Genomic DNA, 57,671 nt, shown 5'->3' on the forward strand with positions numbered 1-57,671 from the left:
GTCTTATCCCCATCTTGTCCCCCTTTTATTACCACCTTTAGCTTATTCTTTTATCCTTGTGGAATCCCACAAGGAAAAGGGAAATATAAAATTGCTTTGTCTTTAGAAAAATAAGAATTCTTATATATTGTGATTAGAAATGCCCTCTACCTAAAATCCACAATATCAATCTTACCCTTTAAACTTTTACTAGCGCAGATTTTGCATTGTAGAAAGTGAGTCTGAAACTGCATTTTGATAAAGAATCACATTTGGATTATCTTGTTATTTACTTCTTAAAAACTCCACCAAATAACAATTAGGCTCAAATGCGTAAGAAATCTCTCCGCAATGCAACTAAATGATTTTTTCTTTCAATTGCGCTGTTTAGATTCATTGTTATAACTCTTTTTGGTTTGATTTGATGTTTAAATGAAAGTGAAATAGAATTGATGACATAAAATTACTTGCAAATCTATAATTTAACATAAAGCAAGCATATAATAGAATCTTAAAATTCAAAAAAGGGATTTATATGCAAATTTTTATTGCTGGAAGCCATACAGATGTGGGGAAAACCTCTGTTAGTGCGGCATTGTGTTACGCATTTAGTTTAGATTATTTTAAACTCGTTCAAGCAGGCACTCCAACAGACAATCAAAGAATCCAAAGTTTAACACCTGCGACCAAAATTTATCCTAGTGGCATTACCTTGCAAACTCCTGCTAGCCCTCACATCGGTATGCAAAAAGAAAAAATATCCTACAATGGGCTAAGAATTCCATTGCCCAAATCAGAAAATTTACTCATTGAGAGTGCGGGCGGGCTTTTTACCCCATTGGATTCCCAAAAATGTATGATAGATTTTTTAAGCACACACCGACTGCCTTGCATTTTGGTTGGTGCGTATTATCTTGGCGGAATCAATCATATTTTACTTAGTATTGCGGCATTAAAAGCACGTGAGATTCCACTTCTTGGGCTAATTATAAGCAAAGACCAAAATCCTCTAATGGACACCTTTATAAAGTCTTATACGCAAGTCAAAATTGCACACTTCGCGACTTATTCCGACAGGGAGACTTTTCAAGCAAATTCCAATAAGCTAAAAGAGGAAATGCAGAATCTTAAAATGATTTAAAAACACGAAAAAGGCATATTTTAAGAGATAAAACGCTAAAATAGCGCAAAAATTTATGAAGGTCCGATATGAAATTTAGACTCGCACATGCACCTTATATTGGAAATAAAATAGCATTAGATTTATCCACCTGCGGTTTTGTAAATGTTTTACACGGATTAGAGGGGATTGCAAAAGTCGCACAAAAATTCATTGAAGCAAATATCCAAGAAGAAGCAAACATAGAAGAAAAAGCAAGGGAAATTTTGGAAGAAAATTTAGATGAAATTGAATTTATGCGAGCTGATGAACATCAACTTTTTTGGAAAATCAAACAAAAATTAGCAGAAAATGAAAATTTTATTTTGAACTTTGAAGACCGCTACAATCATCTTGCGCACAAAATCCTTGATGAGCTTTTTGAGGAAGATTTGATTGACTCTGCCACTTCTGAAACGCGAATTGTCAATGTCATATTCAAAGCCATTAATAGCTATTCAAGAATCTACAATGAAGTAGAAGAAATCGTGCAAGAACGTATTGCAAACTATAAACGAAAAATAGTCTTTGGAAGCGAAGAATACGATTTGATTTTTGACAAACTCTACCAAGAGGAACTCAAAAAGAAAGGATTTCTGTCATGACATCTCCACATGATAAACTAAAAGATGTTTGGCTTTATTTAGCAAATGGTTTGTTTTTCAAGGCAAAAAGCTTCGGTGCCGAGAAAACAAGCGTGGGTGAGTTGGTATTTAACACCTCACTAACAGGCTATCAAGAAATCACAACCGACCCGAGCTATGCAGGGCAATTCATCTGCTTTACTATGCCAGAGATTGGAATCGTAGGAACAAACAAACAAGATATGGAGAGTCGCGGAATCTTTGCCAAAGGAATTTTGTGCCATCATTATAATTCCAAATTTTCAAATTTTCGTGCAGAGGAAAGCTTGGGAGAGTTTTTAAAGAAATTCAACACAATGGGGATTTGCGCAATTCCTACACGTTTGCTCACAAGAACCTTGCGCGAAGAGGGCGCAATGATGATGATTGCCTCTACTGAAATCTCCAACAAAAACGAATTAAAAAAACTCCTAGAAAGCAGCCCAAAGATTGAGGAAATCAATTACATCAAAGAAGTCAGCACACAAACACCCTACCAACACTACAAAGGTAAATTTGACTTTCAAAGTATGGACTACACCACACCTAAGACATATCAAAAAATCCTAGCAATTGATTTTGGAATCAAACAAAGCATTTTAAACCAGCTCGTCAGTGCGGGCTTCGGCGTAGAAGTCATACCACACGATTTTGAAGCACAATCACTAATTGCACGTTATGCACAGGGTGAATTTGACGGAATCTTTCTTTCTAATGGACCCGGGGACCCACAAGTGCTTCATACAGAAATCGCTGAAATCAAAAAATTAATTGCCGCCAAGATTCCGCTTTTTGCAATTTGTTTGGGACATCAGTTGCTTTCTCTTGCACATGGTTACCCCACCCATAAACTCAAATTTGGACACCACGGCGGCAACCACCCTGTGAAAAACCTCCTCACACAAGAAATAGAAATCACCGCACAAAACCACAATTATTCTGTGCCAGAATCTATCCAAGAAGTTGCGGAGGTTACTCACCGCAACCTCTTTGACAATACCATTGAGGGGGTGCGCTACAAAAATGCTCTGATTTGCTCTTTTCAACACCACCCAGAAGCAGGACCCGGACCTTTAGAATCTACTATGCTTTTTAATGCCTTTGCTAAACTACTTCAAGATGCAAAGGCATAGTGCTTTGCCTAAGCTATGAATAATGTCCAATCACAGATTGCCCAAACCCTTGAATGCCTGAAACGCGATTCCAACTACCGCGTGCTTGTTCCACAAAAGCACAAGGGCTTCCAAATCACCAGATTCACAAATCCTACAAACAAAAATCCACAATGGCTTTTAAATCTTGCTAGCAACGATTATTTAGGGCTTGCAAGTGATGAATCTTTTAATGCTATGTTTTTAGATTCCACTCTTTTTAAAGAAAATTTATATTTTAGCTCATCTTCCTCGCGGCTTTTAAGTGGGAATTTTGAAATTTACGCACAGCTAGAATCTCATCTCTCCCATACTTTTGGCAAACAAGCCCTTATATTCAATAGTGGATTCCATGCAAATTTAGGAGCTTTAGGTGCATTAAACTCCCTTAAAAATGTGCTATTTATCGCGGATAAATCTATCCACGCAAGCCATATTGATGGGCTAAAATCCTTTCAAACTACCCATTTAAAGAGATTTTCGCACAACGATATGCAAAGACTAGAACAATTCTTGCGAGACAATGCGCCCAAATACGAAGCTATTTTTATTTTGAGTGAGGGGCTTTTTAGTATGGAGGGAGATTTTGCGCCGATACGCACCCTTGTTACACTAAAACAACAATTTGATAATGTGTATTTGTATCTTGATGAAGCGCATAGTATTGGGAGTTTTGGCAAAGACGGCTTGGGAGTTTGCGCGGACTTTGGATTACTAGATTCTATTGATTTTTTGGTGCTAACCTTTGGCAAAGCCCTTGCATCTATGGGTGCTTGCGTGCTGTGCAATGGAATCTTTTATGAATATTTTGTGAATTTCTCCCGCGCTTTGATTTACTCTACCGCGCTTCCTCCTTTAAACATTGCACGTAGCCTCTTTAGCTTTTTGGAACTTGCCAATCTCAACAACCAAAGAGCAAATTTAGCGCGCTTAAGTGAGGATTTCAAAGCACTTTTAATAAAAAATTTAGACTTGGAAGTCTTGGGAGATTATAATATTATCAGTCTGATTCTAGGAGATAACGCCAAAGCGGTGCATTTTGCAAAAAAATTGGAACAAAGAGGCTACTTTGCGCCCGCCATAAAATCCCCTACGATTCCAAAGAATCGCGCTTGTTTGCGATTCTCTTTAAGCGCAAATCTGCCCTTTGAAACTTTAGAATCTCTCGTCCCAATTCTTAAAAAGATTGATTATGAATATTTATCAAAAAATAAATAATAATGAAAATATATTATTAATATTTGGGGGATTTGCCTCCCACCCCTCGCATTTTCTGCCCCTTATTCCTGCACATTACGATTTTATCCTCTTATCCCATTACCAACACCTAGATTTTAGTGTCCTAAAGTCTCTTTTGCAAAACTTAAACAAAGAATCCAAAATCACTCTTTTAGCCTTTTCTATGGGTGTATTTGTCGCACGCGTTTTTATGGAATCCTCGCAAGATTTCAACTGCTTTGCGCGCAAAATTGCGATTAATGGCACAGAATTTGGTATGCATTCAAAATTTGGAATTCCACCTAAAATCTTTAAACTCACGCAAAAAACCTTCAATTTAACGACTTTTAAGCACAATTTGTTCGGTAAATTTTTCAATCAAACCCATAATTTTGAGTTTTTGGATTCTAATATTTTACGCGAAGAATTGGGCTTTTTTATTCAAGCCTGTCTGCAATTTGACACGATTACAAGTGAGATTTTTTGGGACGAGATTCTTATTTCCAAACAAGATTTGGTTTTTAATACACAATCTCAAAAAAACTTTTGGATTGACTTCAAAGGTGCGCAAGAGCGAATCTTAGAAATTGACGCTCCACATTTTGCATTTTTTGATTGGCAACCCTAATGCAAACACAAAAAGAACTAATCCAACAGGGATTCCAAAGAGCCAAGCTAACTTATGCGCAAAATGCAAATGTGCAACAGGCGATGCAACAAAAATTACTTGCAATCCTACACAAACACTGCAAAGCAAGGAATTTAGGCAATATTTTAGAACTTGGTTGTGGCAATGGACTTTTGGCACAGAATCTTGCACTAAATTTTGAGTTTGAATCCTATTTAGCGGTGGATTTGGTAGATTTTTCTAATGATTTTATAAAGATTCAAAAAGACACATCACACAAGATAGACTTTTTGCAGGCAGATTTTGAGGATTTGGTAAAAATAGGTAATAAGAATCCCGATTTGCAATACGATTTGATTTTGTCCAACGCAAGTATGCAATGGGTAAATCAGTGGAGTTTTTTGCCACAATTAAGTGCGTTACTCCAACCAAATGGAATCTTAGCCTTTAGCACTTTTGGCACAGAAAACTATCAAGAATTGCGTGCGAGTTGTGGAATTGGATTGGAATATTTGGAGCTAAAAGATTATGTAGAAATTTTGCAATCAGATTTTAAAATTTTGGAATCTTTTGGAGTCAGGATTCCCTTGCGCTTTTCAAGCACCCTTGCGCTTTTCAAGCATTTGCGTGATACAGGTGTAAATTCCTTGCAGCGAGGCTTTAAACTAAACAAAAAACTCTTAACAGACTACGCGGTGCGATTCCATAATGTCTTAACCTATCACCCAATCTATCTTTTGGCGCAAAAAAGAAGTTTGGAATCTAAACCTAAAGATTCTCCCTCAAACTCTTAAGCTTAAAATATTCCACTGCATTTTTGGCAAAGATTCCAGATTCTGCGTCTTTGTGGCAGGTTTGACAATTTGCCTTGCTTTTGATTGCCTTTGTTGTAAAAATCTTTGGATTGAGTTTGCGGTGTGCAATCTCCCAATAAGGAGTTTTTGTGATTGCAATTTGTTGGGATTCTTTTTGTTGCGTAAATTTCGTATCCACAACATCACTTGCATATTTTTCTAAAAATGCAGCAATTCTTGCGTGCGTTTCTTCCTCCAAGCTTGCGTCATCGCCAAAATGATTTTCTAAATCACTCATCATAGAATCCCACGCGGACTTTGGAAGCAAAAAGGGAGCATAGGCAATATGACAGCTTCCGCATTCTTGCTTATACTCTCCAAAGGCTGTTTTATTAGAATCTTGCGTGAAAAAATCCTGCGCGGAGGAGCGTAAAAGTATGTTTTTGGGATAAAGCAAATAAAGAAACAATGCAAACAAAAAGAGGAGAAAAAAAGCAAAAATTGCCTTTTGCGCAGGATTTAGAGAGACGCTTTCGTCCTTTTGCGTGCGTTTGTAGCCATTGAGCATAGAATCTATTGCATCTCCTTTGCTCCAAAACTTGTCTATTAAGCTTCCACAAAAATGAATTGCCACGATAAACAATAAGCAATTTGCAAAAAATTCGTGCAAATCATCGCCCATATAAAAGTAGCTATATGTGAAAAACAATGGGGCAAAGATTCCGCTATTTTGCTCCGCTCCATATTGCAAAAGTCCGCTAAATACGACAAGAAATCCAAAGCCAAGCATAAGAATAATTGCCACGCTTGAGGCAGGATTGTGTCCGATATAATGCTTTTTATTTCCTAAAATAGAAGTAAGATATTCTAGGATTCCACGATAGTTAAAATCCCAAAAGCGCGAATGCTTTGTGCCGATAAATCCCCAAATAACGCGCAATATCACCCCTGCTCCAAATAAAACTCCACAAACAATATGCACAAGAAAAAGTGTGTCTATATCCGCGCTTAGGTAAGAGAGTGCAAAAGTGAGAATCAAAAAATAATGCAAAAAACGATTGATAAAAGTCCAAATATAGCTCTTAATCACGCCAGATTCCATAGTTTGGAATATCAATCGTCTGTCCCCCATAGATTCCTTGTTCGGCTTTGGTATGGCAAGCGGCACAACGCGCAATATTTCCCACTTCTTTTTGCTGCACCATCCAATCTTTTAGTTTTCTGTGTTTTTTTTGATGATAGGGAATCTGCGAAATAGAGGTGTATAAGACTCCCGGCTGCATTGATTTTGTTAATTTTGCACTACGACGGTATTGCATTGCTTTTTCACTCGCATTGTCTAGCAAATATTGTGTGATTTGCGCAATGTCCTCTTTGCTTTCTAAACTCGCGTCTGTGTCATAGTGTTGCGCTAAGTTATCCATTACCCATTGCCAAGAAGTGCTAGGGAGCAAACCGGGTTGATAGCCAAAATGACAACTTGCGCACTCCTTTTTGTAAAGTGCATTATCCACCGCTTTTACCTCTGGACCTTTGCGCCCTTCCGCATAAGCTTGGATTCCAAAAACCGCACAAAGCAAAACCACACTAGAAACTTTTAACATTCTTTTCATTCTTTTTCCCTAAACTTGGATTATTGTAAAATCAAATAATAAAGCACATCACCTTTTTCCCGTGCGCTTCCCTCACGCAAAAAGACATCTTTAAAATTGCGTTTAAGCCATTTTTTGACTTCTTTTACATCGCTTAAACGCGTAGGATTCACGCTTGGAGCTAAAGGCTCTAGTGTTTTGTTGGTAAAAACATTGGTTGCGGGAGTTTTTAAATCCACATTATGGCAGCTTTGGCAGGATAGCAAGGTGTCGTTTTTGCCCTTGTTTTTTGTGCTAAAAATCACTTCTCCTCTTTTGGCATCAAAGTCTTGGAAGTTTGGATTTTCTGCTTTTGCTTCACTCTTCAATTCCTCAATATAAGCTTGCATTGACGGATTAAATCCACCCGCAAAGCCTACATTTCCAAGTAACAAGATTCCACAGGCACTCAAAGCCAAACTCTTAAAAACTCTTTTTGTTCTCATTTTGTCTCCCTTAAATCAAGAAATAAGATTCAAAATGATAATAAAAAAGTGTGAAGAAAATCTTAACAATTTAAAGAGAGATTCTATAACTTAAAAGTCATATTTTACCCTTATCCAAGCATTTCTACCAATCTCATAAATCCTATCACTTATAGGATTATTTGCCACGCTTAAATCAATGCTATTTTTGGATAAATGATAACTATAAAGCTTATTGGTAATATTTTCTAGCCCCATTAAACTTGCCATTCTTGATAGCGCAATCCTGCATAGAGGTTGATGATTCCAATCCGCTAGAATCCCCGAAGTCTTTGCCGATGACATTTCCATATCCCTCATCAGAACGCGTTTGTTTGGCATTGGCATACATTTCGCATTTCAAAAATATTTTTTGGTCATCGTATTTAAGTGCGATTCTGCTAGATAAGGGTGCGACTTGCGCTAAGGGCTTGTTTTCTTTTGTATTCTCTCCATAAGTGTAACTCGCCATTGCTTCCGCAAAGAGATTAGGCATAAACTCATAAGAGACTTCTGCCTCCGCTCCGCTTAAAAAGGCGTTCGTGTTAAAGCTGCGTATTTGGGGCTTTGTATAATCTAACAAATATAGTCTTGTACATAAGAAATAAAGCCCGACACATTCGCGCTTAAACCCTCTTTTTGGTGGGATAAACCAATGTCTAATTGCGTATTGGTTTCTTTGCTCAAATACATTCCATCTACCTTAGAAACCTCCCAAAAATCCGGAATCCTATCTGCGATTCCAAGTCCAGCATAAAGGGTGGAATCCCGCAAATAATGCTCATAACGCGCAAAGGCACTCGTGGCGTATTGCTTTCTTTCCTTGTCCAATCTGTGTGCGGTTGTCTCTATATAATCCTCTCTAATCCCCGCAAAAACACCAGATTCCGCCCCAATATACCATTCTCCTTGCGCATAGATTCCATAGGAATCAAAGGTATAGTTGGGTTGATAATTGGTGCGCAGTGCAGCCTCTGCGCCGTCTCTTGTCGTCTGCCCTGTGGAAGTGCGGGTTTTGTGCTTGTCCTTATCATAATCGCCCCCGAAGTAAAGTTTAGAGATTTCAAAAACCTTTTGTATTCTGCTTTAACACCAATATTTGTGCGCTTTGGGTTGCTTAGGTTATAAAGATTTCCTATTTTTGGCTGACCATTAGTCAAGCTATAATTGTCCATAATATGGTCAATGCTATTATAATATGCGCGTAAATCTAGCAAATCTTTATCAAAATAATTTTGGAATCGCAACTGATAAGATTCTCTATCAAAGGTGCGTGCGTCCATTGCCCTATCAGCATACGCCGCCTCTCCCCTGCCAATGTCTGCACTCAACTCCAAAGCACTTGTTTCCGTAAGTGTTAGAGCGCCTACAATCGTGCCGGAACGTCTTTGGTGTTCTGAATGCACTCTTTGACCTGCACCATCTTTGTAATCATCGCGTGAATAATCCGAATAAATCCCCTGCAAACTTCCTAGTTCATTTCCAACGCTTAGATAAGTATTGAAATCCAACCGATTAAAGCTTCCCACAAGCCCATCGGCACTGAAGTTAAAGTTTGTATCTTTTAGGCGCAAAGTCTCTCGGTCAAAGAGGATTCCACCCGCGCTCATCGTGCCATAGCGAACATCTTGAGGACCCTTGATTAAAGTAACCAAATTGTAGTTTTGCGAAAAAACATAAGTAAAAGTTGTACCCATTCTCCCGCCACAACCACCATTTAAATTGCTTCCATTGACAAAAATTGGCAATCTTCCAGCACCTTGTGAGCGGTAAAAGACCTCTGTGCCTCCCCCGCCCTTTTTGGCATTAGCCTTTATTATAAAATCAACACATATTACCAAAAATTTGTACAAATCGTTTGGATAAATTTTTGGATTAATTCTTGAAATTTAGTTAAACCCACCCAGCTAAATTCTAACTTTTGCTATAATAATACATTTTAACAAACTACAAAGGAAAATGAATGCAAACAATATTGAGGTTACTTTTTGGAACATTTTTAAGCACACTCCTTGCTATGAATATGCTTTATGCAGAATCACTAAAAGAGGGCAAAGACTATATTAAGCTAAAAAATCCTCTTGATGTCCCACAAAAATCTATTGTGGAGATTTTCAATGTAGGTTGTCCGCATTGTGCCAAAATGGGCGAGCTATTACCAAAACTTTTTGCAACAATTCCACAAGAAGCCGTATTTTTACCTTACCATATCACCACAGGAAGTGCATTTAGTGCGCAAGCAAGCGAGGTTTTAGCAGTTGCAGTTTCTATTGATGAGGAACGCAATCTGACTTCAAAAGATATTGAATCTTACTTTAGACGCGCAAGCAATGCGTATTTTGACGCATTTTTCAAAACGCAAAAACATTTCAAAAACAAAGAATCTTTTATCGCTTTTGGCTTAGACGCAATGGAGATTTCACAAACAAAGTTTGAAACGCAATTAAGACACAAAGAAGTGCAAGAAAAGCTCAAAGCTTGGCAAGATTCTATCGCACAAATAGGCATTCAAAGCGTGCCTAGCTTTATTGTCAATGGCAAATACTTAATTCTAATGAATAAAGTTAAAGATTCGGAAGATTTTATTTATAAAATCAATTATTTACTTGGAATTTAAATTCATAAAAATTTGAAAATATCTTCACAATTTATTAACAAAGTGTCTTTATAATTTCAAGTGCAATCACAAAAACAACTCAAAAATAAGGAGCAAAAATGAAAACTTTGAAATTATTTGGCGCATTCGCAACTGCTGCGATTCTTTCTACTACTGCTGCAATGGCAGGTTATGACTTTGATGTCGCGGGGCAAATTTCAGCAGTAGATAACAAGAACAAAACCATTACCTTATCAGGACCGGGCGGACAACTTGTGATTAAAGTTTTACCCTACACTGAAATTAAAGGTGATGATTGTGGTGCTTTTGGACAAGATGTTTATGGCACTTTCAAAGATTTGACCGTGGGCAAATTTGTAAAAGTTGAAGCAATTCCTTATGGTGGATACAATGCTTATGCCGATAGCAACTCAGGAGCTATCAACCCACAAACAGGTTTGCCACAAAATATGCAGCTCACCGCAAAAGAAATTGAATGGAAATGCTATCCTAGAGCTTACTAATCTTAACGATTATTAATCCCCTTGCAAAGCCTCTTTGGCTTTTGCTCCACACCTTTTTTACAAGATTCTATGCAACAAAATCATAGTATATATGTGTAACTCCCCGCAAAGCACAAACCCAAACTAAAGAATCTCGTGGTTGAATATTTTTAATAGATTAAGATTATAGATTGCTTCCTTATGATGGCGCAGTGTAGAATTGCTATTACGAAGCCCCGTTAGAAGCTGTGGTAATCTACAATTTTGGACTTCGTAAAATAAAAGGCAAGATTCCATCTTTATCTTACTTTAAGAAATTCTACTTTATAATTATATATGAGCATTTGTTCATATATAATTATAAAAGGAGACCTTATGCCAGAAATTGACGAAAATCGCGCCAAAACCCTACAAACAATCCTGAAAACAATTCCACAAGAAGAATTGCTCTACGACCTTGCGGAACTCTTTAAAATCTTTGGTGATTCCTCAAGGATTCGGATTCTCTCGCTTTTGCAAGTGGATAAACTCTGTGTGGGCGAAATTTCTCATTTGTTAAACCTCTCGCAAAGTGCAGTTTCTCATCAACTAAGAATCCTGCGCCAAGCGCGTCTTGTGCGCTACCAAAAAATCGGCAAAGAAGTATTTTATTCACTAGATGATGACCATATTGAAAAGATTTTCAATCAAGGTTTAGAGCATATTCAAGAAATGTGAGGAAAAAGATGAACTGCTACAACAATCAATGCGAAACTATCTATGCAAAATCCAAAGAAAAATTTCTCCACCAAACCTTTTTTATCGGCGCAATCTTGCTCTATTGTGTTGCGCTTTTGGTGGATTTAGAAATCTTAAGATTCCATTTAAATCCTCTGATTTTAACTTTCCTCTTTGTTTTTTGTTATTTCACTTTGGGTTTTGGAATCCTAAAAGAAGCTTTTAGAAGTCTTATTAAGCGGGAATATTTTAATGAAAACACTTTAATGGCACTTGCAAGTTTGAGTGCTTTTGGTATCGGCGAGAGTGCGGAAGCCGTAGCGATTCTAATCTTTTATCGCATTGGCGAAAGTCTGCAAGAACGCGTTGTAGAAAAAGCCAAAACGCAGATTCGCTCCCTAAGCGCATTAAAAATAGAAAGTGCGAGAATCCTGCGCGAGAATACACAAATCTCCATTTCTCCACAAGAGATTCAAGCAGGTGATAGACTTATCGTATTTGCTGGAGAAAGAATACCAGCTGATGGCAAAATCGTCCAAGGCGAAAGTAATCTTGACAACTCCGCACTCAATGGAGAATCTATCCCACAAAATGTAAAAGTCGGGGATATGGTTTTCTCTGGTGGGATTAATTTAGATGGAATCTTGCATATCCAAGCAACACAAAATTACGCAAACTCCACCTTTAGCAAGATTCTACAACTCATTGAAGAGGGCAATGCACAAAAAAGTCGCAGCGAGGAATTTATCACAAAATTTGCTCGCTATTATACGCTCATTGTTACGCTCTTAGCCTTTGGAATCGCACTTATTCCGACATTGTATCTTTGGGCTTTGGGGGCAGATTTCACAGAAACATTCCAAACTTGGTCTTATCGGGGGATTATTTTCTTGGTCGTCTCTTGCCCTTGCGCACTCGTGATTTCTATCCCTCTTACTTTTTTTGCCTCTTTGGGTAAAGCCTCTGAAATGGGGATTTTGATTAAAGGCTCAAGCTATCTTGAATCACTAAATTTTGCGCAAACCATTGTATTGGACAAAACAGGCACGCTCACAAAAGGCACGCTCACCCTAAAAGAAATCCGAAGTTATACCTCTTATGATGAAAATTTTATCTTAGAAAAAGCGCAAGAGCTAGAATCGCATTCTAATCACCCAATTGCCAAAGCTATTTTAAACAACAAGATTCCACAAAAAAATCAAGACACGCAAGAAATCAAAAATCTTAAAGAACACGCAGGCGGAGGAATCAGCGCAACAATTGGAGGACAAGCTTTCGCACTTGGCAATGCGCGCTTCATAGAATCCCTTACCAAAACCAACATTCAAGACAAACAAAGCGCGAAATGTCAAGTTTTTTTAAGCCTCGAAAACGAAATCATCGGCTCCATACTTCTTGAAGACACGCTCAAAGAAGAAGCTAAGGAGGCGTTAGAGAAGCTAAAAATGCGCGAAATGGAGTGCGTGTGCCTAAGCGGAGACAAGCAAAGTGTAGCACAAGAAGTCGCAAAGAAAGTTGGAATCAGCGAGGTTTATGCGGAATTGCTACCAAACGAAAAAGTTGAGCATTTACAAAAGATTCTAATGGAACAAAAGGCGCAAGGTAAAAAGGTAATTTTCGTAGGAGATGGAATCAATGACGCACCCTCTTTGGCATTAAGTGATATTGGAATCGCAATGGGAAAAGTCGGTAGTGATGTCGCGTTAGAGGGAGCAGATATTGTCATTATGGACGATGATTTAAACAAGATTCCACTTGTTTTACAAATCGCAGGCAGGACACGAAAGATTTTGTGGGAAAACATTATTTTCGCGCTTGGCACAAAAGTACTGATTATGATACTTGGCACACTTGGAATCGCGAATTTATGGCTTGCTCTTTTTGGAGATGTGGGAGTGGCATTGCTCGCCCTTCTCAACGCCAAGCGCGCAATCCACTAAAAATATGTTATAATCTTGGTTTATTTTCTAAAAAGGTTATACTACATTAAAAAGGTTGTTGAAAATTTTATAAGGGAAAATTATAGAATTTGGGAAAAGAGCAAAAATGACTTTAGGGCAAAAAACTTAAAGTGCCCCCTAACGACAGATGAAATAGGGGATAAAAATTTCAATTTTATCTTTTGTCTTAGAAATGTAACTATCAGGGGCGAGGATATTTTATTTTTTGAAGCCTATCTTTATCGTGATGTTCCAAAAGATCCAAAAAAATACTTTAGAAGTCTTTTGCTAGAGGTAGGCAATTCTGATTTAAAAATAGGTGGGATTGTCGGATTCTTAACGAGAATCCGAAGCAACTGCAATGGCTTTTTGGAAGACTCTCAAGCCAAAGCAGACAAACTTTTATTACGTTACATTAATGGCGTGTGATAAAATCTTTCACATAAAACCAATCACACATTATAGATTTCTGTTTTTCGTAAAGTCATTCTATAAAGATTCAAACAAATCTCACAAATATTGCTTAACTTCCCTTTGTGTTTAAAGATTGGAGAACGCAATAAGGCATTCTACAAATTGCCTTATTGGGTATCTATTAAATACATTAGAGTCTCCCACTTACCTGCTCTTTTGGCAAGATTCCTTTCAAATCATACACAACCACTTTCCCACGATTTTTAAAATCTAATGCCTTAAACTCGTTATGTGCAACTGCAACAATCACAGCCTTGTAATCTTGCAATCTAAATTTTTCCATTTCTTGCAAAAATAGCCCATATTCCCTTTTGACCTCCTCCGTATCTGCCCACGGGTCATAAACCTCCACATTGCATTCAAAATCTTGTAATTCTCTAATTACATCTACGACACGAGAATTACGAATATCTGGGCAGTTTTCTTTGAAAGTAATCCCAAGAATCGCAACTTTGCTTCCCACGATTTGGTGCGCATTTTTAACCATTAGCTTAATCACGCGTTCGGCAACCACAACCCCCATATTATCATTAATATGACGTCCAGCTAGAATCACTTGCGAATGATAGCCTAGAGATTCCGCCTTGTGCGTGAGATAATAAGGATCTACGCCAATACAATGTCCGCCGACAAGCCCCGGACGAAAGGGTAAGAAATTCCACTTGCTCCCTGCTGCTTCTAGCACTTCTAAGGTATCAATCCCTAGTTTTTCAAAAATCAATGCAAGCTCATTCACAAAGGCGATATTAATGTCTCTTTGCGAATTCTCAATGACTTTTGCTGCCTCTGCAACTTTGATACTTGGTGCTTTGTGCGTGCCAGCCGTGATAATGCTTGCATAAAGCGCATTCACTTCCTCTGCAACTTGCAGTGTAGAGCCACTTGTTACTTTTTTGATATTGGGCAAGCGGTGGGCTTTATCTCCGGGATTAATGCGCTCGGGCGAATATCCGCAGAAAAAATCCACATTAAACTTTAGCCCGCTTGTTTGCTCCAAAATCGGCACACAATCCTCCTCTGTACAGCCCGGATAAACCGTGCTTTCATAAATCACAATATCGCCTTTTTTCAAGACTTTTCCCACGCTGCTAGAGGCTTTTTGCAAAGGCGTTAAATCGGGCTTATTATAGTTGTCAATCGGTGTTGGCACGGTAACAATAAAAATCTGTGCTTCTCTTAAATCCTCCAAATCAGTTGTAAAATGCAAATGTTTAGCACTCTTAAGTTCGGATTCCTCTACCTCTAATGTGCGGTCATAACCGCTCTTTAGCTCCTCAATGCGTTTCGCAAAAATATCAAAGCCTAGCACTTTATAAGTTTTGCCAAATTCTACCGCTAGGGGCAATCCAACATATCCAAGTCCAATCACAGCAAGAGTTTTCATTCGTTTCCTTTATCCATAAATTTGAGTAAAATTTTATCTACTTTTTCTAAACACATTCTAAACTTTCTCTTTAAGATTCCATTAAAATTTTTATTGTTTTGCTTTATGAATTCCAAAGATATGGATTGCCACGCAGTTTTATAAAATACTTGCAAGAACAAAAGTTAGATAAATTACCGCATTGTGCATAACGAAATCCCTCAAGACAAAATGCGCACTATAAGAACACAATAAAATCACAATCCATTGATAAAATCTGCTTCCTCTGCGCCAAATTCCATTTGAAAAGGTAATACCTTTAAGATTTCACCCTCCACAATAGAATCCCGTGATACATCAAATACCACCAACGCATTGCCCAAAGCCATAGGCATAACCTCGCTAGAACCATATTTGCCACCCTTGACAAAACTAACACAATCCCCTCGTATTTTTGCAAGCACTGCCTCTGTGCGACTTTTGCGCGGGAGATTGTGTGCCGATTTGAACAATAAAAATTGCGGATAATGCGCACTTGCTCCGCTTAATTGACGCAAAAACGGCACGATGAGCAAACGCAACAAAACCGCTCCTGCTAGAGGATTTCCGGGGAGAGCAACGATAAACTTAGAATCCAATTTAGCAACCATAATCGGCTTTCCGGGCTTGATTTGCACGCCACTTAACACCATTTGTGCTCCACTTTGCTCCAAAACTTCTCGGATAAAGTCTGCTTCTCCCTTGCTTGCGCCACCACTTGTAAAAATCACATCACTTGGGGATTCTAATGCCCTCTTGATAACATTCTGATTATCGCTTAGGATTCCCCCATAATGGCTACCAAAACCATAGCTTTTAAGAATTGCTTGAATCATTGTGGAATTAGAATTATAAATCTGATAAGAATCCGCTTGCTCCCATATTTCCTTTAGCTCATCACCACTCGCAAACACATTAATCTTCAATGGAGCAAAGACTTTCACATAACTTATCCCTTGCGTGGCAAGCAAAGTCAAAGAATCGGCACTCAAAGTCGCGCCTTTTTCTAAAAGCACAGAATCGCGTGCGACCTCCTCACCGCATTTGCGAATATTCGCTCCTTTTTTGAGATTCTGCGGGGCAAGAATTTGCTCTGTGTTTTCAAATCCTCCCTCAATCTCCTCAAAAGGCACGACACAATCCGCTCCATTAGGCACTTTTGCACCTGTCATAATCTTGGCACATTCCAAGTCTCCCAAATCCACTTCCGCGCAATCTCCCGCAAAAATCTTTGATTGGATTTTCAATTTTTTGCCTGCATTTGCAACTTTTAACGCATAGCCGTCCATTGCGGAATTATCAAAGCGAGGCAGAGAAATTTTAGCACAAATCGTTTCTGCCAAGATTCTATCTTGCGCCTCTAAAAGCGGTAAAACCTCTATGTGCCTATGGAATTCCTGTGTGGCATTGCGCAAGGATTCTATGGCAGTTTTTAGGTTTTGAGGTTCTTTTTTCATTTCTTTTCCTTAAAAATTCTTAGCCCAAAGCTCTTAATTGTGCATATTTTTTCGCAATTTTTTGGGCAATCTGTGGAATCAAACTTGGAGAAATATCTAAAAAGCTAAGGCTTAACAGCTCTCTTGACTGCTCTTGTGTGTATCCCATTTCACGCAAGACAAAAGAGGGGCGCGCAAAGCCAAAAAGGCATTCTTGCCCATTGATGACATTAAGACCATCAAAAAGCAAACTCTGAATTAGATTCCGCGCTTTGATACCCTTTAACCCCAAAGGCAAAGTATTAGGAGGCGTTGGGTAAAAACAATAACAACTCTCGCGTAATCCCATTTTTCTTAAATTCGCTTTTAAAGCATTAAAAAAATCGTGCGCCAAGTTGCTTGAAAATCTACTTGCCGCAGATTTTGCACAAGAAGTCTTTAGCGCAATAGCTTGCCTAAAAACATCATAAAGATGCTGAATCTCCAAATAAATATTAGAGATTCCATCAAGCTGATTGGCTGCTAGCACGCCAAAAGGGCGCATAATACCCAAATTCTCACCATTAAGCAACATTATATCTGCCTTTGGCAAGGGTAGATTCAAGGCAACTGCATAGCTAATATCCACAACTTTTAATACATTTTGCGGTAGCGATTCTATGGGGTTTAGCGTCAAAATATCTTCATTAATGAGCGGTAGAATAAAACAATCTACGCCTTTATCCAATGCCGCATTAATGGAATCTTGGTTGATACTTCCACTGACAAAATCCGGCACAAGCGGAAAAATATTTTCTTTGTGCGGAGAATGCAAATAGGCACAATACAACATATTGTGGCTTGAAAGCGCAAGGGCGACTTTAAAATGCTTGCAAAGATTGTCAAGCAAGCAATAAAAAGATTCTACATTAAAGCTGAAGGGACGCACGATGCTCATACCCAAAAGAGCACAAAGTGCTTGGGCGTCTTTGAGAATCTCTTGCGAATGTGTAGGCGTGATAGACGGATAATTCACACTCTTAAGTTGGATTAAATGCTGATTTAATTCCGCATTTAATGGAGGATTTTGCAACCTATCTAGCATTTTAGTTCATCACTTAAAAGTTCGCTTGCCATCAGTATTGACAATGTCTTGAAAGCTATCCAAATAATCCAAATAGGCAATCAAATATTTACGACTAAGGCTCAAATGTGCCTTGAAATTCCCCAAATCTAAATATCCCTCTTGCTTGATGATTCCGCGCATTAGCTCCAAAAGTCGCGTCAAAACATCGCTACAAATGAAAAGCTTATGGTTTAAGCGCACAATCTTTCTTTCGTGCGTTAGCCGCTTGAAAATAGAATCTCCTGTTTGTCTGTCAATATCCAACAAGTCATATAGATTATAAGGTGCGATTGGCTGAAACTCTTGATTATGCAGGGTTTCATAAATGGTTTTATAAAAGTAATCCTCAATCTTTTCCGCATTGCTTGCTTCTAAGCCCAAAACATTTTGAGGAGAAACATAAAAGGAATCGGCTTTATTTAATTTTTGATTCATCAGCATTTCATCTAAAACACTTTTGGCAAATTCCTCTGCAATCCAACTTTGCTTCTGGCTCAACAATACCGCGGAAAGAAGTGCGTTGGGATTCTTAGACAAAATCTTAAAAATCGCTTCTTGAACAATCCCCCTTGCAACCTTTGAATAAACAATCAACTCCCTTGCACATACAAAACATTGCGGAATTTGAGAGGCAATCTCTAAGCTCATTGCTTGCGAGATTCCAAAACGTTGCGTCGCACTAATGAGTCCAAAACCTTTCTTATGCGCATAAAGCAAAATTTCAAATGCGCCTTTGAAATCTCCTTGACTTAAAAATTCCAAATATTTTAGCTTTTGCGATTTTTTCATAGGATCTACAATAGGGCTTAGGATTTTGCCTCCGCCTAAGGTTTGTTTGTCATCACGCAAAACAAACTTCTCATTAAAAATGCCAAAAATTGGAATCTCTGTTTTAAGTGTCGCAAATTTTTTCTCTTTGTCCAAAAACAACAGGTGTGCTGCGCACCGCAATGAACCCAAAAACAATTGCACTTCGCTATTGTGTTCAATCGTTTCAAAAGCGCAAATTTCAACCTCTATGCTATCAAATCCTCGTAAATAGCCCTTTTTGGTTAGCAAGTCTCCACGTTTTAGCTCTTGGTGCGAAACACCACTAAGATTAATTGCCACGCGCGCACCATTTTGTGCTATAGTTTTTGTTTGTCCATGCACTTGGAGATTCTTGATTCCCAATGATCTCCCAAGTTGCGCGCACCAAACTTTATTGCCCACGCTTAAATCTCCGTCCATTAATGTTCCACTTACGACACAACCCGCGCCCTTAATCACAAATACGCGGTCAATATAATAGCGGAAAAATCCCAAATCCTGACGCGCTTTTTTGGGCAATGCGAAAAGCACCTTTTTGAGCGCTTGAATGCTTTGTGGCTGATGAATAGAACATTTTAGAATCTGAAAGCGCAAACTAGGAAACTTGCCAAAAAGCTCTTTTACTTCCCCTTGAAGCCTCTCTATCGTATCCAAATCTACCAAATCGCATTTACTCAACACGACAATAAAATCACAGATTCCAAGTAAATAGGCAATCTTTAAATGTTCCAAAGTTTGTGGCATAATGCCCTCATTTGCCGCAATCAAAAGCATAGCATAATCCACACCAAATGCGCCAGCAATCATATTCTTGACTAATTTTTCGTGTCCGGGCACATCAATAAAAGAAAGGTTTTTCTCCCCTTCTTGCAAGTTAGAAAAACTCAAATCTAGAGTAATGCCTCGCTCTTTTTCCTGTGCGAAACTATCGCCCCAAAATCCGTTCAGTGCGGCAATTAAACTTGTTTTGCCGTGGTCAATATGTCCCATTGCGCCAATTATTAGATTCTCTTGCATTATTTTTCTTCGTCCCTCTTATGGTTTTGATTTTTCAAGTCTTCCAATACGGCTGCGATTCTTTCTCTATCGCCCTCCAACAAGGTGCGTGAGTCCAAAAGAACCGCGCTGTTTTCTAATCTTGCAATAATGCCCCTTGCACGCAAAAATTTTTCTAGCCGCTCCTCATTCAAGCCAAAAGCCACTAAATCTTTTGCTGCAATTGCCACGGCAAAGGATTCCAAATAATGACTTGGCATTGCGCCCCCTCCGCTGTAACTTTTCGTTGGAATCACTTTAGGCTCAAATTCCTTTGGAATCAAATCCGCAAGCATTTGGGATTCTTTTTTTAATGTTTCTTTGTCCTTTAAGAGTAAATGGCAAGTCGTAATTTTTTCTATCTTGTTTTCCAAATAAGCATTTAGGGTTGCTTCAAGTGCTGCAATCGTGAATTTATCCACGCGCAACATTCTTAAGAGTTGATTTTTTTTGAGTTTATCTATCAATACTTTTTTGCCAAAAATAATCCCCGCTTGCGCACCACCTAAAAGCTTATCGCCACTAAAACTTACAAGACTTGGATTGAGTTTTGCAATCTCTTCTAAAGCAGGTTCAAATTTTTTCAAACTATTTTCAAAGCCATTCAAGCCGAAGTATCCACTTCCTAAATCATAATAATCTACTAGATTCCGCTCGGAAGCTAGTTTTACAATCTCTTCAAACCCCACTTCCTTGACAAAACCACTCATTGCATAGTTGGACTTGTGCGCTTTAAACAACATTGCAGTATTTTCATTAATCGCCTCTTGATAGTCGCGTAAATGCGTTTTGTTTGTCGTGCCAATCTCACGCAAAATTGCTCCAGAATCCTCCATAACTTTTGGAATCCTGAAACTCCCGCCAATCTCAATGAGTTCCCCACGCGAAACAACCACCTCCTTACCTTTTGCAAAGGTGTTAAAAATCAAAAACACCGCTGCGGCATTATTATTGACAACTAGCACATCTTCTGCACCTAAAAGCGCCTTGAATAAACCCTGCAAATGCACATAACGTTCGCTGCGACACCCTTTTGCTTCATCGTATTCTAAATTATTATAGCGTGTCAAAAGAGGCAAAATTTCTTGCACAATCACGGGAGAAAACACGCTACGTCCAAGATTCGTATGCACCACGATTCCAGTCGCATTCACAAGAGGCTTCAAAGATTTTTGCGTGAGATTCTGATAAGATTTTATTACTTCTTTTGCGCAGGATTCTATCTCTAATCTTGCACCACCACTAAGCAACCTTTCCTTATAAGAGATTAAAAAATCTGCAACAAGGCTTTTTACTAAAGGATAATTTAAATCGCTATTTTGCGCATAGATTGCTTGTAATAGCTTGTCTGTTTTTGGGATATGTTGTAGAATATTTTGCATTACCTATTCTCTTTTTTTAAATTTCAGTCTAAAAGCGTAGCGCATTCTTACTTTATTTTCTGTGAATTTTGAATAGATTTTGATATAATTTTTAATATTTAATTACTTGATAAGGCTTGCAATGAAAAAGATTCTATTTGCGATTGATGGAACAAAATCCTGCCAAAAAGCAGCAGAATTTGTAGTTGGCTTTTTTGGCGATAGAGAGGATTGCACAATTACAATTATCCACGTCAAAACCCCCATTATGCTTTATGGAGAAGCTGCACTTGCCGCTTACGAAGAAATAGAAAAAAAGGAAAACGCACAAAGTGATAAGCTTTTAGAAGAATTTAGTGCAATTTTCACCAACAAGGGCGTCAATGTCAAACAAAAACTCCTAGAAGGGGAAGCCGTAGCAGAAGTGTTGTCCTATGCAAAAGACTTTGATTTGCTTGTGATTGGACAAAGCGAAGAAAGTTTTTGGAATAAAATCTTTTCTACCAATCAAAACGACTTCTCACAAAAATCCCCGATTCCTATTTTGATTGTAAAATAAGGCGTCTTGATGAAAACCTTAACGCTTGCGAGCATTTATGAAATACAAGGGCACACTTATGAAGCTGCAGAAATCTATAAAACTATCCTAGAAGAAGACCCTAACAATGCAGAAGCCAAAATTGCCCTCAAGCGTCTTGTAAGTAATCGCAAGAATTATGGCAAAGCAAGTGAAGATATGTTAAATTTATTTATCCAAATGGATAGCGAAGTTGAATTTAACGAGTTTGAAAGGTGGTTAGGACAACTATGGAACTAAAAGAAGCGATTTTACAAACCTTAGCTGAAATTGATTCTAGTGATTCCACATTTAAGGAATTAGACTCAAAAGACACACAAGAACCCAAACTTGAACGCGATGCTTTGTTGGATATTTTGCCCTCTGACAATCCAAGCCACGAAAACACAAATGCGCAGAATCCTTACGAGCGAAAGATTGAAAAATTAGACTTTAAAAATGCCGAAGAGCTTAAAATGCTCTTAACGAAATCCTATTTAGAAGAGGAAAGGTTTTTGAATGCTTTGCAAGAAAGAATCCTCGTGCTTTTTGAAGGATTACAATCCCCAAATAATCGCAATATTGAAACCAAAGTAGATATGATTTTGAATTTTTTAGAATTTACTTTAGCCATTATTGACGAAAAAAAGAATCAAAAATGAAAAATTTTTCTTTATTTACTTTTGATTTACTATTTTGTTTTATAATTTCGTCATCTCAACGGGATGAGTTGAGAGACAAACTTGATACAATGTTAAGTTTGGGCTTTTTACAAAGAAAGGCTTTTCATCCACTTCTCCTTTGCTTAAGGACACTTAGCGTGAGCAAGTTCTTTGAAATTATTGTCAATACTAGCGGGCATTTTCCTAAATTTTTATTTAACCCCCTAAAATACCCAATCCTCCTTTTTGCAAGGAAAATGCCGTGCTAGAAGTATTAATGATTGAAGATGACTTGGAGTTGGCGACCATTCTTAGCGAATACTTGAAAGCTCATAATATTAATGTAACAAATTATGACGAGCCTTATACGGGCATGAGTGCGATAAACACTCGACATTTTGACCTCCTTCTTTTAGATCTAACACTCCCAAACCTAGATGGGCTGGAAGTTTGCAAGAAGGTCGCGAAAGAAAAGCATATCCCCATCATTATCTCGTCTGCAAGACACGATATTGACGATAGAGTATTGGGGTTAGAGTATGGTGCGGACGATTATATCCCCAAACCCTATGACCCAAAAGAACTTATTGCGAGAATCCATAGTGTCCTTCGTAGATACAATTTAAGCAAACAATCCAAAGAATCTGAAACATCTATTCTTCCATTTCAGCTAGACAAGGGAAGCAGAGAAATTTATCTTGACAACGAAGTGCTTAATCTAACCAAAGCAGAATACGAAATCCTAAGCTTTATGCTTGACAATGTCAATCAAGCTCTTACGCGTGATTCCATTGCTGCACATTCAGATTCTATTAATCCGGATTCTAGCAACAAAAGCATTGATGTGATTATCGGGCGTTTGCGCAACAAAATAGAAAAAAACAACAAAAAGTTTATCCTTTCCGTGCGCGGAATCGGCTATAAACTTCAGCTAAAAGATGATTAAAAATTCTATTGTTGTCAAAATTACCATTTTGTTCATAGTGGCGATTATTTGTTTGGGCGCATTTTCTTATTATTTTATTCGGGAAGAAATCAACGAGAATATCCTAAAAGACCAACTCAAATACAACCAATTCCTCGCTACCATCAATCAATTAGTGCGTTTTGGCGGGAATGTGGATTTGATTGAAAAATACCTTAAAGAATTGGATTTACACCAAATCCAAGATGCCAAAACATTAGAGCAATTCCAAAACCATTTGACGCAGAATCTTGCCAATGGAATGATTGCAAAAATCATCAAACAAGAAAATGGCATTTATCTCTTTTTGCAAACACCGCAAGAATGGAAACTCTATGGTGGGCTTTATTCGCATAGGCTTTTTAATTATTACATTATTACATTTTTTGCTTTTTTGATTGTTGTATTCTTGTTCGCATTAGTTATCAAAAGCATTTTGCCCCTTAAAATCTTGCGCAAAGAGATCCGTAAATTTGCCGATGGACAGACGAATATTTCTTGCAAAATTAGCCAAAATGACGAAATCGGCGAGCTTGCGCGCGAATTTGAAAATGCCGCAGAAAAAATTAATGCCCTAAACCAATCCCGACATCTTTTCTTGCGCTCCATTATGCACGAACTTAAGACGCCGATTACCAAAGGCAGAATCACAGCAGAAATGGTTGATAATCCGCTTTACAAAGAGCGACTTTGCAATGTGTTTGAGAGGCTTAATAGCCTCATTAATGAGTTTGCAAAAATTGAAGAGTTAAGCTCGCGCAATTATTGCCTTAACAAACAAGATTATGTCCTAAAAGACATTTTAAATCGCGTTTTTGGAATGCTACTTTTAGACAAAGAGCAAATCCAAGAGCTTTTTTTATTGCCTAGTGAAAATTATCTTTTGCATTGCGATTTTGAAATGCTTACCCTAGCAATTAAAAATTTGCTAGATAACGCACTAAAATACAAAATCAAAGACAAGGTAGAAATTAAAGTTGAAGGAGACAATCTCGTGATTGCAAACTTCGGCGCACCTCTGCCTTATAGCCTAAAAGACCACGCAAAACCCTTTTTCAAAGACAACAAGTCCAACAAAAATGGTGGATTGGGCTTGGGCATTTATATCGTCAAAAGCACTTTGGAATCCCAAGAGCTAAAGCTAGATTATCGCCACGAAAAAGACAAAAATTATTTCCTGATTCAAGGCATTATCACAAACACCAAACCCTAAAGGAGAAATATGTTTAAACGTTTAAGAAGAGTTCGGCTAAACCCTATCGTGCGGAATCTCGTAGAGGAAACAAGCTTGCGCACAGAAGACTTAATCTATCCCCTCTTTATTACGCACGGAGAGGGCATTAAAAATGCAATCCCTTCTATGCCTGATGTCTATCAATTAAGCATTGATAATGCCTTAAAAGAATGTGAGGAGTTAGAGCGATTAGGCATTGAAGCAATTATGCTTTTTGGGATTCCAGCGATTAAAGATAGTGTGGGTAGTGAGGCACTAAGTTCGGAGGGCATTATCGCGCAAGCCTTGCGCGCAATCAAGGCAAAATTTCCAAATATGCTTTTGTGCGTGGATTTGTGTTTTTGCGAATACACAGACCACGGGCATTGTGGAATCCTAAACCCAAAACTCCAAAGCGTGGATAATGATTTAACTTTAGAGATTCTAAACAAGCAAGCCCTTGTGCTAGCACAAGCGGGGGCAGACTTGATTGCTCCTAGCGGAATGATGGACGGAATGATAGAATCTTTACGCAACGCCCTAGATAGCGCAGGATTCTCTCATATCCCACTGATGAGCTATTCTACCAAATTTGCAAGCGGCTATTATGGACCTTTCCGCGATGTTGCAAACAGCACCCCAAGCTTTGGAGACCGCAAAAGCTATCAACAAAACCCAGCAAATCGCAGAGAGGCGATATTGGAGAGCTTAGAGGACGAAAGACAGGGTGCGGATATTTTAATGGTTAAACCCGCGCTCGCCTATTTGGATATTGTGCGGGATATTAGGGAGCACACTCTTTTGCCACTCGCAGTTTATAATGTAAGCGGGGAGTATGCAATGCTGAAATTTGCGCAAAAAAACAATTTGATTGATTATGAACGCGTTTTGCTAGAAACAATGATTGGTTTCAAACGCGCGGGAGCAGACATTATCATTACCTACCACGCAAAAGAAATTGCCAAGCTGTTATAGGACTCGCGGGATTCTATCGCAGATAGATTGGTATGCGTCCTTGTGAGAAGTCATTAGACTTCGTGGCGCACGACTTGCGAAGCAGTTTGCCCGCTTTGAGCCGCAAATCCATAATAATGCAAAGAAAATAAAACAATGGAATCTTACGCCTTAATCCCTTGCAGAATCTCGCTTAAAATATCTATTGTCTTTGTCTTTCGCGCTTCAAATTGTGCTTGGCTCTCAAACGCGCCATTGCTTAAATGCCCGCTTTGCACTCTATCGTTTTGCAATGCAAAAATTGTCTCATCAAGCAAATCTTGGATTTTTTCAGGGCTAGATTCTAGGCTACTCTCCCTTCGTACTTGGTTGAAAATCGCCTTATCTAGCTTAGAAACATCACTGATTCCTTGTGCTTTCATCGCCTTTTCTATGTCATTAGCAAATTTCGCCGCAAGAGCAAGGGCGCGTGTCCCTCTATCAAGTGTGGGAGTGGAATCCTCTTGTATGTTTTGGCTTTCACTTTCCCATTGCTTTAGCTTCTCCTCTGTTGGCACTACCATACCCAAATGTTCGCCAAAAGTTTTGGAATCCTCTTGGGATTGTGTTGTTTGGGTTTGGTTGGAGGGATTCTTATACAATGATAAGTTTTGATAATTTTGTGTGTTGATTTGCATAAGAATCCTTTATTTAATATAAATACTCGCACTCATTGTGGGACCAACATTAATGGAACGCGCTGTGTAAGTAAATGTGCCATTGGTATTGCTAGGCTTGGAAATATCCCAAACTTCCAACCAACCATAAACAATGTTACTATTATTGACTGCGCCTTGACATTCTATCATTGTTGCCTGATTTCCCGCAAAAGTTGCACTATCTGTGCTTCTGCCTCCATAGCCTACAACTCCCGTAATAACTTCAAATGGATTGCCCCCGTGATTGATAATTGTTTCTGTTTGAGTATCGCTAGGAATCTCTTCACAATCATAGCCTGTTTGCTCTTTCATTTGAGACGAACACACTCCTATGATATACACAGCACTTACAGGTGGGGCTGCTGCCTTTGTGGCTTCGTTATTTTTATTTGCCTCATACGCTTTTTTCATTCTCTCTAAAGATTTATCAAATTTCCCACTAAGGATTCTTTCCTTTAGTGGAGAATTTGGCTCTACATAGAAATTCATTCCATTTCTCGTAACTTTCTCTTTACCCTCTGTGGTATAGTTGCTATCTGCACCAAATGCGATTGTGCAACTTAAAACACTTGCCAACGCAAGACTTAAAGCTTTTCTTGTCATTTTAACCCTTTAAAATAAGATATGTAGAATCTTAAGCAAAAAGTATGCCATTATTAAGATTCTGTTGTTTTATTTTTCTAAAGTTCTATATTATGGATTGCTTCGGCGTTTCATTCCTCGCAAGGACAAAAATCAGCTATTGCACCCTTGCAAGAAATTTAATTCATTAAAGTTGCGATTCCTTTTCCTCTAGCTCCAAATATTGCATAATTTTTTCCTCGCACAATGCTTTTTTGGCTTCAAACTCCACTGATTTTTCTTGCAACTCCTGCGTGCTTAAATCCCCGCTAAACAACGCTTTCTCAAGCTCTTTAATCTCCATTTCTAAGGCTTCAATCTCCTGTGGCAAAATCTCCAATAATCGCTTTTGATGATAGCTTAATTTCGTTTTCTTTGCATTTGGGTTTTGAGAGTTTCGGGATTCCTTGGAATCTTTAGCAGTGTTTTGCGAATCTAACTCCGCGCTTAAAGCCTGATATTCTCTTAATTCGCTTTCAATCTCTAAATATTCGCTAAAGCTTTTGTGTGATTCCATTACCTCACCATTGCCTCTAAAAACATAGAGCTTTTGTGCGATTTTATCCACAAAGTAGCGGTCGTGGCTCACAAAAATAATCGTTCCCTCAAAGCTCTGTAAGTATTCCTCTAAAATATTAATCGTGGGAATGTCCAAATCATTTGTGGGCTCATCTAGGATTAAACAATCATACGACTTCGTAAAAAGCAAGGCAAGTGCGACACGATTCTTTTCTCCCCCGCTTAATGCTCCGATTTTCTTGTCCAAAAACTCTCTAGGAAACAAAAAATTCTTCAAATAGCCAAAAATATGCATACTCTTGCCGCGCACCTCAATATGGTCTCCGCCAAAAGGGCAAAAAGTCTCTAGCAAATCCTTACTATCATCTAAGTTTTCTCGGTGTTGGTCAAAATAGCCAATCTTCACCTCTCCGCATTCAATGCTCCCGCTTGTCGGCTTAATTTGTCCCAAAAAGAGTTTGAGCAAGGTAGATTTACCCGCTCCATTGCGCCCCACGATTGCGATTTTATTACACTGCAAAATCCTTGTAGTGAAATCACGAATCAAAACTTTGCCACCCATTTCTACACCGAGATTCTTTGTTTCAAACAACATTTTCTTACGATTGACACCCTCCTCTTGATTGAAATGCTTGCGCTCTCTTTCTAGCTCCAAAGTCATTTTGCGAATGATGGAGGGATTACTTTTAGCCTCTTGACGCATTTGCATCAAACGTTCTTTGCGCCCCTCATTGCGCTTCACTCTCGCACGAACCCCGCGCGCTAACCATTCTTCCTCTGCTTTTAGGTGTTTTAAAAGCGTTTCGTGGCTCTTGGCAAGACTTAGAAGCAAAGCTTCCTTTTGATGTAAATAATCACTATATCCACCTTTAAAATGCCGCAATCTCCCTTCTTCTACTTCCACAACCCGCGTTGCGATTCTATCAATAAAATATCTATCATGGCTGATAAAAACTAGGGTAAAATTTGCGCGCAAAAGCATAGATTCCAAAAACTCTACCATTTGCACATCTAGATGGTTTGTCGGCTCATCTAGCAACAAAATATCCGGCTTGGTTAGTAAAAGACACGCGAGCGCAACGCGTTTTTGCTCTCCACCACTTAGCAAATTCACAAATCTATCTTGCAAAGGCTCTAGGGCAAAAGTTTCTAGCACTTGCTTCACTTTGGATTCCAAATCCCACGCGTTATGGTGGTCAATCAAGCTAGAAAGTTCTGCATATTCTCGCAAAAGAGCCTTATCCTCTGGAATCTCTTGCAGTTGCTTTGCCACTTCAAAATAACGCACCCTTGCGAGATTGAGAGATTCTAAAGCCTCCAAGATTGCCTCTTTGGCTGTTTGTCCCGCTTTGAAATGTGGTTTTTGGATTAAATGTTTAATTTCCAAATCCCCCTCTTGCATACGCGTTCCCTCATCGGGTTCTACCTCGCCACTTAAGATTTTTAGCAAAGTAGATTTACCCGCTCCATTGCGCCCCACGATTGCTATGCGTTCCCCCTCGTGAATATGCAAGGAAACATCTTGCAAAATCACTTTATAATCGTATTGTTTGGAAATATTCTGCAAAGAAAGATTAGCCATTTTTGCGATTCCCAATCCTTAACGTATTCTCCTCTGAAGTTTGCACCCTCTTATAAAGCCACAATATCAAGCAGAATCCGCCGATAAGCAAGGACAAAAGTTGTCCTAAAGTCAGCCAATCAAACGCAACAAAGCCAAGTTGCGCGTCGGGTTCTCTAAAAAACTCTGCGACAAAGCGCATAAAAGAATACCATACGCCATATAAGATTCCAATTTCGCCCACAAACCGCGCTCTTTTGCGCCAAAAATACAGAATCGCAAACACCAAAATGCCCTCTAAAAACGCTTCATAAAGCTGACTTGGGTGTCTTAAAATGCCCTCTACATAGATTCCGATTCCGTTTGTCGTCTCACGCCCAACCAATTCTTGATTTAGAAAATTTCCAATGCGTCCAAACACATAACCAAGCGGAACACTAAGTCCCACTAAGTCCATAAAAAGCCAGAAATTTACTTTTTTAACTTTCGCAAACAACATAGATGCAACCAAAAATCCAATCACCGCCCCGTGATAGCTCATTCCACGAATCCCTACGAAGTTGCCCTCCCTATCAAATGGATTGAAAATCTCCCAAGGATGCGTGAGATAATAACTCGTCCATGGGTCATAAAACAAAATATATCCGAGTCTTGCACCCAAAATCACGCCAATCTCAACCCAAATAAAATAACTATCCAAAAGTGCGTTAGAAATAGGATAATTATCTATCTTGACAAAAACTTTGGCAACCAAAAGCGCGACAAGCAAAGCAAGCACATACATCAGTCCATACCAATGCACCGGAATCCCAAAAACAAAAAATGCAATGGGGTCAAAATGACTATAAATAGAGTTCCATGCTGTCATTGACAACCTCAAAAAACTGGTGCAATCCCAAGCGCACAAAAGTATCATACAAATAAGGGCTTGCGATATAAAAGTGAAATTTAAAGCCATTTTTGCGCGCTAGTTTTAAACAATAGCCAAGAATGTAAAAATTCACTTCTTTTGCCTGTGGAATCTCAAAATGCAATTCTACATTTGGCTCGTTTTTATGCTTTTCTAAGAGCATTTTTATATCGTGATAATCGCTAATTTCCTTGATTTTGCCGCGCAGAATATAAACATTGTCTTTTACTTTTTTGATTTTCAAAGCTTAACCTCTTCCAAATATAATGATAAATTCTAGCAAAAAGCGACTAAATTTATCTTTGTGCGCTTTAAGAGATTCCATAAAACTGCGAAAAAGAATACAATAAATCACATTTGTGTTAAAATTTATCCCAAACTTTATCCATACACCAAAGGCAAAGAAATGACACTAGACAACACAGAATCCGCAAAACTTAAGGAACTAGACCTTTCGTGTATTTGGCATCCTTGCACGCAAATGCACGACCACGAGGCGAATATTCCGCTGATTCCAATAGCGCGTGCGCAAGGCGTGTATCTCTACGACTTTGAGAATCGGGCTTATTTGGACTGCGTTTCTAGCTGGTGGGTAAATCTCTTTGGACATTGCAATCCTTATATTAGCGCAAAACTTAAAGAGCAGTTAGACAGCTTAGAACATATTATTTTTGCAGGTTTCACGCACAAGCCCATTATTGAATTATCCCACCGACTTTTGGAGCTTTTGGATTCTAAATTCGGCAAGTGTTTCTATGCCGATAATGGCTCAAGTGCGATTGAAGTTGCACTCAAAATGGCGTTCCACGCTTGTGCGATTCAAAAGAAAAAGAAAAATAAATTTATATGCCTAGAAAACGCCTATCATGGAGAGACTATCGGGGCATTAAGCGTGGGAGATGTAGGGATTTATACACAAGTCTATCAACCGCTTTTGCTAGAAACATTAAAAGTCAAAGCACCTAGTGGAGAGAACTTTGCGGAATCCCTAGAATCCTTAAAAACACTATTACAGGCACACAAGGAGGAAATTGCTGCATTTGTGCTAGAGCCCTTGATACAATGCGCAGGAAATATGAATATGTATAGCGCAAAATTCGTGCAAGAAGCGGTAAAAATGTGTCAGGAAGCGGGAGTGTATGTGATTTTTGATGAAATTGCGGTGGGATTTGGGCGCACAGGAAGTTTTTTTGCCTATCAACAATGCGGGGTTGTGCCAGATTTCTTGTGCCTTAGCAAAGGAATCACAGGAGGATATTTACCGCTTTCTGTTGTGATTACGACGAATGAAATTTATAGTTTATTTTATGCGCCCTATGAAGAGCATAAAGCCTTTTTGCATTCGCATTCTTACACAGGAAATGCGCTTGCGTGTGCGTGTGCCAATGCGGTTTTAGATATTTTTGAGAGAGACAATGTGCTAGAAAACAATGCGATTCTCTCGCAATTTATTTGGAAGAAATTGCAGGTTTTGCAAGAGTTTGGCTTTGTGCAGAATCTTAGACATCAAGGAATGGTGTTTGCCTTTGATTTGGGTGGCTTTGAGGGACAACGCAAGGGCTTAGAGGTATTTAACGCTGGCTTAAAGCGTGGCTTGCTCCTGCGCCCCCTTGGTAACACAATCTATCTTATGCCTCCTTATGTTTTAACTAAAGAACAAGCAAGCTATATCGTAGAATCCCTTGTAGAGATTCTGAAAATCTTTGTGGATAAATTTGCAAACAAAACGAAAGTTTAAGGTAAATTAAAATTTAAACTCTCTCACTTTTTGCAAACAAGTATAGAATCTACACTTCAAAAAGCTCGCACAAAGTCTTTAAAAGATTCTATCTTTTGTGATATATTCGCTGGAACTGCAGCAGTGGGGAGGCTTTTTAAAACACAAGTAAAGCAAATTATTAGCAATGATTTGAGTGGATTTTTCTAAGCTATAATGATGAGGGATTGCTTGGTTTAGAGCAAATTCAAGCTATTTTTGAAAAATATGGCAAATACTCTTTTGCTACACAAAAACACCAACGTTTCAAAGCGGATTCTAAACGAATCCAAAAGCAAGATTGCACTTTGGAATATTTGCATATTTTGAGGAAGTAAGCTTGTGGTATGAAATCCCACAGCAATAACCCTGCAACAATGAGAAAAACAACCCAAAAAATCTAAAAAAGAGATTCCACCGCCTGCGTTTGTGTGCGCTCTTGTGGAGGAAGAGGATTCGCCTTTGCAAGATAAAAAGCCACAAGGATATTCACCACCATAGCAAGGAGCAAAAGCGGAGTTGTGCGCTTGATAATCTCCATTGGCGAAACTTTCGCAAACCCCGCTAGAGCAAGAATCCCACCCGCAATCGGAGAAGCTGCCCGCCCTAGACAAGACGCAATCTCTATGGGTAAAACTAAAGTAATCGGCGCGATTCCAAGCTTCGTTGCTACTTCTGGAGCTAATCTGCCAAAGGCATTAAATGCTGCGATTCCACTTCCCATAATCACGCTAGCAAAATACACTAAAAAGCTAAAGACTGCAATACTCAAAATCACCGCAAAAGTCGCAAATTCTCCTGTTTTGCCAAATCCAGAAACCGCATTGACAAGAATCCCTACGCCACCAAGAGACTTAACCCCCTCTGCAAAAACTCCTGCCGCAATGATAATACTAACGACACTGACAAAAATCTCTGCCATTGCCTTTAAAATCACAACCATATCCTCACCAAGTCTCTTAGCGTCTCTGTGTCGGATAAATTCCACGGCAAAAACAATCGCAATGCTAATGAAATTTGCCGTTACCACATCTAGTTTAATCTGCAAAAAATATGCAGCAAACAAAGAAACCACTGGCAGCCAAGGGAATAGGATATAAAAAGTCGGGCATTTGGGATTAAGGATTTGTGGAATCTCTGCTTCACCACTCAACACCCCTTTAAGCGCGTCCCTTTTATCCACCCACGCAAAATAAAGTGGAATCGCAAGTGCAATCACTGCCACATAAGCCGCGACACTCCAAATTTGATAATCCAAAAACAGCCCAATGACATTGTCCTTTTGCCCCACCATATCTGCCATATTGATAGAGCTTCCGTCTTTTGGTCCATAATCTAGTGCAATGAGAGATAGCACGCAAACTGCGGTGATAGGGCGAATCTTTAGCGCAAGAAGCACAGGATAAATACACGCTAAAAGCAACAAAAGCAATCCCGCGTAACTAGAAATCACGATTTTTAATGCCATTCCAACAACAAATGTTCCACTCAAAATAAAATATTTGTTTTTGATTCTACCCAAAGGCTTGTTTGCAAGAAATGCGAGCTTGGCAGAAGCATTAATGTGTCGCATATATGCAGCAAATCCCGCTACACTCATAATAATCAGCCCAACCCCTGAAAGCTGCGCTTTAAAAGTTGCGGTGATAAAGGCAAAACTATCTAGCAACACATTTAAAAATGTCATTTCCTCTGGAGACCTTATCGGAGCTTTTGGAATCGGAGAGCCTGTCAGATAAAAAGAAAAAATCAACAAAACCAATCCTGAGAGCAAAAATACAAAAATCGGATTGTATTTTTGGAGTATGTAATACGCTACAATTACAACTGCTAGAAGTGTAGAAACTATCATTAAAGCTGACATATTTTTCCTTAAACAGCAAATTGATTGACAAGAATTTATGGAATTTATTATAGAAAAAAAGAGTTTAAAGTTTTGGTTTATACTATATGATAAAATATCAATGTTTTTAGTCTTACTTATTTATTTCACTCCTCTCCTACACATTCCTCAAACAAAAACTTATGCTCATTTGGCAAGGATTCAAAAAGCGCAAAAGCTAAATTACGAATCTCCCACAACGCACTTTTGGAGCTACGCAAATGTAAAAAATTTTGCAAACTTCGTGCATTAATGCTCCAAGTTAATTCTGTTTTGTAGGATTCGGGCATAGCAAATTTAACCAAATCATTGCTAATATTTTCTTGCAATAATAAGCGGAGGTTCTCTAGTGCCTGCACGCTTGCTTTATCTACGGCTTTATTTTGAGTAAAAACTAAAAATTTCCCTGCGCGTGAGAAATTTACCTCATTTAAAGGCAAAAAAGATTCTGTATTTTTCAATTCTTTAAGCGTGTAGCGCGTAGATTTCACGCTCAAAGATGCAATTCTATGCCGTGCTAACTCTTGCAAAGTCGCACGTGAGATTCCTTGAATGTAAAAAGTATAATACAAATGCTCTAAAGTGGAAGCGTGTTTGAATTTATTTCCCACGCGATAAATTAACTCTTTATCCTTTTCTCCGCCATTATCACCCTTTTCAAAACTCTGCCAACAAGTGCGAATTGCGTGCGCACAAATATTTAATTTTGTGTAATTTAAAAGTGTAATTTGCATAGATTATTCCTTAGCTTGAAGTTTTAATCGTTGTGCGTGTGTAATTGCTATGGCAATTGCATCTGTAATATCTAGAGGCTTAATTTCACCCTTAAGCCCCAAAAGTCGCTTTACCATAAAGGCAACTTGTTCTTTTTGTGCCTTTCCATTTCCTGTCAAAGCCTTTTTAATTTGTAAAGGCGTATATTCAGTGAAATTTCCTAACTCTTGTAGAATCTTAAGGCTCAACGCTCCACGAAATTGCGCAAGCTTGATTACGCTTTTGGGATTATACGCATAAAACATATCTTCAATCGCGACGGAATCAATAGAATGATTTTTCAATACCAAATCAATCCCTTCCACAAACTCTAAAATTTGATGTTGCAAGATTCTTTCTTTGATTTTTATCAAACCTGCTTCCACCAAAGAAATTGCATTTTTATCTAATTTTATAATCGCATAGCCACAATTTCTGCTTCCCGGGTCAATTCCTAAGATATTCACTCATTTCCTTAAAATAATTTAAAAAATTGCATAATAATATAAAATTTTTAGTAATTTTGAGATAAAATCGTTCCAAATTTCACGAGTTATTCACATCTTATTCACACCTGTGAATAACTTTAAAGGCAAAAATTTGAATCAGATTTTATTACAGCTTAAAGATGAAATCACAACTTTTGAATTTGAAAATTATATCAATCAAATTACCTATAATGAAAAGTATTCTCGTGAAGATAGAATCGTGTTAAATGCTCCAAATGTCTTGATTGCAAGTTGGGTAAAAACAAAATACGCAGACAAAATTGCTCATCTTTTTGAAATCAATAATGGTTTAAAGCCTGAAATCATCGTGGAAGTTGCAAATTCTAACAAAAAGAAAGAAAACAAAAGTAATGTGCGCAACAAACAAAACAGAACAACAAATCTCAATCCCTCTTTTACTTTTGATTCCTTTGTGGTGGGTAATTCTAATACCTTTGCCGTTAATGTTGCCAAAGCTGTAGCACAAAATCAAAGCATTAAGTATAATCCTCTTGTAATTTATGGAAATACAGGGCTTGGTAAAACACATTTACTCAACGCGATTGGTAATGCAAATATTCTTGTAGGTAAAAATGTCATTTACACCACAAGCGAACAATTTTTGAATGATTTTTTGCTACATATTCGCAACAATACAATGGAACGATTCCGTGAAAAATACCGGGCTTGTGATTATTTATTGATTGATGATATTCAATTTTTGAGTGGAAAGGAACAAATTCAAGAAGAATTTTTTCACACTTTTAATGAGCTCAAAGAAAACAATAAACAAATTGTCCTAACCTCTGACCGCCCACCAAAAGATATGAAAGGCTTAGAAGAGCGTTTGAAAACTCGTTTTACTTCTGGACTTTTAGCAGATATTCAACCTCCAGAATTAGAAACAAAAATCAATATTATTCGCGCAAAATGTGAATTAGATAGAATCCATCTTGATGATACTATTATTCATTTTATCGCGGCAAATATTAATGATAATATTCGTGAAATTGAGGGTGTTTTAGTGAAACTTAGCTTTTCAATGAATGTTACAAATATTCAAGAAATTAGTCTTGATTTCATCAAAGATGTTTTAAAAGAATATATCAAAGAATCCAAAGAAAATGTCAGTATGGACAAAATCATTGACACTGTTGCAAAATACTATAATCTCAAACCCTCGGACATTAAAAGTAAGAATCGCTCAAAAAATATCGTAATTGCGCGTAAAATTGTAATTTATTTAGCTCGCACTTTGACACCTAACTCTATGCCTTATCTTGCAAATTTCTTTGGAATGAAAGACCACAGCACAGTAAGCAAAGCAATGAAAAGTATTCAAGACGAAATCAATAACAATGCAAACTTTAAAACTATCATTGAAGAAATAAAAAATAAAATAAAATGATTCTTTTAAATACAATAAAAACAAAGTTTTGCTAAAATGGTGAATTAATGTGAAATTAAAAAATTTATCTATTCACACAAAAATACGAATTTTAGAAGCTTGTAGCACTTATTCAACAATTCAAGCCCTCTACTAATACTTCTAAAATTTATAAATTTAATTAAGGAGCTCCGTATGAATATCACCATTCCAAATAGTGTTTTAGACAACATTTTTACTTCTTTACAACCTTTTTTAGACAAAAAAGATTCTAGTCAAATCACTTCCCACATTTACCTTGAAACAAAAGACAATCAACTCATTTGTAAAGCCACAGATTTTGAAATAGGACTTTGTGCAATTAGTGATTCTTTAACCATTAACGAACACGGAATCGCAACGGTTAATGGGAAACAAGCATTAGATATTATCAAACGATTAAAAGAAAGTGATGTTAATCTTTATACTCACAACGAAAACCTCCATATTCAACAAAATAAAAGCTCTTTTAAACTTCCAATGTTTAATGCTCAAGAATTTCCAACCTTTCCAGAATACGAAAACCTACCGAAACTAGAAATCAATTCTTTACAATTAATCACTTCAATGAAAAAAATTTTTCCTGTAATTGATATTAATAACCAAAAACGCGAATTAAACGGAGCTCTTTTGGATATTAAGGAATATTCTTATAATTTCGTGGCTACGGATACAAAACGACTTGCAATGGTAAAATTTGACAACGCATCAGGAAATAATCTTGCACTAATTTTCCCAAAAAAAGCAATTACAGAAATTCAAAAATTATTCTTTGATAATCTTGAACTTTTCTATAACGAAAAAGACATTATCATCAAATCTCAAAATTACATTTTCTTTTCTCATCTTATCAATGGAAAATTCCCAGATTATGAAAAAATATTGCCAAAAGAAGTCGCGACACAGCTTACGATTCCAAAAGCGAAAATTATCGAAGGAATTAAAGTTATTAACTCTGTAACAAATGATGTTAAAATTACTTTTAAATCTAATGAAATTTTATTTGAATCTTTAAGTCAAGATAATTCAGAAGCTAAAACACAAATTGAAATAAATCTTTCTCTTAATGAGGAAATTGAAATTGGTATTAATTCTCGTCATGTTTTGGATTTCTTAATGCAAATCGACACTGCGGATTTCATTTGGGAACTTAATGGTAAAAATGCTCCTTTTGTGTTAAAAAGTGAGAATTTCTCCACTGTTGTTATGCCTATTATTATTTAAAATTTTTTAGAATTACACAATTTAGGAAAAAGATGGAAGATTTAGAATACACAGGACAAAGTATTAAAGTTTTAAAAGGCTTAGAAGCAGTTAGAAAACGTCCGGGAATGTATATTGGTGATACAAATATCGGTGGATTACACCATTTGATTTATGAAGTCGTAGATAACTGCATTGATGAAGCAATGGCAGGATACTGCACAGAAATTGAAGTGATTTTAACCAAAGAAGGCGGAGCAAAGATTTCTGATAATGGGCGTGGAATTCCTGTAGATATTCACCCCACAGAGGGAATTTCAGCCGCTACGGTTGCCTTAACCGTTCTCCACGCGGGAGGTAAATTTGACCAAAAAACTTATTCTGGTGGTTTGCACGGAGTAGGAGTTTCCGTCGTAAATGCGCTTTCTAAAAGCTTGCAAATGACGATTTATAAACACAATCAAATCTATCGTCAAGATTTCGTGCAAGGGATTCCACAAAATGCTTTAGAAGTGATTGGTGAGACAAAACTCAATGGAACAACGATTGAATTTATCCCCGATGATAGTATTTTTGAAGTTGTAAATTTTGATAAAGAGATTTTGAAAAAGAGATTCAAAGAGCTTGCTTATTTAAATCATCAAATTACAATTCATTTTAAGGACGAGCAAAGCGACTTTGACGAAACCTATCACTTTGAGGGTGGATTGTCGCAGTTTATCCATGATATTAACAAAAAACCTTTTATTTCTCCTATTATTGACTTTGAGGGAAGAGATGAAAATGTAGAAGTAGAAGTAGCTTTGGCTTATAATGAAAGTTTTGATGAAAAAGTATTAAGCTTTGTTAATAACATTCACACAATGGACGGAGGAACGCACGAAGCAGGATTTCGTATGGGCTTGACTAGGGCGATTACAAATTATATTGAAGAAAATGCCAATGCACGCGAAAAGGATTCCAAAATTACAGGCGATGATATTAGAGAGGGATTACTTGCGATTGTTTCGGTAAAAGTTATTGACCCGCAGTTTGTGGGGCAGACTAAAAGCAAATTAGGAAGCTCCTTTGTGCGTCCTATTGTACAGAAACTTAGTTTTGAAAAGATTTCAAAGTTTTTTGAAGAAAATCCCAACGAAGCTAAAGCAATCATGCAAAAAGCACTTTTAGCCGCACGAGGTAGAGAAGCGGCAAAAAAGGCGAGAGAACTCACGCGCAAGAAAGAATCTTTTAGCGTAGGCACACTTCCGGGTAAATTAGCGGATTGTCAGAGTAAGGACCCAAGCATTAGCGAACTTTATCTTGTAGAAGGAGATTCTGCAGGTGGTTCAGCCAAACAAGGGAGAGATAGGGTTTATCAAGCGATTCTTCCCTTAAGAGGAAAAATCTTAAATGTAGAAAAAAGTCGCCTAGATAAGATTCTAAAAAGTGAGGAAATTAAAAATCTCATTACCGCTTTAGGTTGCGGAATTGGAGAGGAATTTGATATTACAAAAGCAAGATATAATAAAGTCATTATTATGACTGATGCTGATGTAGATGGAAGCCATATTCAAACGCTTTTGATGACTTTCTTTTTTCGCTATTTAAAAGGTATCATTGAAGCGGGTTATTTGTATATTGCCCAGCCGCCACTTTATCGCTTCAAAAAGGGAAAAAAGGAAATTTATCTCAAAGATGAAAAGGCTTTGAGCGAATATTTGATTGAAAATGGAATTGAAAACTTTGAGTTTCAAGGAATTGGGACAAAAGAACTGATGGAGTTTTTTAAAATTGTCGCACATTATCGTTCTACCTTGCAGAATCTGAAAAAACGATTTGCTTTAATTGAAGTGGTACGCTTCTTGATTGAAAATAGTGATTTACTTGCACTTCCAAATAACGCCTTGTGTGAAACAATTAAAGAAAGAATCGCAGAGCTTGGATTTAATATTTTAAACGAAAAGATAGATGAGGAAAAAGTGCATTTATATGTGCAAACCGATTCTGGATTGGTAGATATTAAGATTGATGATGAGCTTTTTACGCACCCACTTTTTGAAGAAGCGCATTTCGTGTTTAATAAAATCAAAGAATTTGATTTGGGATTCTTAGAGGGAAAAGACGCGGTGAGTATGCTAGAATCAATAGAAGAAAGTAGCAAAAAAGGCGCATATATCCAAAGATATAAAGGTCTAGGAGAAATGAATCCCGAGCAACTTTGGGAAACAACGATGACACCAGAAAATAGGCGTTTGATTCGTGTAGAGATTCAAGACGAAACAGAAGCAAGTGATGTCTTTTCACTCTTTATGGGTGATGAGGTAGAACCAAGGCGTGAGTATATCCAAACACACGCAAAAGATGTGAAACATTTAGATGTTTAAGGGGATTCTTGATGTATTTGTTAGCGGGGATTTTGGATTTTTTTACAAGTTTGAATGGAATCTTTTACACGCTTGCTTATGTTGTGGGCGGGATTCCGTTTGGATTGCTTTATGGAAAATATCTTGGAGGTGTGGATATTCGCCAAGTTGGGAGCGGAAGCATTGGCGCGACTAATGTTTTACGTGCATTAAAAGAAAGTAATCCAAAAATTGCTAAAAAAATCGCAATTCTTACAATGTTAAGTGATGCACTCAAAGGCGTGGTGATTATAATGATTGCCAAAGCGTTTGGTGTTAGCTTTGAAGCACAATGGATGATGGCACTTTTGGCAGTGGTGGGGCATTGTTTCTCGCCTTTTTTAAAGCTAGAAGGTGGCAAAGGTGTAGCGACTTGTGTTGGTGTTGTCGCGGTATTTTTGCCTTTAGAGGCAATTTTAGGTTTAGTGGTGTGGTTTGTGGTTGGAAAATTATTAAAAATCTCCTCTCTTGCCTCACTTTTTGGCGTGATTTGTGGCATAGGTTTTAGCTTTTTCCTGCATCCCGAGATTCCACATATTACAACTCATACACCTTTAGTTTTAATGCTATTGTTGATTCTTTACAAGCATATTCCAAATATCATTCGTCTAATCCAAAGAAAGGAACAAAAGGTAATATGATAGAATTTCGGAAAAAAATAGTTTAATGATTTTTGAAAAGTTAAAGAAAATAGTCATTGCCTATATTGCAAATAATTTTAAACTTTCAAATAAGCTCACAAAAGTGAATAATCATCTTGGCTTAAAACTAACAGAAATAGAAAAAGCACAGCAAGTTTTAGCTCAAAAATTGCAAAATCTAGAAAAACAAATGCACTTAAAATTATATTCTTTAGATTCCAAAATGCAAGTTCTTCTTAGAAAATCTATGGAAAATGAAATTTTTGCTTTAAGAAATTCTGTATTGCCTTACGCAAATTTACCTATTCGTCCAAGTCATTTTTTGCTTCTTTCGTATAATAAGCATATTCCTAAGTATTCTCATCACAATCTAGGAGATTTTATCCAAACGATTGCAACCAAAAATGCTCTTTTGTTTTTGAATCCCAAGACAACTTTTGAATTTTTTGATAGGGATTCACTGATAAGCTATTATCCCGTGCGGGGGGGGGGGGGAATAATTCTTTAAATGCTTTAACTCCTGTGGTTATGCAGGGTTGGTTTGCTTTTCCGGATTCCCCACATTTTATTCCCAATCACTACCTTTTGCCTATTTTTGTAGGCACACATTTTACTTCCGCAATTCAGAAATTTTTGCAATATTTCATCGTCTATTATCCTTGGTATTTTGAGGGTAAAACGATAGGTTGTAGGGATTTGGCGACTTTAGGATTCTGTGAGAAATTAGGATTAGAAGCTTATCTTTCACGTTGTCTTACGCTTACATTGCCCAAACGCACGCAAGAACAAGAAACACAAGCAACAAAGGTATTTTTGGTAGGGATTCCAGAGGATTTATTAAAATTTATTCCACGGGGTTTGCGTGAGGGTGCAATCAGTGTCAATCAGCAAGGAGTTTCTAATGAACAATCTTTGCAATGGCAGAGCTTTTATCATTGTAGTGAGGATTTGTTAGAAACTTACAAAAATGAAGCAAGACTCGTAATTACTTGTGCATTGCATTGCGCATCTCCTTGTTTGGCAATGGGAATTCCTGTTGTTTTGATTGCAAGAAATGAAGAAAATCTTGGACGTTTTTCTGCACTTAGTGGAATTGTGCCGATTTATACCATAGAGGATTTGGAAAAGGAACGCGTGGATTTTGTGCCACAATCCCTAGACATAGAATCGCTAAAGCAAGATATGCTAGAAAATCTAAATCTTAGCATAAAAGAAGCAATGGGCGAGAGTGTGGATAAAGAAACCTTGCAAGCAATTCGCCAAAGAATAGCGGATTTTGTCCCTGCAATGCAATCTAATATGGCGGAATCTCACGAGAATTCTGCTATCGCGGGGGGGGGGGGAAATAAGCTAGAAGCAAATTTTATAGAAAATACTTGGAAATATGATTTTAAATATGATTTGGAATTTAAGCAAAGGGCGCAGATTTTGTTTGATTTGCTCTCCAAAGAAGCGAGAAATCGCCTAAAATCTGTTTTAGATTTGGGTTGTGGGATTCAGTATTTTAGGGAAGTATTGGTAGAGAATAGCTTAAATCTTAATTATTATGGTGTGGATTTGTATCCTCACAAGCCAGATAATATCCTCTGTGATTTTAATCAGGATAATTTTCCAAATTTCGTGCAAGATTCCTTTGATTTGGTTGTTTGTGCTGGGTTGTTTGAATATATTTTTGATTTGCCAAGATTGATTAAGAGGATTTGCGCTCTTTCGCCTCAATTTATTTTGTGTAGTTATAACTTTGACAATACAAGTGGGGTGGATAATGAAATTTGGGTTAAGAATCGCCTGAAACAAGGGGAATTATTTGATTTATTTTTGCAGAATCATTATTGTTTAAATACCTACAAAACACATAAAAGAAGCTTACCAACCGGTTATTTTTTGTTTTACAAGAAAGAATTAATGGGATTGTGAGTGTTATCAAAGCAATCCAAACAAAAGAATCTCTCAAAGATGAAAGATTCAAATATTTTTTACTTTTTTTATTTAAAAAATATTTAACTATTTAAAATAATTTACATTTTTCAATTTATTTATTAATTTTTTGCGTATTTTGCTACTTTTTGTAATATAATTACGCGTTAATTTATTTTGAAAGGTAGGAATATGGAATTTTTGATGTCCTTAAGTGAAGGAACGCAGTTCGCGATTCAGCTGATTGTTGTTCTTATTTGTTTGTTTTATGGTGCGAAAAAGGGTGGAATCGCACTTGGACTCTTAGGGGGTGTGGGGCTTTTGGTTTTGGCTTTTGGTTTTGGCGTTCAGCCCGGCAAACCCGCAGTTTCTGTTATGCTTACGATTTTAGCGGTGGTTGTAGCAAGTGCGACTTTACAAGCAAGTGGGGGACTTGATGTAATGCTACAAATTGCAGAAAGAATCCTAAGGAGAAATCCAAGATTCCTAACGATATTAGCTCCTTTTGTAACCTGTTTTTTGACAATCCTTTGCGGAACAGGACATGTAGTTTATACAATGATGCCAATTATTTATGATATTGCAATCAAAAATGGAATCCGCCCAGAGCGTCCAATGGCGGCTTCTTCTATCTCTTCTCAAATGGGAATTATCGCAAGCCCGGTTTCTGTGGCAGTTGTATCTTTAACTGCGTTTTTACTCAATGCTCAAACCCATTTAGCAGGGTTTGATGGTTATGTGGATTTGCTTAAAATCACGATTCCAGCGACTTTATGTGGCGTTTTAGTCGTAGGGATTTTTTCTTGGTTTAGAGGCAAAGACTTGGATAAAGACGAAGAATTTCAAGAAAAACTCAAAGACGAAGAGTTCAAAAAGTATGTTTATGGGGATTCTAAAACCTTGCTCGGCGTTAAGCTTCCAGGTGTCCAATGGGCAGCGATGTGGATTTTTTTGGGTGCAATCGCAATTGTTGCGATTTTAGGCGCATTCCCAGAGCTTCGCCCGCATTTCACAATTAAAGGCGCAAGCAAACCAATGAGTATGGTAGATACGATTCAAATGTTTATGCTTCTTGCAGGTTCTGCTCTGCTTATTTTTACCAAAGTAGATGCGGGAAAAATTGGTAAAAACGAAATTTTCCGCTCCGGTATGATTGCACTTGTTGCGGTGTTTGGAATCTCTTGGATGGCAGATACAATGTTTGCAGTGCATACGCCAATGATGAAAACTGCTCTAGGAAGCGTGGTGCAAGATTATCCTTGGACTTACGCAATTATGCTTTTACTTATTTCAAAATTTGTTAATTCACAAGCCGCAGCAATCGCCGCATTCGTGCCTTTGGCATTAGGAATTGGAGTGCATCCTGCCATCATCGTAGCTTTTGCTCCTGCGTGCTATGGATATTATATTCTACCAACCTATCCAAGCGACTTGGCAACGATTCAGTTTGACCGCTCAGGCACAACGCATATTGGAAGATTCGTTATCAACCATAGCTTTATTTTGCCCGGACTTATCGGGGTGTTTAGCTCTTGTGTGTTTGGTTATATCTTTGCAATGTTTGCAGGATATTTAGGCTAGTTTTAGTGGCAATTTTAGCGAGATTCTGTGCTATGGAATCTCGCAAAGACTTTTAAATTCACTACGAATTGCAGAGGCAATTTCATTATAACAAATCAACCTGCAAACAAGGCGGGGATTCTAAATTCTAACTATTTAAAGCATTTTTTACATTTGGTGCAGTAAAATCACTAGCGTTTAAATTACAAGGAGGAAATGATGAGAGAAGTGCAATACGAAGACATTAAAGCAGCGGTTGCAAAGCTTGCGATTGACGCGTGCTGTATTCAGACGCCAGACATCAAGACAGCGTTTGCAGGTGCGAAAAAAACCGAACAATCTACTTTGGGACAAAATATCCTAGACACATTGATTGAAAATGGTAAAATTGCAGAAACAAATATGATGCCTATTTGTCAAGATACAGGTATGACGGTGGTGTTCGTAGAAATCGGGCAAGAGGTGCATATCGTGGGCGGTTACATTGAAGATGCGATTAATGAGGGGATTAAAAAGGGCTATACAGAGGGCTATTTGCGTAAATCTGTCGTAGAAGAGCCACTCTATGAGCGCAAAAACACGACAAACAATTCTCCCGCGGTGATTCATACGCGAATCATCAAGGGTGATAAACTTCACCTTAAAGTCTGTCCTAAAGGCTTTGGTAGTGAGAATAAAAGCATTCTAAAAATGCTTGTTCCCGCTGATGGCATTGAGGGCGTGAAAAAAGTCTTTCTTGAAGCAGTAAAGCTTGCAGGACCGAACGCCTGTCCTCCTATGGTGATTGGTGTAGGAATCGGCGGGACAATGGAAAAGGCAGCACTTCTAGCAAAACAAGCCGCAGTGCGTGAAATAGATTCCAAGAATCCCGATGCGCGCTATGCAAAACTTGAAGAGGAATTGCTAGAAATTGCAAACAAAACCGGTGTGGGACCGCAAGGGCTAGGAGGCACGACTACGGCGTTCAAAGTCAATGTAGAATGGTATCCTACACACATTGCAGGGCTTCCTGTCGCGGTGAATATCAACTGCCACGCTGCGCGACACGCGGATATTGAGCTATAAGGAGGGAAAAATGTCAGAGCCAAAAAAAATTACTGCACCTTTGAGTAAAGAAGTAGCAAAAAGTCTTAAAGCGGGGGAAAGCGTGCTTATTAGCGGAACGATTCTCTGTGCGCGTGATGCGGCGCATAAAGCCTTAACAGAAGCTCTAGCACGTGGAGAAAAACTCCCTGTGGATTTGAGCGGCGAGACGATTTATTATCTAGGACCCACTCCTGCAAAGCCGGGCAATGCGATTGGTAGCGCAGGACCTACGACAAGCGGGAGAATGGATAAATATACACCGACAATCATTGAGCAAGGCATTCACGGAATGATTGGCAAGGGCTATCGCAGCAAGGAAGTCATAGATTCTATGGTAAAACACGGCGTAGTGTATATGGTGGCTGTGGGTGGCGCAGCGGCATTGATTTCAAAATGTATCACCAAATATGAAGTGCTTGCCTATCCTGAACTTGGACCTGAAGCGGTGGCTAGACTTACGATTGAAAATTTCCCCGCCATTGTTGCGATTGACGCAGAGGGCAATAACTACTACGAAGTTGGGCAAGCACCGTATAAGAAGATTTAGGCTGCTTTCTTTTCCGCGCCTTTAGGGGCGCGGGGCGATTGTCATCACAAACAAGCTTAAATTCAAAGTGGGCTACAATGTGGTGCAAGGCGAATGGTCTATCGCCTATCCAAACAAATCACTATGGCTACCCACAGAAACACAAGTTAAAATCAAAAGATTTTCTTGCTTTTGATAGACAAGCAGCAGATCGGGCTTGATATGACATTCTCTAAAATCCTTATATTCACCTTTGAGCTTATGGTCTTGATATTTTTCTTCCAAGCGTTCATTGTTGGCTAATTTTTGGACAATATTATCAACTAACATTTGGTTATCTACCGAAAGCTTCTTGTATTGCTTTTTATATCCCTTAAGAATCTTAATTTTATACATTAAGATTCCATTATTTTTTTGTATTCTTCAAAGTCTCGGCAAATCTCATACTCGCCATTTTTTATTTCTTTAATGGCTTGTTTCATCAAGCATTCTTTCTCTCTTTTAGTCTTAACTTTGGCGTTATCAAGCTTTGCCATAGACTTGATAGCCTTTTGCAACTCTTTGCTTGCGTTTTCGATGATTAGCGTCATTGTGTGCTCCTTGTTGTTTGGGGTTCTGGTTTTATGAAACATTTGGAATCTTTTAGTTCTGTTTATCGTATTGACTGCAATAACTCGAAAAGGCTTTTTCTAATTCATCTAATGTTTTGTATCTTTCCTCTATATTTCCACTTGTTCCTTTATCAAAAAAAGGGCATTTTATCCTACCATTATTGGTTTTGCCTATTACGACAAAAAATAAAATACGAGTAAGAGCAAAAATTTCGTGGTGTTTATCGTAATTTTCAAACCCTACCCTTGACAAATCAGAATAATCATTAAAAGAACCTTTAATTTCTGTATTTTCGCTTGTTAATTCGCTATTTGGTGTTTTGACTAATCCAAAATCAGAAATTTTTACCACAAGCAAATCATTATCATATTTTTTTAATAAAATATTGTTTGGGCTTATGTCTCTATGGAGTATATCTTTATCAAATACATATTTAAATGCTTTAATAATTTGCAATCCGATATTTTTTCTAATTTGTATATTTAGATTATTGTTATGTTCATCAATATAGGATTTAAGGGTAAAATCTGCATATTCCATAATATATTCATTCCTTTGAGGATTAAATGAATAAGCTTCTAGCATATAGGGATTATTAAATGACTGCATTGTGTCAAATTCTCTTTTAAACCTTTCTAGCTCTTTTGTGTCTAAGTTCTTTTTTGCTCTTTTTAATGTAAAATATTTATTATAAAATTTATCTTTATATTTAAAAACTTGAGCATAAGAACCCTCACCAATTAGTTTCAAATTAGCCGATATTGTGGGATTAGTTGAAATTTCTATATTATTTTTAGGATTAAAAATAGAGATTTCATAATAAAGCATTATTTTTTGCATACCTATGGGAATTTCACTACCGCCACTACTTTCTAAAAACTTTAAACAATTGTCAAATAGCTGTTGATAATAAGATTCTATCTCAAATGAAAGATTTGTTTCTTTCAATTGTTTTTCAAGCCTTTTTGAAATATTTATGGCTTGCAATAATTGTCTGCTACTCTGTGCCCAATAATGTCTATTGCTTGTTTCTGTTGCTGGAAGTCGTTCATTCATAGCCCTAAAGCAAGGAATAATTTGTGAATGAAGTGTTGAAAAAATAGTTTGCAATGCTTCATTGTTTATATTTTTATATAATTCTTTATATTCATTACTCAAAACATTCTCTAAATCTTTTTTGGCAGCAGTTATAGCATTTAAAATAATCTTTTCCATTATTTATCCTCTATGATATTTATTTCGTTTTCGTTTAGATTATATAATTTATACACTAATTTATCAATTTCGGATTCTAAGGCACTTGTATCAAATGTGGAATCTTTGGCTTTGAGATTTAGAATCTCATCGACTAAGGTGATAATTCTATCAACGATTTTTTGGTTTGATTTGGTGATTTTTGGGATAGGAATATTGAGTAAAGGCTCTTTTTCTATTTTATACAAATTACCTTGTATTTTACCTTTATATTTTAGCCAGAACGCTATCAATTTAGAATTAAATAAGCCTGTTAAAAACTTCATATCAAATCGGCTCGTTTGTATAAAAAATAATGCTCTTGAACCATAAAAATTTTCTTTTGTATATACGAAAGTTGGAATCTCGCAACGCACTTGAGAAATTATTTTTTCGTTTCCCTCAATAAAAAATCTCTCTTCTCGTTCTCTATGCAAAAAGAAATAAGGTTTATGGGGGGTTTTATATTGTATTTTAGCTTTTTGTAATATTTCTTTGTATGGCTCAAAATGTTGTTTTAGATTTGGCAAGCCATCTAAGTTGTCTTGCTGATAGTTTTTTGCAGACATATATATTAAAAATTTATCTGTTTTTTCGATGTAATATTTTTGTTGCAAGCCTGTATAATATGTTTTTATAAATCTCATTTCCTCTTTTGAAAAATCGCTTATATTGTTCAAAATAAATGCTTTATCAATTGCGGGGACTATTCCCTGCGCCACTTCATCTTCTTTTAAAAATATCTTCCCATTTTCCAAAATTTTATTTAGTACTTCCGCCTGTTTAGAATCCGAAAAAGTTAGAGGCTTATCAAGCATTTGAAGCGGAGTTATTGTAGGTGTGAGATAGATATTATCCTCAAATGTTTCTCTAGCCAAAATTGTGTCCCTATGTTTATCTGTGGGTTTTTTAGAATCTATCCTTGCATAGTGGATTTGATAATTTTGAGGGGTAGAATCTAATTTTTGAAATTCCATAATCATTGTTTGGATACTTGCAGAATCGAAGCACATATACGAGCCAAAATCTACAAGATTTAAGATTTGGGATTCTTTTAAAATCACATTTCTAAGATTTTTCGCCCCTGTATTTGTTGTCCAATTTTGTGTAGCAATAAAAGTTACAATGCCTTGATTTTTAACGATGTCAAATCCTAATCCTACAAAATGATACCAAATATCCATTTTGTCTTGATAGGTTCTTAAGCGTTTCGTGCCATCAAAAAGCCTTTTATTGTCGACTTCCTTGATATACGGAGGATTGCCTATCACTAAATCAAAGCCTAGAAATTTACCACTCTCATCTTTATATAAATCTTTAAAATCGCCTTTTTGTTTTTGTTTGTTGTTATGCGTAATTTGTTCTTTGGTTAATCCTGCGTTAAGAAGTTTTGAAAATTCTATGCGCCATTCAAAGTTTTTTGAAAGATTAAAAATTTTATCGTGTTCGTTTTTAAGTGTTTGGAGTGCTTTTTGTGCCTTATTTTGCATTTCGTCATCAAGATTTGGTGCAAATAAACCCGAAATACTAATATGATTTTTGATGAATTTATAATGCTCTTCCAAGCTATCTTTGGCATAATCGCCATAGCTTTTAGAATATTTCTCACATTCTTTTGCAAGTTTTTCTAATTGTTCTTTAAATTTAGTCTCAAAATGTTGATTTAATAAATCTTGCTTAACCCTATTTATATCCTTTATCATCTTGTCTTTATCTTGATAAAATCCATTGAAATAATCTACTTCTAATTTTTGGTATCTTTTAATTTGTTCTGTTGTGTTTAAAAGCAATTTGTCATCTATTCCCATATAAGAGATTAAACTATTCCCGCACTTAATATTTATATCAATATTTGGCAAAGTTTGGAGCTTATGGATTTTAGAATCTTTATCTTTAGAAAAGTTAAGATAATAGGCATTTTTAAGCAATTCAATCCAAAGACGTAGTCTTGCGATATTGCACGAATTGGGATTAATATCCACACCAAAGAGATTGTTTTCAATGATAGATTTTTTAAGCGTAAAAAGTGCGATTTGGATTGTGTGGTTAGAATCTTGTAGCCTTTTGTAAGCAAACTTTTCGCCCTCTTTGGTAGTAAGGTGGATTTCATCGTCTTTAATTTGCAAATCTTTATACCCAAATCCCAAAAGCCCTAATTTGTGATAAATTGCAATCATTTCATTAAGTGCAGAGACAAGAAAATGTCCGCTACCCACGCTTGGGTCGCAGATTCTAATACTTTCTAAAAGCTTTTTAAATTTTGATTCTTTGTCAAAATTCCTATCAATCTGCTTACGCAGGGATTCTAAATCTTTTGCACTCCAACTAAAAGCTGTATTGAATCTATCTAGAACAATTTTTTGCAAACTTTCCTTACACATATAGGAGGTAATGAAGTTTGGGGTATAGAAACTGCCCTCTTGATAGCCATTGAGCTTTTCAAACATCGCACCAAGCACACTTGAATTAATCAGTTTGTGGCTTAGGTTAGAATCTTGACTTTTGCCAAAGTCAAAGCATTCTAAGAAATCAAAGAGATAGGTAAGAAAGCGGACAGATTTCCCCTTTTTATATTCTGTTTGTGTAGTGGCAAAGGGCAGAATTTCTAAAGTATCATCTAGTGCGTTTAAGTCGCAAATTTCTTTTTCATCTCGGATAAAAAGCGAGGAGTTGAGGTAAGGCAGGAAGTTAAAGCCCTTATCTTGCTTTCGCTCCGCATAATCCCTTGCCAACACTTCAAAAAAGAGATGAGCCAAAATGCTAAAACTCGTGATTTTTGTAGAGGTTAAGAATTGCAAGTTTTTATCAAAATCATTAAAATGCAACAAGTTTGCTTCAATGAGTTTCAAAAATAAAATACGATTGAGCCACACGATAATATGGCTCATCGTGGTTTCAAAATCACTCGGCTTATTGTTGTTTTTTAGCTTGTCGGCGATATGCTTTGCAAAGCTATTTTTCTGTGTCTCGTCTATTTGAATAAGAATCTTGCCCTTAGTCTCTATTTCTTTTAAGCCCAAAATATGCAAAAGCTCATAGTAGAATTTGGGATTAAGTGCGTTAGAATCTCTGTGAAATTCATCGTGCAGAAATTCTTTGTTTAAAATCGCATAAGATTGCTTGAAATGTTTGTCATTACGCAAGTCAAAATGTGTGCCTTGCAGTGAAGTATTAAACAAATCTCCCTCTAAATTGCCTTGAAACTCTTTGCTTAGAATCTTTGCGAGTTCTGCATAGAAATCCTTTTGATTCTCAAGCAAATCTTTTTTATTTAAAGATTTATAAGCGTCTTGAATCTTCTTATTTTTGTAAAAATATCTTTCAAACTCTTTTGCTCTAAAAAGATAGAATTGATAAAAATCTGTGATGAGGATATATTTTAGTCGCGTGTTGTTTTCTCGTTCGCGCAAATAGTAGAGGATACACTCGTGCAATGCCTTGCAGTTAGGATTCTCTGCACTAAACATTTCAGTTTTATTCTTTTGTGTTTTGGCTTCAATGAGGATTTCAACCTGCGAATCTTTAAGCAAAGCTAAGTCAATTTCGCTATTGCCTTTTTGTTTGAAAGCCGCTTGAGTGTGGAATCCTAACCCTTGCAAAAAGGGTGCAAGAACATTTGCAACAATGGCTTTTTCATTTTGCCCTTTGTGTTTTTCAAGGGATTCCAAATATTGCGCAACTTTTTCTTTAAACTCCTCTAACTCCGAAATTTTGGATTCTGCATAGTCTTTGTTACAAGAAGCAAAAAATTCTTTTGGGGTGAGAGGTTGGAATTGTAGAGGCATTGGATTCCTTTGTTTTGGGGTTTGCATTGCGCTTGGAGAGGATAGATTTGCGCGATTTTATGCCTTATTTTTGTTGTGGGCGCATTTCATCAATCCAACTTAGCAAGGACAAATCAAAATCTTTGTTGCTCCTTAGTCGGAAAAAGTCCCCGTCTTTGATGACTTCAAAGAAATGCGCAGGTGCTTCTTGGCTAAGAATCGTTTTGAGCGTTTCTTCGCGATTGCCCATATAGGCTTTGAATTTTATCATCGTTTCTGCCGCAGGGGGATTGCCACGAATCATCATTTTGGCACTCAATGCACCTTCATCAATGCCCTTGAGGCGCACTTCATTAGTGTAATAAAGATTGACAATCTCATTATATTCTACCAAATGTTCTTTGTAGCGCTCTAGCGCTTTTTCGTATTGATCTACAATACTTTGGAGGTTTTTGGGTAATTTTTCCTCTGGCTTTTCTTCTTGGTCGTGCTGGATTTTATGCACTTTGCCTTGAGAGGCTAGCAAGTAGGCATAGATTTCGTCCATTTGCTTTCTTAGGTGTCTTAAGCGGATTTTAATTTGGTCAGAGAGCATTACATAATCCAAGCGGTCGCGGCGCATAAAGGAGAATTTAGCAGGATTAAGTTCAAAGGTATTGTGTTCGCCCAAGATATTATCTACCACGAGGCTATAACGAGGATAAATTTCATTATAAGAGCGCACCTCTTTGATATAAATATAATCCGCTATAATCGTGCCTCCAAGCGTGCTATTAATGTAGGCGACTTTGGCTTCCACGCTTCCTTTTTCTAGCACATCAATCACGACGGTGTGCGCCTTGATTGCGCCGCGATGAGAGCCGATGAAGGCGGTGTCGGTTTGGATTTTGGATTTGCTATGTGTTTGCCCCTCAATGTTGAGTGCAGCTGGCTGTGCAGCAGGGGCACTTGGGGTATTAGATATATTTTCTGTTGTTTCGTCTTGTTTTTTGGGGGCAGATTGTCTAGTGTTTAATTCATCACTGATGATAAAACAAAGCGGTTTAATTTCCTTAAAGAATCCGTCTTTGCCTGCTTGAAATTTGATTCTATCTACATCTTCTCGTGCGCGGATACTCGCATCTACACTTACTGCATTGGATTTAATAGGCTTGATTGCGAGCATTTCTCCTTTGAGATTCCGTCCCACGCGTCCCGCAATGGGTTTAATGTATTCAAAAAGCTCATCGCCTTTATGCACGGCTTGCATACAGATTTTTGGCGCGAAAGCTTCGGTAGGTTTTTGCGCTTCTGCACCAAGAATCTCGGTTTGTAGCTTTTGGTGAATTTTGAGTTCCCCATCTTTCCCTTCTACGCTTGCGACGCCCGTGCCAATAGTTAGAATGGTTTTGGGAGAAATTTTACCCCTAATAAGTTCATTGATAAAAGCGTCAATTTGCGAGGTGAGCTTGCCATATTCGCGGATTCCGATGAGATAATCTTGCAATATCATCGTTTTGTAAAGTTCTTGATAGATTTCAGATTTTAGCTCTTCGTGATGTTTGATTTGATTGTTACAAAGCAAAACTGCGTGCAAAGCGGTGTTTTCGTTGGGAACAAGTTTGATTCCAAAGGTGCGCGCAGGTTTTTCGCTTTTTTTGCAAATCTCAATCTTATAAAGCTGCTTAATGTCAATATTGGCGGTAAAATTAGAATTTTTATTAAAAAGGCTAATATCATTAACGGGCTTGTATTTGTTCTCGCCCTTTTTGCTATAAAAGGTGCGGAAATCTAGTAAATAAAAGTCAATGTCTTCGCCAAAGCTTTTACGTTCTTGCAATAAAAGATTTCGCAAATTTTTAACATCATTGAAAACTTTATGTCCTTTTGATGTAAATGCCATTGTGTTTTTATTTCCTAGAATTGTTTAAAATATTTTTTCGCAAGTGCTTCAAAATTGTCCTCATCATCTAAATTGGAATCACGATAAACAAGCGGTTGTTTGCAAACTTTGCACCGCACAAATGTGCCTTCTTCTTGCATAATTTTGTGCAAGGCGTCGCAGACTTTAAACTCTTTTAAGAGGCAGAGGCAAATGTATTTGTGCCACGGCTGGTGGGCTATGTCTTCTGTTTCGGCTAGAATTTTTGTTTTTTGCTCTAAACTATAAGGAATTTCTTTGACATCGTGGAGCCTGTTGCGGTAGGATTCTATTTGTTTGTCTTCGGTTAGAATATGCGCAATGAGCCAATTATGCAAACATTCATAAAATTCCCTAGCGGTATGTTCTATATCTTCTAAATCCATTAGCAGCATAGAAAGGTTGGAAACTAGCTCACGATGACGCGTTTTGTGCTGGTTCAAAAAAGGATAGCCAATGTGCTGCATATATTTTTCTTCGTCGTTGAAATGCTCTTTGGCGCTTTCAATGACGGCATTCATTCGTGATTCTAACTCTTGAGCTTTGTTGGGAGAAGCGCTTTTGACGAATTTTTTGGTTTCTATAAGTAATTGCATAAAAGCTTTATGTTGTTCGTCTAAATGTTGATTTTTAATGCTAAATTCTTCACTCCACGCTAGCACCGCTATCCCTTTTTGATTCCTTAATGTAAAGTATTTTAAAATTATAATATTTTGCACTTTAAATTTGCTTTTATAATATAAAGTTTATTTAATTATTCAAGATTCTGTGTGCAAGGACGAATCCCCTGACTTGTTATTGTTGGGTTGGCGTTGCAATCCACACTCTTGCAAAAAGAACTGCTCACAATGGAATTTCAAGGAATTTTATGGGGACATAGACTCTATAGAATCCTTATAAAATCGTGCAAATTCTCCCTCTAAAATCGCTTCTCTTGCCTCACGTACCAAATCCAAATAAAATGCAAGATTATGAATGCTTGCAAGGCGAAAGTAGCTGATTTCGCCTGCGCGGAACAAATGATGTAAATAAGCACGGGAATGGTTTTGGCAAGTGTAGCAGGAGCATTTGGAATCTAAGGGCTGTGTGTCAAGTTTAAAGCGCGGAGATTTAATGGCAAGTTTGCCAAAATGCGTAAAAATCGTGCCGTTTCTTGCATTTCTTGTAGGCATTACGCAATCAAACATATCAACACCTCTCGCGATTCCTTCTATTATATCACGAGGCGTGCCAACACCCATTAAATAACGGGGTTTATCTTTTGGCAAAAGTGGTGTGGTAAAATCAAGCGTTGCATACATTTCTTCGTTTGGTTCGCCCACTGCTAGCCCACCAATGGCATAGCCGTCAAAATCTCCCAAACTCGTTAAATTCTTTGCGCTTGATTCTCTAAATTCTTTATCTGTGCCACCTTGCACGATTGCAAAGATGTTATTCGTTAGGATTTTGCCTGAATTAGCAGCACTTTGTTTTTTATAATTGTGGTAATCAATAGCACTTTTAGCCCATTTAGTCGTGCGGGCAATGGAATCTCTAATGCGCTCTTTGCTGGCAGGCAATCCGACTAAATCGTCTAAAATCATCATAATATCACTATTTAAATTGTATTGAATGTCTAAAACCTTTTGCGGAGAGAAAAAATGGCTAGAGCCGTCAATATGGCTTTTAAATACGATTCCGTCCTCATACAATTTCACATTAGAATTAAGGCTAAACGCTTGGAATCCGCCACTATCAGTTAGGAAGTTGCGAGGAAATTTGCTAAATGCGTGCAGCCCACCAAGTTCCCTAATCACCTCATCGTTAGGGCGCAAATAAAGATGATAAGTGTTGGCTAAAATTATTGGGGCATTGAGAGCTAAAAGGTCGCTGAAATCCAATGCCTTGACGCTCGCTTGTGTTCCAACAGGCATAAAAATCGGTGTGGGCACTTCGCCATGCGCAAGTTTTAGCACGCCTGCGCGCGCATTTTCGTCCGTCCTTTGCAAATTAAATTCCATTTTCAACCTTTTTTTGCTACATTTTCGCGAATTTTTATCATCACAAAGGGGAGTTATGCGAAAAGTGCTTTTGATTTTAGATGGAATTGTAGCAAAAGAATTCCTAAGCATATTGATGGCAAAGCATTTGGATAAAAATACTTATATTTTTGTTTCGCTTGATAAGAATCTTTTGCCCCAAAACCTCCCACAAGACCACGAATGCTTTTCGTTTGACCCAAGCTCGCCTAATAAGTTGCGCGAGATTTTAACTGCTCAAATTACAGATTGCTATATTATCACAGACAAAGCAGAAGAGCGTGAAATTATCTACCATACTTTGCGCTCTTATAGCAAAACTTTGCAAATTAGCATTTTAGGAGAGATTCCTTTGCAGGGTAATGACAAGCAGCTTTTGATGATTAGTGAAGCACTTGTGCTTAGCGGCAAGCTCTTTGAGAAGTTTCCTAATGTGCCACGTACAGCAAAATACATTGGTTTGGGACAAGGCGAGATTATGCAAATTAGCGTGCCTTTTGGAAGCCCTTATGCGTATCGTAGCGTGGGAGTGATTAAGCAAAAGAAATGGAAAATTGTTGCAATTTATCGCAGTGAAGAGTTGATTTTGCCCAAATATTCTACCACGATTCTGCCTAATGATTCTTTATTGCTCATCGGCGAACCCAATACCTTGCGAGAAATTTATCATCGGATTAAAGAGGAGTTTGGGCAGTTTCCAACACCTTTTGGGCGTGATGTGGTAATGTATTTTGATTTGTCGCATTCCAAAAACCTTGAAGAATGTATCCATCAGACATTATGGCTTTTTTCGCATTTTAAAAATAAACGTCTGCATTTATGCTTTTTCAATCCCACGAGCATAGAGGAGATTGTGTGCCTAAGAAATGATACGCGTTTAAATGGGGAACATATCTCGTGGAGTGTGGAATTTTATGAAAATTCGTTAAAAGAAATTTTGAATCGCGATAAAACAAACAAAAACATTGGTTTGATTTTGTTAGAGGGATATTTGTTTGAAAAATATAAAGGCTATTTGCTAGATTTGGGGATTCCGCTTTTGAAGTTTGGTATGCAATCTTTAGAAAAACTAACCCACAGTGTGGTTGTGTTGCCTGAAAAATTAGAAGAAGCAGAGAAAATCTCCTCTGTTGTTTTTGATTTATCAACTCAAATTGGGCTTAAGATTTTGCTTTATGACTTCAATCCCAATGAGGAAGACCACGATCAAGCTTTGGATTATTATAAACACATTGCCAAGGTGTTTGACAAAAAAATTATCATTGAGCAATCTAACGCTCAAAATCCTATTCTGTGGCTTAATCGTCAAAAACATATCTTACAGATTCTACCTTTACGCAAAGAAAATGTAAAAAAATTTTGGTTCTTTTCGTTATGTGATGTAGAAAATTTAAGCACGCATTTAACAAACCTCCCACAACTTTTTATTCCGCTTTCTGTATAGGATTTTGTTGTAAATACGATTCGCACTTACGAAGAGCAAAGCAATGAAGCAATCTAAATAAGAATCTTGCAACTGCGATAATGCGCGCCACAATGGGCGCGTTGGCTATTTAATTTTGGCTAAAATCGCATTGAAAGTCGCACTTGGACGCATAATTGCATCGCATTTATCGTCGTCTAGCTTGTAATATCCACCTAAATCTACTTTTGCACCTTGTGCGCTTAAATATTCTTGATGAATTCTCTCTTCATTCTCGCTTAATTCCTCTGCGATTCCTTTAAAAAAGTTCTGCAAAGCAGAATCGCTACTATCTCGCGCAAGAGATTGAGCAAAATAAAGTGCAAGATAGAAATGGCTTGTGCGATTGTCGTCTTCTCCTACTCTACGTGAAGGGGCTTTGTTGTTGTCTAGCCATTCGCCAATCGCATTATCAAGGTTGTTTGCTAGAATCTGTGCTTGCTTGTTGCCCGTTTTTTGAGCGTAAAATTCTAGGCTTGCCTGTAATGCTAAAAATTCACCCAAACTATCCCAGCGCAAGTGGTTTTCCTCTACAAGTTGTTCTACTTGTTTTGGTGCGCTTCCACCTGCACCTGTTTCGAACATAGAACCGCCATTTAGCATTGGCACGACAGAAAGCATTTTTGCACTTGTTCCAAGCTCTAAAATTGGAAATAAATCGGTGAGATAATCTCGCAGAACATTTCCGCTAATGGAGATTGCATCTTTGCCTGCACGAATGAGTTTGAGCGATTCTAAACACGCTTCTTTTGGAGGTAGAATCGCAATGTCTTTGCCTTTTTCTTTTAAGCGCGCCTCTACTAAATCTATCATAATTTTATTGCTTGGGCGTTTGGAATCTAGCCAGAAAATTGCCTTGTTACCTGTTAAATCTGCGCGCTCAATCCCTAAATCAATCCAATTTTGCACCGCTTCAAATTTTGCTTGATTTGCGCGATAAATATCACCTTTTTCTACTTTGTGTTCTAGCAGAGTTGTGCCTTTTTCATCTACGATTCTAAAGATTCCATCTTCTTTGGCAATGAAGGTTTTATCGTGAGAACCATATTCTTGTGCTTTTTTTGCCATTAAACCGACATTGGAGACACTACCTAGTTGGCTAGGATTGAGTGTGCCATTAGCGCGTAAATCTTCAACAACGGCTTCGTAAATTGTTGCATAAGTTTTATCAGGAATTAGCGCATTGGTGTCGCGTTCTTTTCCTTCTTTATCCCAAAGTCTTGCACCATTTTTAAGCATTGCAGGCATTGAAGCATCTACAATCACATCACTTGGAATGTGTAAATTTGTGATACCTTTGTCGGAATTTACCATAGAAAGTGGTGCGCTTTTGCTTAGGATTTCATTGTATTTTGCGAGAATCTCTTGTCTTTTAG

The 57,671-nt window shown here is 37.5% G+C and carries 58 protein-coding genes and 1 pseudogene (1 of these 59 running past the window's edge); 30 read left to right on the top strand and 29 right to left on the bottom strand.

Going from position 1 to position 57,671, the window contains the following annotated elements; genetic code table 11:
- Nucleotides 1-514 precede the first annotated feature (514 nt).
- The 6 genes from CQA43_RS06190 (at nt 515) to CQA43_RS06215 (ending at nt 5,552) form a co-directional block, all read left to right on the top strand.
- Nucleotides 515-1,120 (top strand): dethiobiotin synthase, encoded by a 606-nt coding sequence (locus CQA43_RS06190; RefSeq protein WP_115551752.1) that lies wholly within the window; start codon nt 515-517, stop codon nt 1,118-1,120.
- 68 nt (nt 1,121-1,188) lie between these two features.
- Nucleotides 1,189-1,743 carry a DUF507 family protein gene (locus CQA43_RS06195; RefSeq protein WP_115551753.1) on the top strand — a complete coding sequence of 185 codons (555 nt, stop codon included), beginning with the start codon at nt 1,189-1,191 and terminating at the stop codon, nt 1,741-1,743.
- Nucleotides 1,740-2,894, top strand: a complete 1,155-nt coding sequence (gene carA / locus CQA43_RS06200) for a glutamine-hydrolyzing carbamoyl-phosphate synthase small subunit (RefSeq protein ID WP_115551754.1) — start codon at nt 1,740-1,742, stop codon at nt 2,892-2,894. Before CQA43_RS06195 ends, carA begins: the two co-directional genes overlap by 4 nt.
- Nucleotides 2,895-2,909: 15 nt before the next feature.
- Nucleotides 2,910-4,130, top strand: a complete 1,221-nt coding sequence (locus CQA43_RS06205) for an aminotransferase class I/II-fold pyridoxal phosphate-dependent enzyme (protein ID WP_115551755.1) — start codon at nt 2,910-2,912, stop codon at nt 4,128-4,130.
- Nucleotides 4,105-4,758, top strand: a complete 654-nt coding sequence (locus CQA43_RS06210) for a pimeloyl-ACP methyl esterase BioG family protein (RefSeq protein ID WP_115551756.1) — start codon at nt 4,105-4,107, stop codon at nt 4,756-4,758. Before CQA43_RS06205 ends, CQA43_RS06210 begins: the two co-directional genes overlap by 26 nt.
- Nucleotides 4,758-5,552: a methyltransferase gene (locus CQA43_RS06215; RefSeq protein ID WP_115551757.1), complete on the top strand. Its 795-nt coding sequence runs from the start codon at nt 4,758-4,760 to the stop codon at nt 5,550-5,552. The genes CQA43_RS06210 and CQA43_RS06215 overlap by 1 nt, the downstream gene beginning before the upstream one ends.
- On the opposite strand, the gene CQA43_RS06220 is transcribed toward CQA43_RS06215, so the two are convergent.
- From CQA43_RS06220 to CQA43_RS09970, 7 genes and pseudogenes are all read right to left on the bottom strand, one after another.
- Nucleotides 5,527-6,684 (bottom strand): cytochrome b/b6 domain-containing protein, encoded by a 1,158-nt coding sequence (locus CQA43_RS06220; RefSeq protein ID WP_115551758.1) that lies wholly within the window; start codon nt 6,682-6,684, stop codon nt 5,527-5,529. The two genes, CQA43_RS06215 and CQA43_RS06220, sit on opposite strands and share 26 nt — an antisense overlap.
- Nucleotides 6,635-7,165: a diheme cytochrome c gene (locus CQA43_RS06225; RefSeq protein ID WP_115551759.1), complete on the bottom strand. Its 531-nt coding sequence runs from the start codon at nt 7,163-7,165 to the stop codon at nt 6,635-6,637. The genes CQA43_RS06220 and CQA43_RS06225 overlap by 50 nt, the downstream gene beginning before the upstream one ends.
- A gap of 20 nt (nt 7,166-7,185) precedes the next feature.
- Nucleotides 7,186-7,629, bottom strand: a complete 444-nt coding sequence (locus CQA43_RS06230) for a DUF1924 domain-containing protein (protein WP_181881647.1) — start codon at nt 7,627-7,629, stop codon at nt 7,186-7,188.
- A 90-nt stretch (nt 7,630-7,719) separates the two neighbouring features.
- On the bottom strand, nt 7,720-7,866 hold the full coding sequence (locus CQA43_RS09715; protein ID WP_245944246.1) for a hypothetical protein: 147 nt from the start codon (nt 7,864-7,866) through the stop codon (nt 7,720-7,722).
- Nucleotides 7,841-8,230, bottom strand: a complete 390-nt coding sequence (locus CQA43_RS09720) for a hypothetical protein (RefSeq protein WP_245944247.1) — start codon at nt 8,228-8,230, stop codon at nt 7,841-7,843. Before CQA43_RS09720 ends, CQA43_RS09715 begins: the two co-directional genes overlap by 26 nt.
- Complete coding sequence (locus CQA43_RS09725) at nt 8,224-8,727, bottom strand: TonB-dependent receptor (RefSeq protein WP_342767848.1); 504 nt, start codon at nt 8,725-8,727, stop codon at nt 8,224-8,226. The genes CQA43_RS09720 and CQA43_RS09725 overlap by 7 nt, the downstream gene beginning before the upstream one ends.
- A 572-nt stretch (nt 8,728-9,299) precedes the next feature.
- Nucleotides 9,300-9,500: pseudogene (locus tag CQA43_RS09970) on the bottom strand (hypothetical protein); the annotation flags it as partial.
- 110 nt (nt 9,501-9,610) lie between these two features.
- On the opposite strand from CQA43_RS09970, the gene CQA43_RS06240 reads away from it, so the two are divergent.
- The 5 genes from CQA43_RS06240 to CQA43_RS09510 all read left to right on the top strand — a co-directional run bounded on the left by CQA43_RS06240 (nt 9,611) and on the right by CQA43_RS09510 (nt 13,832).
- Nucleotides 9,611-10,264, top strand: coding sequence for a thioredoxin domain-containing protein (locus CQA43_RS06240; RefSeq protein ID WP_115551760.1), 654 nt, complete (start codon nt 9,611-9,613; stop codon nt 10,262-10,264).
- A 98-nt stretch (nt 10,265-10,362) separates the two neighbouring features.
- Nucleotides 10,363-10,767, top strand: a complete 405-nt coding sequence (locus CQA43_RS06245) for a hypothetical protein (protein WP_115551761.1) — start codon at nt 10,363-10,365, stop codon at nt 10,765-10,767.
- A gap of 354 nt (nt 10,768-11,121) precedes the next feature.
- On the top strand, nt 11,122-11,463 hold the full coding sequence (locus tag CQA43_RS06250; RefSeq protein ID WP_115551762.1) for an ArsR/SmtB family transcription factor: 342 nt from the start codon (nt 11,122-11,124) through the stop codon (nt 11,461-11,463).
- A gap of 8 nt (nt 11,464-11,471) precedes the next feature.
- Entirely contained in the window at nt 11,472-13,403 is a 1,932-nt protein-coding gene (locus CQA43_RS06255; RefSeq protein ID WP_115551763.1) for a heavy metal translocating P-type ATPase, read from the top strand.
- A 285-nt stretch (nt 13,404-13,688) separates the two neighbouring features.
- Complete coding sequence (locus CQA43_RS09510) at nt 13,689-13,832, top strand: hypothetical protein (RefSeq protein ID WP_181881648.1); 144 nt, start codon at nt 13,689-13,691, stop codon at nt 13,830-13,832.
- A 175-nt stretch (nt 13,833-14,007) separates the two neighbouring features.
- On the opposite strand, the gene tviB is transcribed toward CQA43_RS09510, so the two are convergent.
- The 5 genes from tviB to selA all read right to left on the bottom strand — a co-directional run bounded on the left by tviB (nt 14,008) and on the right by selA (nt 21,047).
- Nucleotides 14,008-15,261, bottom strand: coding sequence for a Vi polysaccharide biosynthesis UDP-N-acetylglucosamine C-6 dehydrogenase TviB (gene tviB, locus CQA43_RS06265; protein ID WP_115551765.1), 1,254 nt, complete (start codon nt 15,259-15,261; stop codon nt 14,008-14,010).
- Nucleotides 15,262-15,497: 236 nt separating this feature from the next.
- Nucleotides 15,498-16,736 (bottom strand): molybdopterin molybdotransferase MoeA, encoded by a 1,239-nt coding sequence (locus tag CQA43_RS06270; RefSeq protein WP_115551766.1) that lies wholly within the window; start codon nt 16,734-16,736, stop codon nt 15,498-15,500.
- 19 nt (nt 16,737-16,755) lie between these two features.
- Nucleotides 16,756-17,799, bottom strand: a complete 1,044-nt coding sequence (locus CQA43_RS06275) for a nitrogen fixation protein NifS (RefSeq protein ID WP_115551767.1) — start codon at nt 17,797-17,799, stop codon at nt 16,756-16,758.
- Between the two features lie 9 nt (nt 17,800-17,808).
- Nucleotides 17,809-19,647 carry a selenocysteine-specific translation elongation factor gene (gene selB / locus CQA43_RS06280; protein WP_115551768.1) on the bottom strand — a complete coding sequence of 613 codons (1,839 nt, stop codon included), beginning with the start codon at nt 19,645-19,647 and terminating at the stop codon, nt 17,809-17,811.
- Entirely contained in the window at nt 19,647-21,047 is a 1,401-nt protein-coding gene (gene selA / locus CQA43_RS06285) for an L-seryl-tRNA(Sec) selenium transferase (RefSeq protein WP_115551769.1), read from the bottom strand. The genes selB and selA overlap by 1 nt, the downstream gene beginning before the upstream one ends.
- Before the next feature lie 121 nt (nt 21,048-21,168).
- On the opposite strand from selA, the gene CQA43_RS06290 reads away from it, so the two are divergent.
- The 6 genes from CQA43_RS06290 (at nt 21,169) to hemB (ending at nt 25,396) form a co-directional block, all read left to right on the top strand.
- On the top strand, nt 21,169-21,585 hold the full coding sequence (locus CQA43_RS06290; RefSeq protein ID WP_115551770.1) for a universal stress protein: 417 nt from the start codon (nt 21,169-21,171) through the stop codon (nt 21,583-21,585).
- Nucleotides 21,586-21,594: 9 nt separating this feature from the next.
- Nucleotides 21,595-21,843 carry a tetratricopeptide repeat protein gene (locus CQA43_RS06295; RefSeq protein ID WP_181881649.1) on the top strand — a complete coding sequence of 83 codons (249 nt, stop codon included), beginning with the start codon at nt 21,595-21,597 and terminating at the stop codon, nt 21,841-21,843.
- Nucleotides 21,834-22,244 (top strand): CiaD-like domain-containing protein, encoded by a 411-nt coding sequence (locus CQA43_RS06300; RefSeq protein WP_115551772.1) that lies wholly within the window; start codon nt 21,834-21,836, stop codon nt 22,242-22,244. Before CQA43_RS06295 ends, CQA43_RS06300 begins: the two co-directional genes overlap by 10 nt.
- A 262-nt stretch (nt 22,245-22,506) precedes the next feature.
- The gene (locus CQA43_RS06310) at nt 22,507-23,190 is read left to right on the top strand and encodes a response regulator transcription factor (RefSeq protein WP_115551774.1); all 684 of its coding nucleotides are present in this window, start codon (nt 22,507-22,509) and stop codon (nt 23,188-23,190) included.
- The gene (locus CQA43_RS06315; RefSeq protein ID WP_115551775.1) at nt 23,183-24,421 is read left to right on the top strand and encodes an ArsS family sensor histidine kinase; all 1,239 of its coding nucleotides are present in this window, start codon (nt 23,183-23,185) and stop codon (nt 24,419-24,421) included. The genes CQA43_RS06310 and CQA43_RS06315 overlap by 8 nt, the downstream gene beginning before the upstream one ends.
- Before the next feature lie 9 nt (nt 24,422-24,430).
- Entirely contained in the window at nt 24,431-25,396 is a 966-nt protein-coding gene (hemB, locus tag CQA43_RS06320; protein WP_115551776.1) for a porphobilinogen synthase, read from the top strand.
- 13 nt (nt 25,397-25,409) lie between these two features.
- Here the strand turns inward: hemB and CQA43_RS09900 are convergent, their stop codons facing one another.
- The 6 genes from CQA43_RS09900 to CQA43_RS06345 form a co-directional block, all read right to left on the bottom strand.
- On the bottom strand, nt 25,410-25,532 hold the full coding sequence (locus CQA43_RS09900) for a hypothetical protein (RefSeq protein WP_281270110.1): 123 nt from the start codon (nt 25,530-25,532) through the stop codon (nt 25,410-25,412).
- A gap of 7 nt (nt 25,533-25,539) precedes the next feature.
- Nucleotides 25,540-26,052, bottom strand: a complete 513-nt coding sequence (locus tag CQA43_RS06325) for a hypothetical protein (RefSeq protein WP_115551777.1) — start codon at nt 26,050-26,052, stop codon at nt 25,540-25,542.
- Nucleotides 26,053-26,061: 9 nt separating this feature from the next.
- Nucleotides 26,062-26,676: a DUF4879 domain-containing protein gene (locus tag CQA43_RS06330; protein WP_115551778.1), complete on the bottom strand. Its 615-nt coding sequence runs from the start codon at nt 26,674-26,676 to the stop codon at nt 26,062-26,064.
- Between the two features lie 166 nt (nt 26,677-26,842).
- Nucleotides 26,843-28,795, bottom strand: coding sequence for a ribosomal protection-like ABC-F family protein (gene abc-f, locus CQA43_RS06335; RefSeq protein WP_115551779.1), 1,953 nt, complete (start codon nt 28,793-28,795; stop codon nt 26,843-26,845).
- Entirely contained in the window at nt 28,788-29,642 is an 855-nt protein-coding gene (lgt, locus tag CQA43_RS06340) for a prolipoprotein diacylglyceryl transferase (RefSeq protein WP_115551780.1), read from the bottom strand. Before lgt ends, abc-f begins: the two co-directional genes overlap by 8 nt.
- A complete protein-coding gene (locus CQA43_RS06345) occupies nt 29,617-29,928 on the bottom strand; it encodes a hypothetical protein (RefSeq protein WP_115551781.1) in 312 nt (103 codons plus the stop codon). The genes lgt and CQA43_RS06345 overlap by 26 nt, the downstream gene beginning before the upstream one ends.
- A gap of 162 nt (nt 29,929-30,090) precedes the next feature.
- Between CQA43_RS06345 and CQA43_RS06350 the strand changes: the two genes are divergently transcribed.
- From CQA43_RS06350 to CQA43_RS09740, 3 genes are read left to right on the top strand one after another with little or no spacing between them, the layout of a single operon-like run.
- The gene (locus CQA43_RS06350) at nt 30,091-31,422 is read left to right on the top strand and encodes an adenosylmethionine--8-amino-7-oxononanoate transaminase (protein ID WP_115551782.1); all 1,332 of its coding nucleotides are present in this window, start codon (nt 30,091-30,093) and stop codon (nt 31,420-31,422) included.
- 30 nt (nt 31,423-31,452) lie between these two features.
- Nucleotides 31,453-31,611, top strand: coding sequence for a DNA adenine methylase (locus CQA43_RS09735; RefSeq protein WP_245944248.1), 159 nt, complete (start codon nt 31,453-31,455; stop codon nt 31,609-31,611).
- 17 nt (nt 31,612-31,628) lie between these two features.
- Entirely contained in the window at nt 31,629-31,778 is a 150-nt protein-coding gene (locus CQA43_RS09740) for a hypothetical protein (protein ID WP_245944249.1), read from the top strand.
- Nucleotides 31,779-31,840: 62 nt separating this feature from the next.
- On the opposite strand, the gene dcuC is transcribed toward CQA43_RS09740, so the two are convergent.
- The 3 genes from dcuC to ruvC form a co-directional block, all read right to left on the bottom strand.
- Entirely contained in the window at nt 31,841-33,304 is a 1,464-nt protein-coding gene (gene dcuC, locus CQA43_RS06360; protein ID WP_115551783.1) for a C4-dicarboxylate transporter DcuC, read from the bottom strand.
- Nucleotides 33,305-33,429: 125 nt separating this feature from the next.
- Nucleotides 33,430-34,056, bottom strand: a complete 627-nt coding sequence (thyX, locus tag CQA43_RS06365; protein ID WP_115551784.1) for an FAD-dependent thymidylate synthase — start codon at nt 34,054-34,056, stop codon at nt 33,430-33,432.
- A gap of 3 nt (nt 34,057-34,059) precedes the next feature.
- Nucleotides 34,060-34,542, bottom strand: coding sequence for a crossover junction endodeoxyribonuclease RuvC (gene ruvC, locus CQA43_RS06370; RefSeq protein ID WP_115551785.1), 483 nt, complete (start codon nt 34,540-34,542; stop codon nt 34,060-34,062).
- 133 nt (nt 34,543-34,675) lie between these two features.
- On the opposite strand from ruvC, the gene dnaA reads away from it, so the two are divergent.
- From dnaA to CQA43_RS06415, 9 genes are all read left to right on the top strand, one after another.
- Nucleotides 34,676-35,971, top strand: coding sequence for a chromosomal replication initiator protein DnaA (gene dnaA, locus CQA43_RS06375; protein WP_115551786.1), 1,296 nt, complete (start codon nt 34,676-34,678; stop codon nt 35,969-35,971).
- Between the two features lie 174 nt (nt 35,972-36,145).
- Complete coding sequence (gene dnaN, locus CQA43_RS06380; RefSeq protein ID WP_115551787.1) at nt 36,146-37,213, top strand: DNA polymerase III subunit beta; 1,068 nt, start codon at nt 36,146-36,148, stop codon at nt 37,211-37,213.
- A gap of 32 nt (nt 37,214-37,245) precedes the next feature.
- Nucleotides 37,246-39,558, top strand: a complete 2,313-nt coding sequence (gene gyrB, locus CQA43_RS06385; RefSeq protein WP_115551788.1) for a DNA topoisomerase (ATP-hydrolyzing) subunit B — start codon at nt 37,246-37,248, stop codon at nt 39,556-39,558.
- A gap of 11 nt (nt 39,559-39,569) precedes the next feature.
- Nucleotides 39,570-40,217, top strand: a complete 648-nt coding sequence (plsY, locus tag CQA43_RS06390; protein WP_115551789.1) for a glycerol-3-phosphate 1-O-acyltransferase PlsY — start codon at nt 39,570-39,572, stop codon at nt 40,215-40,217.
- A gap of 25 nt (nt 40,218-40,242) precedes the next feature.
- The gene (locus CQA43_RS06395) at nt 40,243-40,725 is read left to right on the top strand and encodes a hypothetical protein (protein WP_115551790.1); all 483 of its coding nucleotides are present in this window, start codon (nt 40,243-40,245) and stop codon (nt 40,723-40,725) included.
- Between the two features lie 20 nt (nt 40,726-40,745).
- Nucleotides 40,746-42,134, top strand: coding sequence for a methyltransferase domain-containing protein (locus CQA43_RS06400; protein WP_115551791.1), 1,389 nt, complete (start codon nt 40,746-40,748; stop codon nt 42,132-42,134).
- A 192-nt stretch (nt 42,135-42,326) separates the two neighbouring features.
- A complete protein-coding gene (locus CQA43_RS06405; protein ID WP_115551792.1) occupies nt 42,327-43,715 on the top strand; it encodes an anaerobic C4-dicarboxylate transporter in 1,389 nt (462 codons plus the stop codon).
- 198 nt (nt 43,716-43,913) lie between these two features.
- Nucleotides 43,914-44,759 carry a fumarate hydratase gene (locus CQA43_RS06410; protein ID WP_115551793.1) on the top strand — a complete coding sequence of 282 codons (846 nt, stop codon included), beginning with the start codon at nt 43,914-43,916 and terminating at the stop codon, nt 44,757-44,759.
- A gap of 10 nt (nt 44,760-44,769) precedes the next feature.
- Complete coding sequence (locus tag CQA43_RS06415) at nt 44,770-45,327, top strand: Fe-S-containing hydro-lyase (protein ID WP_115551794.1); 558 nt, start codon at nt 44,770-44,772, stop codon at nt 45,325-45,327.
- Nucleotides 45,328-45,432: 105 nt separating this feature from the next.
- On the opposite strand, the gene CQA43_RS06420 is transcribed toward CQA43_RS06415, so the two are convergent.
- The 7 genes from CQA43_RS06420 to tgt form a co-directional block, all read right to left on the bottom strand.
- Complete coding sequence (locus tag CQA43_RS06420) at nt 45,433-45,702, bottom strand: type II toxin-antitoxin system YafQ family toxin (protein WP_115551795.1); 270 nt, start codon at nt 45,700-45,702, stop codon at nt 45,433-45,435.
- Entirely contained in the window at nt 45,702-45,896 is a 195-nt protein-coding gene (locus CQA43_RS06425) for a hypothetical protein (RefSeq protein ID WP_115551796.1), read from the bottom strand. Before CQA43_RS06425 ends, CQA43_RS06420 begins: the two co-directional genes overlap by 1 nt.
- Before the next feature lie 52 nt (nt 45,897-45,948).
- Complete coding sequence (locus tag CQA43_RS06430; protein ID WP_115551797.1) at nt 45,949-47,133, bottom strand: protein kinase family protein; 1,185 nt, start codon at nt 47,131-47,133, stop codon at nt 45,949-45,951.
- Nucleotides 47,133-50,936, bottom strand: a complete 3,804-nt coding sequence (locus CQA43_RS06435; protein WP_115551798.1) for a type IIG restriction enzyme/methyltransferase — start codon at nt 50,934-50,936, stop codon at nt 47,133-47,135. The genes CQA43_RS06430 and CQA43_RS06435 overlap by 1 nt, the downstream gene beginning before the upstream one ends.
- A 64-nt stretch (nt 50,937-51,000) precedes the next feature.
- Nucleotides 51,001-52,797: a flagellar assembly protein A gene (locus CQA43_RS06440; RefSeq protein WP_115551799.1), complete on the bottom strand. Its 1,797-nt coding sequence runs from the start codon at nt 52,795-52,797 to the stop codon at nt 51,001-51,003.
- A gap of 14 nt (nt 52,798-52,811) precedes the next feature.
- Nucleotides 52,812-53,477: a bacteriohemerythrin gene (locus CQA43_RS06445; RefSeq protein WP_181881650.1), complete on the bottom strand. Its 666-nt coding sequence runs from the start codon at nt 53,475-53,477 to the stop codon at nt 52,812-52,814.
- Between the two features lie 204 nt (nt 53,478-53,681).
- Nucleotides 53,682-54,815 (bottom strand): tRNA guanosine(34) transglycosylase Tgt, encoded by a 1,134-nt coding sequence (tgt, locus tag CQA43_RS06450; RefSeq protein ID WP_115551801.1) that lies wholly within the window; start codon nt 54,813-54,815, stop codon nt 53,682-53,684.
- Between the two features lie 55 nt (nt 54,816-54,870).
- On the opposite strand from tgt, the gene CQA43_RS06455 reads away from it, so the two are divergent.
- Nucleotides 54,871-56,277: a TrkA C-terminal domain-containing protein gene (locus tag CQA43_RS06455; RefSeq protein ID WP_115551802.1), complete on the top strand. Its 1,407-nt coding sequence runs from the start codon at nt 54,871-54,873 to the stop codon at nt 56,275-56,277.
- A 105-nt stretch (nt 56,278-56,382) separates the two neighbouring features.
- Here CQA43_RS06455 and CQA43_RS06460 read toward each other — a convergent pair whose 3' ends face one another.
- A protein-coding gene (locus CQA43_RS06460) for an NADP-dependent isocitrate dehydrogenase (RefSeq protein WP_115551803.1) crosses the window boundary here: on the bottom strand, nt 56,383-57,671 show its 3' portion. 910 nt of this gene lie beyond the right edge of the window; the window shows 1,289 of its 2,199 coding nt (coding positions 911-2,199); the start codon falls outside the window, past its right edge; it ends in the stop codon at nt 56,383-56,385.

Source organism: Helicobacter ganmani (assembly GCF_003364315.1).
In the GTDB taxonomy this organism is placed as follows: Bacteria; Campylobacterota; Campylobacteria; order Campylobacterales; family Helicobacteraceae; genus Helicobacter_D; species Helicobacter_D ganmani.

Excerpts from the sequence above, each read along its gene's own strand:
- hemB (WP_115551776.1), top strand. The coding sequence starts at position 24,431 with ATGTTTAAACGTTTAAGAAGAGTTCGGCTAAACCCTATCGTGCGGAAT.
- CQA43_RS06250 (WP_115551762.1), top strand. The coding sequence starts at position 11,122 with ATGCCAGAAATTGACGAAAATCGCGCCAAAACCCTACAAACAATCCTG.
- CQA43_RS06245 (WP_115551761.1), top strand. The coding sequence starts at position 10,363 with ATGAAAACTTTGAAATTATTTGGCGCATTCGCAACTGCTGCGATTCTT.
- CQA43_RS06190 (WP_115551752.1), top strand. The coding sequence starts at position 515 with ATGCAAATTTTTATTGCTGGAAGCCATACAGATGTGGGGAAAACCTCT.
- CQA43_RS06220 (WP_115551758.1), bottom strand. The coding sequence starts at position 6,684 with ATGGGGGACAGACGATTGATATTCCAAACTATGGAATCTGGCGTGATT.
- CQA43_RS06435 (WP_115551798.1), bottom strand. The coding sequence starts at position 50,936 with ATGCCTCTACAATTCCAACCTCTCACCCCAAAAGAATTTTTTGCTTCT.
- dcuC (WP_115551783.1), bottom strand. The coding sequence starts at position 33,304 with ATGTCAGCTTTAATGATAGTTTCTACACTTCTAGCAGTTGTAATTGTA.
- tgt (WP_115551801.1), bottom strand. The coding sequence starts at position 54,815 with ATGGAATTTAATTTGCAAAGGACGGACGAAAATGCGCGCGCAGGCGTG.
- CQA43_RS06425 (WP_115551796.1), bottom strand. The coding sequence starts at position 45,896 with ATGACGCTAATCATCGAAAACGCAAGCAAAGAGTTGCAAAAGGCTATC.
- CQA43_RS06270 (WP_115551766.1), bottom strand. The coding sequence starts at position 16,736 with ATGAAAAAAGAACCTCAAAACCTAAAAACTGCCATAGAATCCTTGCGC.
- CQA43_RS06430 (WP_115551797.1), bottom strand. The coding sequence starts at position 47,133 with ATGGAAAAGATTATTTTAAATGCTATAACTGCTGCCAAAAAAGATTTA.
- CQA43_RS06230 (WP_181881647.1), bottom strand. The coding sequence starts at position 7,629 with ATGAGAACAAAAAGAGTTTTTAAGAGTTTGGCTTTGAGTGCCTGTGGA.
- CQA43_RS06290 (WP_115551770.1), top strand. The coding sequence starts at position 21,169 with ATGAAAAAGATTCTATTTGCGATTGATGGAACAAAATCCTGCCAAAAA.
- CQA43_RS06205 (WP_115551755.1), top strand. The coding sequence starts at position 2,910 with ATGAATAATGTCCAATCACAGATTGCCCAAACCCTTGAATGCCTGAAA.
- CQA43_RS06455 (WP_115551802.1), top strand. The coding sequence starts at position 54,871 with ATGCGAAAAGTGCTTTTGATTTTAGATGGAATTGTAGCAAAAGAATTC.
- CQA43_RS09715 (WP_245944246.1), bottom strand. The coding sequence starts at position 7,866 with ATGGGGCTAGAAAATATTACCAATAAGCTTTATAGTTATCATTTATCC.
- thyX (WP_115551784.1), bottom strand. The coding sequence starts at position 34,056 with ATGCAAATTACACTTTTAAATTACACAAAATTAAATATTTGTGCGCAC.
- CQA43_RS06225 (WP_115551759.1), bottom strand. The coding sequence starts at position 7,165 with ATGAAAAGAATGTTAAAAGTTTCTAGTGTGGTTTTGCTTTGTGCGGTT.
- CQA43_RS06215 (WP_115551757.1), top strand. The coding sequence starts at position 4,758 with ATGCAAACACAAAAAGAACTAATCCAACAGGGATTCCAAAGAGCCAAG.
- CQA43_RS06415 (WP_115551794.1), top strand. The coding sequence starts at position 44,770 with ATGTCAGAGCCAAAAAAAATTACTGCACCTTTGAGTAAAGAAGTAGCA.
- selB (WP_115551768.1), bottom strand. The coding sequence starts at position 19,647 with ATGCAAGAGAATCTAATAATTGGCGCAATGGGACATATTGACCACGGC.
- CQA43_RS06300 (WP_115551772.1), top strand. The coding sequence starts at position 21,834 with ATGGAACTAAAAGAAGCGATTTTACAAACCTTAGCTGAAATTGATTCT.
- abc-f (WP_115551779.1), bottom strand. The coding sequence starts at position 28,795 with ATGGCTAATCTTTCTTTGCAGAATATTTCCAAACAATACGATTATAAA.
- tviB (WP_115551765.1), bottom strand. The coding sequence starts at position 15,261 with ATGAAAACTCTTGCTGTGATTGGACTTGGATATGTTGGATTGCCCCTA.
- CQA43_RS06240 (WP_115551760.1), top strand. The coding sequence starts at position 9,611 with ATGCAAACAATATTGAGGTTACTTTTTGGAACATTTTTAAGCACACTC.
- CQA43_RS06315 (WP_115551775.1), top strand. The coding sequence starts at position 23,183 with ATGATTAAAAATTCTATTGTTGTCAAAATTACCATTTTGTTCATAGTG.
- CQA43_RS06405 (WP_115551792.1), top strand. The coding sequence starts at position 42,327 with ATGGAATTTTTGATGTCCTTAAGTGAAGGAACGCAGTTCGCGATTCAG.
- CQA43_RS06325 (WP_115551777.1), bottom strand. The coding sequence starts at position 26,052 with ATGCAAATCAACACACAAAATTATCAAAACTTATCATTGTATAAGAAT.
- CQA43_RS06295 (WP_181881649.1), top strand. The coding sequence starts at position 21,595 with ATGAAAACCTTAACGCTTGCGAGCATTTATGAAATACAAGGGCACACT.
- CQA43_RS06410 (WP_115551793.1), top strand. The coding sequence starts at position 43,914 with ATGAGAGAAGTGCAATACGAAGACATTAAAGCAGCGGTTGCAAAGCTT.
- gyrB (WP_115551788.1), top strand. The coding sequence starts at position 37,246 with ATGGAAGATTTAGAATACACAGGACAAAGTATTAAAGTTTTAAAAGGC.
- selA (WP_115551769.1), bottom strand. The coding sequence starts at position 21,047 with ATGCAAAATATTCTACAACATATCCCAAAAACAGACAAGCTATTACAA.
- dnaN (WP_115551787.1), top strand. The coding sequence starts at position 36,146 with ATGAATATCACCATTCCAAATAGTGTTTTAGACAACATTTTTACTTCT.
- CQA43_RS06330 (WP_115551778.1), bottom strand. The coding sequence starts at position 26,676 with ATGACAAGAAAAGCTTTAAGTCTTGCGTTGGCAAGTGTTTTAAGTTGC.
- CQA43_RS06255 (WP_115551763.1), top strand. The coding sequence starts at position 11,472 with ATGAACTGCTACAACAATCAATGCGAAACTATCTATGCAAAATCCAAA.
- CQA43_RS06400 (WP_115551791.1), top strand. The coding sequence starts at position 40,746 with ATGCAGGGTTGGTTTGCTTTTCCGGATTCCCCACATTTTATTCCCAAT.
- lgt (WP_115551780.1), bottom strand. The coding sequence starts at position 29,642 with ATGACAGCATGGAACTCTATTTATAGTCATTTTGACCCCATTGCATTT.
- plsY (WP_115551789.1), top strand. The coding sequence starts at position 39,570 with ATGTATTTGTTAGCGGGGATTTTGGATTTTTTTACAAGTTTGAATGGA.
- CQA43_RS06350 (WP_115551782.1), top strand. The coding sequence starts at position 30,091 with ATGACACTAGACAACACAGAATCCGCAAAACTTAAGGAACTAGACCTT.
- CQA43_RS06210 (WP_115551756.1), top strand. The coding sequence starts at position 4,105 with ATGAATATTTATCAAAAAATAAATAATAATGAAAATATATTATTAATA.
- CQA43_RS06440 (WP_115551799.1), bottom strand. The coding sequence starts at position 52,797 with ATGGCATTTACATCAAAAGGACATAAAGTTTTCAATGATGTTAAAAAT.
- CQA43_RS06275 (WP_115551767.1), bottom strand. The coding sequence starts at position 17,799 with ATGCTAGATAGGTTGCAAAATCCTCCATTAAATGCGGAATTAAATCAG.
- CQA43_RS06195 (WP_115551753.1), top strand. The coding sequence starts at position 1,189 with ATGAAATTTAGACTCGCACATGCACCTTATATTGGAAATAAAATAGCA.
- CQA43_RS06420 (WP_115551795.1), bottom strand. The coding sequence starts at position 45,702 with ATGTATAAAATTAAGATTCTTAAGGGATATAAAAAGCAATACAAGAAG.
- CQA43_RS06395 (WP_115551790.1), top strand. The coding sequence starts at position 40,243 with ATGATTTTTGAAAAGTTAAAGAAAATAGTCATTGCCTATATTGCAAAT.
- carA (WP_115551754.1), top strand. The coding sequence starts at position 1,740 with ATGACATCTCCACATGATAAACTAAAAGATGTTTGGCTTTATTTAGCA.